This window comes from Seonamhaeicola sp. ABD4_175 (assembly GCF_056160885.1).
Genome location: NZ_JBSWYC010000004.1, coordinates 1 through 57,671 on the forward strand (window position 1 = coordinate 1; position 57,671 = coordinate 57,671).

Here is a 57,671-nt window from a genome sequence, read left to right on the forward strand (position 1 = left end):
TGAAATGTTTAAAAGTATAACGCTAATTAACACTCTAAAAGCTAAAAGCCAACACCAAGCTCTAACGATCTAAAATTCTAATAATCTAAAATTCTAACCATTTAATAGTCTAATCATCTAATCATCCAACTTTAAACTTTAAAAACTTTAAAACTTTCAACACATTTATGTTCAGCCTTCGGTCTTCGGTCTACATCTACGCAGAAACGTTTAAAAGTATAACGCTAATTAACGCTCTAAAAGCTAAAAGCCAACAGCTAACAGCTAAAAGCCAACACCAAGCTCTAACGATCTAAAATTCTAATAATCTAACCGTCTAATAATCTAATCATCCAACTTTCAACTTTAAAAACTTTAAAACTTTCAACACATTTATGTTCAGCCTTCGGTCTTTGGCCTAATAGTTCATTGAAATGTTTAAAAGTATAACGCTAATTAACACTCTAAAAGCTAAAAGCCAACACCAAGCTCTAACGATCTAAAATTCTAATAATCTAAAAATCTAACCGTCTAATAATCTAATCATCCAACTTTAAACTTTAAAAACTTTAAAAACTTTCAACACATTTATGTTCAGCCTTCGGTCTTCGGCCTAATAGTACATTGAAACGTTTAAAAGTATAACGATGATTAACGCTCTAACAGCTAAAAGCTAAAAGCCAACAGCCAACAGCTAACAGCTAACAGCTAACAGCTAAAAGCTAACTACCAACAACCAAACACGGAATATCGAGAATTAAAGACATTTAAGCTAAATTTAAACGCGCTTTCGCTTTTAGTACTATTTTTGTAGTAAAATAACCCCAAGCAAAACACCACTATGTATTCGTATATCAAATCCATCATTGATTTTTTCATTGCTTTTACAGCCTTAGTACTCCTAGCGCCTATTTTTATTACGGTCGCTATAATTTTAGCCATAAAAAATAATGGCAGTATATTCTTTTTTCAAGAACGCCCTGGTAAAGATGAACGCATTTTTAAAATTATAAAGTTTAAAACCATGCGTGATTTAAAACCTAATGAAGATTCTAATGGCCTTAATAGGGTAACGAAAACAGGGAATTTTTTACGCCAATATTCATTAGACGAAATTCCGCAACTCATTAATGTACTAAAAGGTGATATGAGTGTTGTAGGCCCTAGACCTTTAATGGTATCTTACTTAACACGTTATAACGATTTTCAAAAACAACGCCATGATGTAAAACCTGGTATTACAGGGTGGGCACAGGTAAAAGGTAGAAATGCCATTTCATGGGAGAAAAAATTTGAATATGATGTGTATTACGTAAAGCATCAATCGTTTGCCTTAGATGTAAAAATTATGCTATTAACGTTTTTAAGATTGGTAAAACCACAGGGTGTGAACAGTAACGCCAATGTGAACATGCCAGAATTTACAGGAAGCAAATGAAAAAAAACATCCTTGTTATAGGCGCTTCAGGCCATGCCAAAGTTATTATTGATATTATAGAGCGCACACATTTGTACCATATAGTAGGTTTGGTGGATAGTTTTAAAAGCCGTGATGAAACCTTATTTAACTATAAAATATTAGGTACTGAACATGATATTCCATCACTTATAGACAGCCATAATTTATACGGCGGCATTATTGCCATAGGCGATAATTACACCCGTATGAAATTGGCCAAAACCATAAACAACCAACATACCAATTTTCAATTTATTAATGCCATACACCCCCAAGCCATTATAGGTAAAAACGTCCATATAGATGAAGGCTCTTGTGTCATGGCAGGCGCTATTATTAATGCCGATGCAACAATAGGCACGCATTGTATTATAAACACCAAAAGTTCTGTAGGGCATGATTGTATTATAAAATGCTATAACAGTATTGCTCCGGGCGCCACATTAGGCGGTAATGTACGTTTAGGCAAATGCTCATCAATATCCATCAATGCCACGGTGATTGAAAACGTGCACATTGGCAAACACACTGTTATTGGGGCGGCCTCACTGGTTAATAAAAACATTGATAGTTATAAAGTAGCCTACGGCATACCCGCCAAAGTAATTAAAGACCGTAAAAAAGACGATAAATACTTGGGGCTTGCCCGTGCTAAAAGCCCTTATACCTTAGAGTGCCATACCATTACAAATGAAACCGATATTGCAACCTATAACAACACCTTGGAAGCGATTGATGGTACTGACGTGTTTTATAGTTTAGCATATTGTAATACGGTACCCGATAAACACCTGAATTATTTTGTGTTTAAAGTAAATGACACGCCCATTATTTTAATGCCTATACACAAAAACACCATACCACTTAAAACACCAGACGACGCTACCAAATATTATGATGTAACCGCACCTTATGGCTATAGCGGCCCAATATACCACACCTCCAACAAAGACAAGCTTCCCGAGTTTTGGGAACAGGTAGATGCTTGGTACAAAGCCCATAATGTGGTTACCGAATTTATGCGCTTTAACCTGAATGGCAATTATAAATGCTACTCTGGCCAAATATTGCCCTCACTAAGTAATGTAAGAGGTAATTTATCTATAGGCTTTGAAGCTATTTGGGATAATTTTAAACAGAAAGTACGTAATAACTACCGCAAAGCACAACAAAGTGGTTTAAAGGCCATGTTTTACCATAAAAACATAACCTATGCCCACATAACGAGCTTTTACGATATATACATTAGTACCATGGTACGTAACAAGGCCACAGATAACTATTTTTATCCTAAAAGTTATTTTGAACATTTAATACAACAAAACAAAGACCATATTGTATTGGTGGTGGTGTATTACGAAAACACGCCTATTTCGGTAGAACTTTGTATCATTAACAATAAGGCGCTCTACTCCTATTTGGGTGGCACCTTAGCCGACTATTTTGCACACCGCCCTAACGACTTTTTAAAAATTGAAGCCATGAAATGGGCTATAGAACATGACATTTATTACTACATACTAGGTGGTGGCCGAAAAGATGGTGATGGTTTGTACAACTACAAGAAAGCGTTTTTCCCCAAAGATGAGGATGCTACGTTTTACACTGGCAGAAAAGTGGTAAACCCCAAAATATATAAGCATTTATTAGAAGCTGCAGGGGTCAATACTGCTGAAATTGCAAACCTGATAGTAGATACCAATACCTATTTTCCTTATTACAACCAACAACATGTTACCCCAGCAGAATAAACTACTTATTATAACCCAAAAAACGGATTGGGATGCAGTACTTAAAAGCATAGACATGTATGATGTGTACCATACCTATGCCTACCACCAGAGTACTAAACACAATAGCCATAAAGCGGTTTTAATTATTTATAAAGCACATACCACTATAATAGCACTCCCCTTATTAATAAGACCTATTGCCAACACCCTTTATTTTGATGCGACCTCGGTGTACGGTTATGCCGGCCCTTTAACAAAGGGCCCTTTAACAACGCATGTGCTTGAGAACTTTAACCAATTATTACAAACGTTTTTTGAAAAAGAAAACATTGTTTCGGTGTTTTCGCGTTTACACCCATTTATAACACAAACCCCTGTGATAACATCCATGGGGAGCATTACCCATATTGGTGATGTAGTAAATATTGATATAACGCTTCCTGTTGATACACAACGCAGTCTGTTTTCTAAAACAACCAAACGCTATTTAAACAAATGTTATAAACAATTTTATGTAAAAACAGGCAAAACAGCCGATGACATCGCTACCTTTAAAGCGCTGTATTATGAAAACATGGACCGCGTGCAAGCTAACAAAGCCTATTATTTTTCTGAGACCTATTTTAACAACCTGCTCAACAACCCAGCTTTAGATAACACCTTACTCATGGCTGTTGATTATGAAACAGAAACAGTGGCGGCCGCAGCCATCATGCTAAAAACCAAGCATATTGTGCAATACCATCTATCTGGAACAAAGGCCGATTATTTACACCTATCGCCTATGAGATTACTAATAGACGCTATGCGTCTAAAAGCCACAGAAGCCCAATGCACCTATTTTAATTTAGGCGGGGGCTTAGGCGGACATAGTGATGATGCGCTGTTTAATTTTAAAGCCTCTTTCTCTAAAGATTTTAAACCCTTTAAGGTGTGGAAATACATTGTAAATGAGGATGTTTACAAGGCATTGGTTAGACAACATCATATAAATGCCACCGATGATGATGATACTTACTTTCCGTTATACCGTAAGCATGAAGCCTATTAAGGCCTTACAATACCATGCTTTTTTACATACTGCGCTATGGCCTGCGCTACTAAGGTTCTACCATGATCATTCCAATGCATATCATACACCAAATTGGTTTTGGTTTTAGACTGTGCTAATAACTGCGAATAATCTATATATTTAAAGTCATGCGTTTGCAAGTAGTTTAGAAACATGGCAGGTGTTTTAGACGCATCTAACAATAAAATATATTTCGCTTTATTAAAATGATACGTAGTAGTGAGCGCTATAAAATTATCCAGCCGCTTTTGGTATATGGCTGTACTATCTACAGTACTAGCGGCGGTTTTATGATCTGCTTGGGTGCTTTGAGATGCGCGCCCTTTTAACGTATTTATAAGTTTACCTGGTATGGCTTTTATAGGATTTAAAGCACCAATATTTTTAGCATAATTAAGCAGCTTAAACTGACGTAAACGTCGGTAAAATGGGGTTTCAAAGCGCATGCGATCGGTTAAAACCGTATAACGATTACGCTCTAAATCATCTTTAAAAGTAAGGTTTAAAATCACACAATCTATCAACTCAAAATCTGCTTTATAAGCATCTACCAAATGCACCTCGTCAGCAAAATCATAGCCCGCATAACCATATTCGTAAACAGGAATACCATCAAAATGGGCTTCTATTTTTTTACCTATGGAATTATTATAGTGCTGATGAAAGCCTTCAATAAACGAATCGCCTACCAAAGCGATCTCAAATTGATCTGCTGTTGGTGTAAACTCGCGATACGAATTAAACCCTGAGCCATTGATATGAAACTGTGAAAAATTTTGACGCCGATTTCCGGTTACAGAATACCCTGTTTGCTGCGGTTGCCATTTTTCTACCTCTTGCGCATCTACCATACGCACTGGGTAATCTTTTGTTAAATGAAAAACACGTACTAATAGCTCTAAACTCAACAGTATAAGCAAACTATAAACACCTAAACGTACTATTAACTTTTTCATACATGCTTTTGTTTTGTAATAATAAAATCACCCATAACAAGACTATCTAAACCCGTTGAAAAAAAGCATCTAACAGCGTCTTGCGGCGACTCTACAACAGGTTCTCCTTGTATATTAAAACTGGTGTTTAACACCACCGGCACCCCTGTTTTATCTCCCAGATTTTTAATAAGCTGATAGTATTTAGGATGCAATTCTTTTTTAACGGTTTGTAACCTTGCACTACCATCTACATGTGTTACTGCCGGTATCACATCTTGCTTTTCTTTGAGTACATTACAAACTTTTAGCATGAAAGGAGCTTCAACGGTTAAATCAAAAAAGTCATTTTTAGCCTCTACAATAGCCGATGGAGCAAAAGGTCTGTAGGCTTCTCTAAATTTTACCTCAGCATTTATTTTATCTTTCATATCAGGAAATGCTGGGTTTGCCAATATACTTCTACTCCCTAAGGCTCGTGGGCCTATTTCCATAGTGCCTTGAAACCAACCTATAATTTGGCCTTGCTCCAATAACGTAGCAGCTACTTTACACACATCATCATGCTTGGTATAATGAAGTTTAGCACCTTTAAGCACATGCTCAATATCATCATTACTATACGTAGTACCCACATACGGATTATCATGAACAAAGGTTCTAGGTTGTTTTAAAATGCCATTATACAAATAATAGGCTGCCCCAATGGCTGTGCCGTTATCACCGGCAGCAGGCATAACATACACGTCTTTAAATTTACTATCGCGCACAATGCGGCCGTTCATAACACTATTAAGTGAAACACCGCCTGAAATAACCAGGTAATCAGCCTTCGTTTTTTCATACAAAATATCACAAATTTCAAGAACTTTGTCTTCTAAAACACGCTGAAAAGCAGCAGCTACATCCATATGATGTTTTTGAAACGGTTCACCATGCTTTCGTGGTGTTCCAAAAATTTCAAAAAACTTAGCCGAACAGCGTTTCCAACTAAAATGTTGGTAATTGAAGTAACTTAAATCGAACGTTAATTGGCCATTTTTGCTAACCGTTATAATTTTTTCAACTTCTGCTTTAAATACATTTGGGTCTCCCATAGGCGCTAACCCCATGGTTTTTCCCTCATCATAACTTGTTCTAAAACCACAAAACTGCGTAACTGCCTCATAAAAAGACCCTAACGAATGTGGAAAAAAACTTTCACTTATACATGAAATACGCGTGTCTTTTCCATGACCTAACCAGGTAGTAGCCCACTCACCAGAACCATCAACCCCTAAAAGTGCTGCCTCTTTGTATGGTGATACATAAAAAGACCCTGGGGCATGACTGAAGTGATGCGGTATAAAATGCACTTGAGGCCCTTGTTTTTTAGTCTCCCAATGGTATTTAAACCAATTCCAAAAACTTTTTTGCTTATTGTAAGCATGCACAAACTCATGATTAACAAAGGTTTTTATGCCACTAATATTTTTTAAGCAATGAAGTAATTTTTTTCCAAGATTATGTGTGGGCTTTATAGATACTGCTATATGATCTATATCGTTATAGGTTAAATTGGCTATTTTTAAACACCTATCTATAGCTTTATGAGGAAATACGCGCGTGTGCTTATCTCTATTAAGACGTTCTTCTTCAATAGCCGCTATAAGTTGTCCGTTAACCACTATACAAGCGGTTGAATCGTGAAAATAATAGTTTAAACCAAGTATAACCATGATATTTTTAATTAAAATTGAAAATAAATAAAGGATTTATCAATACCATCATCATAAAACAATAGCATTAAGAATATAAGTAGGGTATATATAGCAAACCTTACGGCTTTATGTTTAAAATGAAACGGGTTGCGTGGATGATGCCTTATCATAAATTCATACACCATAAACCCCACAACCAGTATATAATAGTCAACCATACGATAGCCCATAGGGTGCATATAGGCCGTAAATTGTGTGCGTGTAAAAATACCGTTAATGTATGCTATAGCATGCGTGATGGTATCGGCTCTAAAAAAAATCCATGAAAAGGTAACCAACACAAAAACCCCCAACATACTTAAAAGTTCTGAAACAGTAGGCAACATACGGCTTTGTGCAACCACCGTATCTTTGTATTTTTTATTATTACCAAACACAAATAATGGTATAAAAGCCAGCGCATGAAAGGCACCCCAAGCTATAAACGTCCAATTAGCCCCGTGCCAAAAACCACTGACTAAGAATACAATAGCCACATTTCTGAGCGCTTTAAAACGCCCTTGTTTTGAACCGCCTAAAGGAATGTAAATGTAGTAACGAAACCACTCGGATAATGATATGTGCCAACGTTGCCAAAACTCGGCTATATTTCTAGACAGGTACGGGAATTTAAAATTAGTCATCAACTCTACCCCAAATAATTTAGCAGTACCAATAGCAATATCAGAATACCCTGAAAAATCGCCATAAATTTGAAAACTAAACAATACAACACCTAAAACTAATGTGGATGCGGGATACGACGAGGCATTGGCAAAAATATCGTCAACAATAGGTGCCAAAGCATCGGCTATGACTAATTTTTTAAAAAGCCCCCATAAAATAAGCTTCACACCTGCTACGGCTTGCGGGTAATTAAAGGTACGCTTGTTAGTAATTTGAGATAACAAATTGGAAGCACGCTCTATAGGGCCCGCTACCAATTGCGGAAAAAAGCTTACAAAAGCTGCAAAAGCTATAAAATTTTTAGTGGGTTTTAATTGTTTGTAATAAATATCAAAGGAATAGCTCATGGTTTGAAACGTATAAAACGAGATGCCTACTGGTAAAATGATTCGTAAGGTCCAAGTGCTCTTAATCTCATACCCTATAAGGCTTGCCATATCTACCCATGAGTCTACAAAAAAATTGAAATATTTAAAAAACCCTAACAAACCAATATTAAATAGCACACTTACCCACAACCACTGCTTGCGTTTGCGTTGTTGGGTTTGGGCATGTATTTGTTGCCCTACATAAAAATCGACCACCGTACTTAAAAAAATAAGCGCTAAAAAACGGTAATCCCACCAGCCATAAAACAGGTAGCTAATAGCAAGTAAAAATATGTTTTGTGCCTTTAAGTGGCGGTTAAATAGCTTCCAATAAAGCAGGTAGCTGATTACTAAGAATATAAAGAATTCTACCGAATTAAATAACATGGTGAGAGGGTTGGTTTATGGCTTCCAAATATCACAGAATAAAACAGATACATCAAAACTTTTCTGCAAAATACACACAAAACCCTACAAAATGCATAGGCATAAAAACACCCCGGACATCGGAAAAAAAATACATTCATTACAATAAATAGTAATTTCATCGAAAAAAGTAATAGCATTGCAACAAGTGCTGTATTTTAGCTTGAAATTTTAAGTATTACACTATAATGAATCCCAAATCATTTTTTAAAAGCATTCCTACAGAGGTAAAACGCTTTCTTGGTAAAGCCCTCCTTTTTTTTATTATATGGAAGGTAGTCTATAATATATTTTTATACGACTCTAAATACCTAGACCACCCGCTAACAACACATGTAGGCAACGCCTCTGCGTGGTTGATAAACCAATTGGGCGACATGGAAGGGTTTACAGCCAAACGCGAAGTAGTAAAGCATTATTTTGAAGGCGGCGTAAATTTAAATGAATCATCAGCCATTTACCACCAAGACCGTATTGTGTTATACATAGCCAATGTGTGTAATGGCTTGGAATTAATAGTATTATACATTGGTTTTATAGTGTGTATGCCGGCCTCTTTTTTAAGAAAGTTAAAATACATTATAATAGGCGTTATTGTTTTAGACCTCACCAATATTTTACGCTGCACCGGCCTTATTTACTTGCGTGAGTACTATGAAATTTACTTTGACTTTGCACACCATTATCTATTTAATACGGTGGTTTACACCGCTACCTTTATTATGTGGTATGTATTTAGCAGAAAAATAACCTTAAAATCTCAACACCTTGAAACACCTGTACAAGCAGGATAAGTCCCGATTTATTATTGGCCTTATTCTCATTATTATCATATACTCCAGTTATTACATTTTTTTTGCTGAAAACCCTGATGCAGGCGCCATACCCCGAAAACTAAGGCATGTTATTAAACTAGGTACCACCATTATTGTATACCTAGTAGGCTCTATACATTTAGGCAAATTAAAAGACCAATGGATGAGTGCCTTGTGGCATATTATCCATATAAGTGGCTTGGGTGCTATTTTTATTATTGGAGGGTACGATTGGCTTATTAGCGAATCTACATTGCGTTTAAAATTGTTAGCCCAAAGCATACAAGAAATGCTTATTTCGCCCATGCTCTATGTCGCTATGGGTTTACTAAACCGAAGTTTGAACAAGGTGAAAACTAAAGAGCAATAAATAAAAAAAACGTCCAAAACCTAAAAGTTCTGGACGTTGTATTGCGAGTTTTAATGATTTTAGCTTTCTAAATCTTAGCTTTCTAAATCATTAAAAATAGAATGCATTAAACGTTTTTTATCGTTAATACTTTCTTCCAACGATATCATTGTTTCTGTTCTGTACACCCCTTCTATTTCGTCTAGTAGAAATATCACCTCTTTAGCATGTTCTGTGCTGCGTGCTCGAATTTTACAGAAAATATTAAACTTTCCTGTAGTAATATGCGCCACGGTTACATAAGGAATTTCATTAATACGCTCTAACACAAACTTGGTTTGTGAGGTATTGTTTAAATACACCCCTACGTAGGCTATAAATGAATACCCTAGCTTTTTGTAATCTAACATTAACGACGAGCCTTTTATAATGCCTGCTTCTTCCATTTTTTTAACACGTACGTGCACGGTACCGGCAGATATTAAAAGTTTTTTTGCAATGTCTGTAAACGGAATTCTTGTGTTATCAATTAACATGTCAAGAATTTGATGATCAATTTCGTCTAATTTAATTTTCCCCATAATAAAGTATTCTTAGATAAAAATCAAAATTAGCATATTTTTATTAATAATTACGCATATAAAGTACGTTTTATTTTGCTTTTAATACGATTTTTTCATTTTTCAATATTACGATAACGTTTTCGTTACCTTCAGCTAACATTTTATGCGTTTCATCTAGCAGCGTGTTGCCTTGTGCATCAATTTCTTTATGGCCATAATATGTATGTAGCTCATCAATTTTTGCAACCACAGGCACAAACACCACATCATTACCCTGTAAGGTTTCTTTATATTGAATGGCCACATCTACCAAATGAGCAGCGTAACCCGATACATTTCTAATAATAACATCAAAAAATAGCTTCTCATTTTCAGGAATGTTATAATACGGCTTATAATGCGCCCCTGTAACCGTATGAGCCGCTATGTATTGTAAAGAGGTTAGGTAACAGTTAAAAATAAGTTGGCGGGTATATTCCCTATCATAATCCCCATCAAAATGCCCTGCTTCAAACAATATAGTTGGCACATGTTCACTTTGAAATGTATCTCCCACACAATTTAAATTGAAGGCATCATCATACACGCCTACTTGCGCTGGAATAACTGTTTGTAACATGGTATTCATTTGTGCAATAACCTCCATAGCTATTTTACGGGTAGCTGTAACGCTACAAGCAGCATCTTCAGCAGGAGATAAAAACGATACCGTAGCCGATTTACGAGCCTTACCAGCACTAAAAATAGTACGTTGCCCATGCAAATTATAACAAAAATGCGGCTTAAAGCTGTTAAAAACCTGGCGCAATACCAAACTTTCGGGTTGTGTTAGGTTTTGAGCATCGCGGTTTAAATCTACCTGGTTGGCATTTACGCGTGTGTATGCCTCAGCGCCATCAGGATTTAAAATAGGTATGATGTATAAAGTAACAGAAGCTAACAGGCTATTACTAGCAGGCGATGCATTACATAAGGTATTTAATAAGTCGAATAAGGCTTTGGTAGTTGTAGACTCGTTACCGTGCATTTGAGACCACATTAAAATACGTTTAGCACCCGTACCAATAGTAAGACCATAAATAGGATTTTTAAGTACCGATTGCCCAATAACATTTACAGTGCATAGGTTAGGTAAAGCCTCTAATAAAGGACTAATAACATCATTGGTAATATACCGGCCATTTAAGGCGGTTGCTTTGTGAGATGTATAAAGTGCTTGTAAGGTATCTGTTGTCATGATTTTTATTTGAATACAAATGTAAACAATTACATTTTTACATTTGTAAACACTGTAATTCATAGATTATGATTACAGATGTATACAGTTTACAGAACGATTATTTACAATATGCACCGCAAAACACTATAAACAATAAAAAATATTGTTTTTCAGATACTTAAGAAGGTTTACATAAACAAAAAAATTAATAAAAATTAACATTTAACATACGTTTACAGATGTTAATTAAATTATTTTTTACATTTGTAACAGATATACCTAAACCCTATTGTTTACAATGATAAACAACAAAGATTTTGCCAACAGATTGAAAAAAGTAATTGATTATTACGGAGAATCAGCCTCTTCATTTGCTGAAAAAATTAGCGTGCAACGCTCTAGTATTTCGCACATCTTATCAGGTAGAAACAAACCCAGTTTAGATTTTGTTTTAAAAATTTTAACCACCTACCCAGAGGTTGATTTGTATTGGTTGTTAAATGGCAAAGGCAGTTTTCCTTCTCAGCAAAGCACATTCAATTTTAATGAAGCCAACACACCACAAGCAGCACCTATTAAAACCCAACCAAACACTCAACAACCCGCTGCCCCATTACAAGACCTTGTAAAGCAAACAACAGCTGATACTAAAACCATTGAGCGTATTGTTATTTTTTATACGGACGGAAGTTTTAAAAACTTTAAGAATTAGCATAAATTTGCATGTAAAATTTTAAACCATGCGTTTTATATATCTTCTTGTGTGTGTATTATTATTGAACTGTTATCAGGTGGAACGCCAATGTGCCGACTATAAAACAGGATCATTTTACAGCGAAATTACCATTGATGGTACCGTATACAAATCTACATTTACAAGAACAGACACCTTGCAAATTGAAAGATATAACAACCATGTAGATTCTACCAAACTACGATGGGTTAATGATTGTGAAGTTATTTTTAAAACCATCAACCCGAAAAATATGGCTGAAAAAAAAGATGTGCACTTAAAAATTTTAACCACCACCGATAGCTCGTACACTTTTGAATATTCTTATGTGGGCGAGACCAAAAAACAAAAAGGGGTGGCGTTTAAAAAAGCAGACTAATCAAAAGGGTATAAAAACGATTCAACCAAGGTAAATGCCACGGTATCATCTTTATTAATTTGGTAAGTTAAAAACACTTCGCCCCAAAATTCGCCATCTGAAAAATCGGCAATAATCCATTTATGATTCAGCATTTTTACGGTGTTAATCATCATTTTTCGGCCGGTACTAGATGCATAAGGCACAATAGGATGTTGGCCTTTAACCTCATTAAGCTTATACAATTCATCTTTTACAAATGGCATAAGGCTATCAATGTTATAACCATCGGCTTCAAAATAACTAATAGCATCTTCATTATGCGCTAAATTAAAATGCGCCGCGTTTAAATAGGCATTTTCTAAACCAGCTACAGAATCTTTATAAGTAACCAAAGCAGCTTCGCGTTTAGCTAAAGTGTTGTTTAAATCTTCAAAAACCCGTTTGGCATTCATATACTGAAATAATATGAGTAATACAGAAAACACAAACAGATACATAAAAATACGTTGTTTCATAATAGGGGTTTAAATTGTAATTTGTAATTCATCATAGGCCAAAAACACATTATGAGGCAAGGTTTTTTCAACAGCATCATGAAATCCTAACATATGACTAATATGGGTTAAATAGGCTTTTTCTGGCTTTACTTGTTTTATAAACGCTAAAGCTTCAACCAAATTAAAATGCGAATGGTGTGGTTGTTCGCGCAAAGCGTTAACCACTAATACCTTTACATTTTTAAGTTTATCAATTTCTTTTGGAGCAACCGTTTTCATATCGGTTAAATAAGCAAAATTACCAAACCTAAATCCGAATACTTGTAAACTACCATGCTTGCCATTAATAGGCACAATGGTGTGGTTATGAATAGTAAACGGTGTATTTTTAATTTTGTTAATGCTTAACGTAGGTGCTCCGGGATATTTGTTTTTGGTAACAAACACATAATCAAAGCGTTTTTTTAAAGCTTTCACAACGCGCTTGTGCGCATAAATAGGAATATCGCCCTGTTTAAAATAAAACGGCCTAATATCATCTAAGCCCGCAACATGGTCTGAGTGTTCATGCGTAAACAACAAGGCATCCATTTTTTGGCAACCACTACGCAGCATTTGGTATCTAAAATCAGGGCCACAATCTACCACATAATTGTAACCTTCCCAGTTTATTAATACCGAAACACGCAAGCGCTTATCTTTAGGGTTGGTACTTAAACACACCGGATGCGTGCTTCCTATAATGGGAATACCTTGTGATGTGCCTGTACCTAAAAACGTGACTTTCAATGCTTGTATATTTTGTACAAAAATAGCGTTATTTTTTTGTTTGCTTTACTTATTTAATAACTTTGCATAGAACGTATGTAACCTATAATATATGGATATTCACATTAAAGGCGATAGAGAATTTGACGATATTCCTTCAATAAAATCTAAAGCGCTTCGCGTAAACTTAAATCAAAATATTTACGGAACATTTGCCGAAATTGGCGCAGGCCAAGAAACCTGTAGGCATTTTTTTAGAGCTGGTGGCGCTTCGGGCACCATAGCCAAAGCCATGTCGGCTTATGATAAAGCCTTTAGTGACGCCATTTATGGCGCTGAAGCCGATGGACGCTACGTAACAGAATCTAGACTACGCAAAATGCTTAGTCATGAAATGGATTTAATGGAAAAGCGTATTACCCGAGACGTTAATCCGGATAAAATTTTCTTTACATACGCCAATACTGTAGCCACTATAGATTTTGCAAAACAATTTAAAGGCCATGGTTGGGTAGGTATTAGATACCAAGTAGATGCCGAACAAAAAGAATACAACGAAATTACCTTACATATTCGGTTTAAAGAAACCGATGCGCGCTTACAACAAGAAACGCTAGGTATTTTAGGTACCAACTTAATTTATGGCGCGTTTTACCACTACCACCAACCTAAAAAATTACTACGCTATTTATACGACCATTTAGATAAAGACCAAATTGAAATTGATACCATTAATTTTTCTGGGCCTATATTTAAAACGGTAGACAACCGTTTAATGAGTTTACAGCTGGTGAAAAACGGCATGACCGATGCCGTGGTTTTTGGACCTGATGGCACAAACGTATTACCAGCAAGAATTTTTTATAAGAAAAACATTTTAGCGCTTCGCGGAAGTTTTAGACCCGTAACCAAGGTGAACATGGCTATGTATGAGAAATCATTTGAAATGTTTACCAAAGAGCGCAAGGTTGATGCCAATAATACCGTTACTGTTTTTGAAATAACCCTTTCAAACTTAAGAGCTGAAGGCGAAATTGATGAGCAAGATTTTATTGATAGAGCCGATTTGTTGTGTGCCTTAGGCCACTCTGTAATGATATCCAATTTCCAAGAATATTTTAAAGTTGTTGAATATTTTTCTAACTATACCAAAGCACGTATGGGGCTTGCCATGGGCGTAAGCAACTTGGTTGATATTTTTGATGAAAAATATTACCGCCATATTAGCGGTGGTATTTTAGAAGCCTTTGGTAAATTATTCTTTAAAGATTTAAAGGTATACCTATACCCTATGTTTGACCCTGAAACTGGCGAACTTATTACCAGCGATAACCTGAAGGTGTACCCACGTATGAAAGAATTATACAAATTCTTTAAATACAACGGTAAAGTGGTAGATATTGAAGATTATGATGAAAGCATTATGAATATATTCTCTAGACAAGCTTTAAAAATGATTGATAAAGGTGAACCCGGTTGGGAAGACATGCTTCCCGAAGGTACTGCAGATTTAATTAAAGATTATCGTTTGTTTGGTTACACCCGCAAACCACTAAAACCATTGGTTATAAAACGCAGAAATGCCCGAAAAAAATAAAAAAAAAGCCCTTTTAAAAAGGGCTTTTTTTATGCTTCTTATCTGTTAAAAAACACAAGTAACAATCTTTATTTTAAAATCTGGTTGGTATGGTCTTTAGTTTTTACTTTGGTAATAATATCTTCTATAACGCCCTCAGCATCAATTACAAAAGTTGTTCTGTGAATACCGTCATATTCACGCCCCATAAACTTTTTAGATCCCCAAACACCAAACGCGTTAATTACCGTTTTATCTTCATCGGCCAATAACGGATACGGAAAATTGTATTTGTTTTTAAAGTTTGATTGACGCTTAGCACTATCGGCACTCACCCCTAAAATATCGTAACCTTGTGCCTTAAAACGTTCATGGTTATCACTTAAATTACACGCTTCGGCTGTACAACCAGGTGTGCTGGCTTTGGGGTAAAAAAACAACACAAGCTTTTTACCAGCATAATCACTTAACTTAACCGTATTACCATCTTGATCTTGGGCTTCAAAATGGGGCGCCTTATCGCCTATTTTTAATGTAGTCATATTTAATATCTTTGTTTTTTGTAAAAATACAACTCTATGACAAAACAAGAAAGTGTAAACTTTGTTATCAATACATTATATAAGCTATATCCTGAAATTCCTATTCCGCTAGACCATAAAGATCCGTACACGCTGTTAATAGCCGTACTTATGTCTGCTCAAAGTACCGATGTACGCGTTAACCAAATTACACCATTGCTTTTTGAGCGTGCCGATAACCCTTATGATATGGTAAAACTAACGGTAGATGAGATAAGAGACATTATAAAACCCGTAGGCCTATCGCCTATGAAAAGTAAAGGTATTTATGGCTTATCAAAAATTTTAATTGAAGAACATAACGGCGAAGTACCACAAAGTTTTGAAGCGCTAGAAGCACTACCAGCAGTAGGACACAAAACCGCCAGTGTAGTCATGTCTCAAGCCTTTGGTGTGCCCGCTTTTCCTGTAGATACGCATATTCACCGGTTAATGTATCGTTGGAATTTAAGCAACGGAAAAAATGTAGCACAAACTGAAAAGGATGCTAAACGCTTATTCCCAAGGGAATTATGGAACGATTTACATCTTCAAATTATTTGGTACGGACGTGAATATTCGCCTGCACGTGGTTGGAATTTAGAAAAAGATGTGATTACCAAAACCATTGGTAGAAAATCGGTAATTAACGACTACCTCAAAAAGAAAAAGACTGTTTAGTGGTTACCTAAACAGTCTTTAAATACTTAATTTTGAAGCATTTCAAACGTCAATGTATTACAATTTATAACACGTAATGCTTTTGAATAATTTAAAATAAACTGCACCGTTTCATCTTTAGGTTGCTGTTTATTAGTGTTTTCAGAAAAATGTTTTTCAGAGTAAAGTTTTGCCATTATATCAATTTAAAGATTTATACCATTGATAACGCAGCAAAAATGACAATATTGTACTAATTGGTTAAAACAATATTATGCTTTTCTATAATTTTGCGTAAATTAATAAGTGCATAGCGCATTCTACCCAAAGCTGTATTAATGCTCACACCTGTTTTATCTGATATTTCTTTAAAACTCATATCTTTATAAATACGCATAAGCAGCACTTCTTTTTGGTCTTCAGGCAGTTCGTCAACCAAACGGCGTACATCACGTTCTACCTGGCTTTTAATAATAGCGGTTTCTGCATTTAGTGCAGCATCACTCAACACCGAAAAAATGCTAAATTCACCCGTGTTATCAAATTTAGGCATGCGGTTGTGCTTTCTAAAATAATCAATTACCAAATTGTGCGCAATACGCATAACCCATGGTAAAAACTTACCCTCTTCGTTGTAAGACCCATGTTTTAAGGTTTTTATAACTTTTATAAAAGTATCTTGAAAAAGATCTTCAGCCAAATCTTTATCATATACTTTAGAAAATATAAAACTGTATATTTTTTGTTTGTGCCTGTAGATTAAGGTTTCTAAAGCACACTCATCGCCTTTAATGTAGTTGCTTACCAGTGTAGCATCTGGAGTTAATTGATGTTGCATAATCATTACTTTTTATACAAGAAGCAGAGCTTCTTTGTTTGGGGTTATTCTTTTTTAAAAAGTAATATTATACTATAGGCTACTCGTTTTAAGCGGATTATTATAATCCAAATATAACAACAATCGTTCCTAAAAAACAAAATTTATAGATTTTTTTTATGTAACCTATGGGTTTCACCTATACTTTTTAAGTTCAAATTCTTGTAGTATCTTTGTTAGGTTATTTCTTTAAAAAGCCCATGAATACTGATATTTTAGACGTAAACCCCAAAGAAAACATTATTATTAAAGGTGCAAAATTGCACAACTTAAAAAATATTGATGTTGTAATACCTCGCAATAAATTAGTGGTAATCACCGGCTTATCGGGTTCTGGTAAATCTAGTTTAGCCTTTGACACCTTATATGCCGAAGGCCAAAGACGCTATGTTGAAAGCTTATCTAGCTACGCACGCCAGTTTTTAGGGCGCTTAAATAAACCCAAAGTAGATTATATTAAAGGTATTGCACCAGCCATTGCTATAGAGCAAAAGGTAAATTCTACCAACCCACGTTCTACCGTTGGCACTACTACCGAAATTTATGACTACCTCAAACTATTATTTGCGCGCATTGGTAAAACCTACTCACCCATTTCTGGTAATGAAGTAAAAAAAGAAACGGTTACCGATGTTTTAAACTATATAAAAACCTTTAACAATGGCGACAAACTTTTGCTTTTAGCGCCTATTTTTTTAGAAGAAGGCCGCAGTATAGATAATAAATTGCAAGCCTTAAACCAGCAAGGGTATGCCCGTATACAAGTTAACAACAAAGTGCAACGTATTGAAGAGGCTGAGGTGACCGATGCCGACCAGGTTTTGCTTGTGGTAGATCGTGTTATTGTAAAACATGAAGACGATTTTTACAACCGTTTGGCCGATGCCATTCAAACTGCTTTTTACGAAGGCAAAGGCACTTGTTTTATTGAAACGCTAAAAGACAACCAACAACGTGCTTTTAGTAATAAGTTTGAGCTAGACGGCATGACATTTTTAGAACCCAATGTGCATCTATTCAGTTTTAACAACCCGTATGGCGCTTGCCCTAAATGCGAAGGTTACGGCGATATTATAGGCATTGATGAAGATTTAGTAATACCCAACACAGGCTTATCGGTGTATGAAAATGCCATTTTCCCTTGGCGTGGTGATAGTATGAGTTGGTACAAAGACCAATTGGTAAATAATTCACATAAATTCAATTTCCCCATACATAAACCGTATTTTGAATTAACCGCTGCCCAAAAACAACTTATTTGGGATGGTAACCAACATTTTGAAGGCTTAAACAGCTTTTTTGCAGAGTTAGAAGCCAAAGCCTATAAAATTCAAAACAGGGTTATGTTATCGCGTTATCGCGGAAAAACCACATGTAAAGCCTGTAACGGGAAACGGTTACGACCAGAAGCAAACTACATAAAAGTTGGCAATGCCACCATTACCGATTTGGTTGAAATGCCTTTAAACACTTTGGCTGCTTTTTTTAAAAATTTAACACTTAATGAATACGATACACAAATAGCAGCCAGACTTTTAACCGAAATTAATAACAGACTCTCGTTTTTAACCAACGTAGGGCTTTCATATTTAACACTTAACAGGCGCTCAAACACCTTATCTGGTGGCGAAAGTCAACGCATTAACCTTGCCACTTCTTTAGGAAGTAGTTTAGTAGGTTCTATGTATATTTTAGACGAACCCAGTATTGGCCTGCACCCCAAAGACACCGAACAGCTTATTTTGGTATTAAAAGCCTTACGCGATTTAGGTAATACGGTTATTGTAGTAGAACACGACGAAGATATTATGAAAGCGGCCGATACCGTTATTGATATTGGCCCTGAAGCAGGTACACACGGTGGCCATGTTGTAGCACAAGGCACTTATAAAGATATGCTGGCTTCAAACTCTTTAACTGCACAATATTTAAATGCATCTTTAGAAATTGAAGTACCTAACACACGACGAACCACAAAATACCACGTAGATATTGTAGGCGCCAGAGAAAATAATTTAAAGAATATTGATGTCTGTTTTCCGTTAGGCATGTTAACCGTTGTTACAGGCGTTTCTGGTAGTGGCAAAAGTACATTGGTCAAGAAAATATTATTTCCGGCTTTACAAAAAAAACTCACCGATTTTGGTGACAAACCCGGGCAATTTTCAGCATTGAAAGGCAACTTCAGCAATATTAAAGCCATTGAATTTGTTGACCAAAACCCTATTGGGCGGTCATCACGTTCTAATCCGGTTACCTATATAAAAGCTTATGACGATATTAGAAGCCTGTTTTCAAAACAAAAATTAAGCACCATACGAAATTACCAACCCAAACATTTTAGTTTTAACGTAGATGGCGGACGCTGTGAAACTTGTAAAGGTGAAGGTGAAGTAACTATTGAAATGCAATTTATGGCCGATGTGCATTTAGAATGTGATACCTGTAAAGGCAAACGCTTTAAAAAAGAAGTGCTTGAAGTTACATTTGCCGAAAAAAACATTGATGATATTTTAAATTTAACCATTGATGATGCGGTTGCCTTTTTTGAAGCCAATAACCAACCTAAAATAAAAAATAAACTACAACCCTTACAAGATGTTGGTTTAGGTTATGTTACCTTAGGGCAAAGTTCTTCTACCCTTTCTGGTGGTGAAGCGCAACGCATTAAATTGGCTACATTTTTAGGTAAAGGCAACACCAAAGACAAAGCCCTGTTTATTTTTGATGAACCTACTACAGGCTTGCATTTTCATGATATTAAAAAATTATTAAAATCGTTTAACGCACTTATAGCAAAAGGACATTCTATTGTTGTAGTAGAACATAATTTAGATTTAATTAAATGTGCAGACCATGTTATTGATTTAGGTCCTGAAGGCGGAGAAAATGGCGGAAACATTGTAGCTTTTGGCACACCGGAAGCCTTAGTTAATAATAAAGACTCTGTAACAGGTACGTATTTAAAAGATAAGTTATAAATGAAAAAGAACGCTTAAAAAAGCGTTCTTTTTCCCAACAAACTAATTAAGTATTAAATTACTTAACAAACTTTAAACTACCACTGGCTGTTGATAAAATATAGAGTCCGGATTTTAATCTAGAAACATCAATTTTATTTGAAACAGCGCCTGCTTGTATTGCTTGCCCCATGATGTTATAAACAGTGTAACCATCTGTAATAGTAGCAGCATTTTTAAAAACGACTGCATCCGTTTTTGCGTTATAGTAAGCGTTTAATTTATTCTTATTGAAACGAGACGTTGATAATGCATTTATTTCGGCCTGACTTCTTATATACACTAACGTTGGATCACTTGCTCCGGGGCCACCATAAGTAGTAGAACCACCATCTGGCGTATAAGCCAAATAGGTTAATATTCTGTAAGTTAAATTCGTGTTTTCAGAACTCAAAGGCGCATTAGCAGGAATGGTATAATTGGCTGTAGTAACACCACCTGAGCCAGCACCTGGAAACGCATAATCATTAGGCTGTGCTACTGTTTCATTGGCCCAAGTACCATTAATCACATCATGGTTGGCTATTAGTTCATCTTGCAAACCTGCTAAAACAAAATTAAACGCATCATTAGTACCATTAGTAGACCCTAAGGTATAGGTTAGTTCAATGGTAATATTATCACCTGGTTTAAAGGTAACAGCGGTTTCACCATTAATTTGATAATCGGCTTTATTAGACCAACTAAATGTGGGTTCTACGCGCTGCGCAAATGTAATTGAAGTAAAAAAAATGAATACTAGTGTAATGTTTTTCATAATATATATATGTGTTTAGTTAATAGTTAAACCAAATGTAACCAAGCAAACAAAACATTACTAAAAACGATGCTTGACAAAAACTTGACAACAAAAAAATCATTTTTTCATAACACGAATCAGCACCTTCATTCTCACAATTAAAAAACACTATTTATTTTTTGGCACGCTGTTTGGTATTACATAAACGTATTCACATTTAAATTTACAGATTATGAAAAAAATACTATTCATTTTAGCTGGATTCATCCTTACAGGATTTACCGCTAATGCCGTTACAACCACCAAAAACAATAGTAACAACACATCTGCTTATATTGGAGGCTACAGTAATTCTTTCATATTTGTAGAAAATGGTATTGAATTCTCGGTGTTTAGAGATGGACAATTCGATTTTAATATTGTGAGAGGTAATGCGAGGTTCAATGTATCTATTGGATCACCTAACGTTCATGTTAGTTTTAATTCTGGGTATGATTATAATGCCTATGTGCAATATGACGAGTTTGGAGCTATTATTCAAATTGAAAACACACCAATTTACTATGATCATTACGGCCGTATTGTACAGGCTGGAAATGTAAACATTTTTTACAACAACTTTGGATATGTGTCTAGAGTGGGCGGTTTATACGTACACTACAACAGGTACAATACATTTTCGCACTGTACAGGCTTCATAAATGTTTATAATAGAAATTATGTATACCGCCCATGGCACAGATACTACGCAGTACCTGCGGTGAATTACTGTGTGGTTTACAACAGACCGTATAGAAGACATTACACACCAGTAAGATATGTATACTCAAGACCATTTTATAACAATTACAGACCTAGAACAGCTGTTGCGAGCAGACGCGGACATAGCATTATAAGAAACAGAAGTTACGCCACCGTTAACCGCAGTAACAGAAACATAACACGTGTTAACCGCTATAGCACAAACCGAAGCCATATGGCTAAGACTAATGCATCTAGAAAAGGTAATAACACATACAGCAGAAACAATGGTGTTAGACAAAACAATAGCTCTAGAAGTATATCTAAAAACAATAGAAACGCAAACACTATTACTAATAGAAATACAACTGTAAATAGATCTAGTAATACTAATATTACCAGAAAGAGTAATAGATACAGTAAACCACAGACAAACACGTCTAGAAACTATAAAAGTAATAACACAAAAAGAGCGCCACAAGTAGCTAAAAAAGCAACAAGAACACCGCAAAAAAGTTACCAAAGATCTAGCTCTACACAGCGTAAAAGTGTACCGCAAAGAACCGTAACAAGAAGTGTTAATAAAAATAATAACGCTAGAGTGTCTCAAAACAGACAATCATCTAGCAACAATACACGATCTACCTCTAGAAGAAGATCATAATAACTTTGGTTGGTTAGTTGGAAAGCCCTGTGATACGTTTGCCTCAAAGCAGCATCATGGGGTTTTCTTTTTTATTTTTTTAAGATTTTATTTATGTTGTACACAATATCTTCAGACAGCTTAAACTTATAAACCACAACAAGATACAACACACTAATTAATGTAGACTTTAAAGCTATATTTAGAATAGGTGTGAATGAAAAATCCCAAAAGTAAAACACAACAAAACATCCAAATATTAACATTCCTGTTTTTAAGCTATTACGCGTAAAAGGTTGTATTTTGAAGTATTTATATACAAAAAATAGTTTGGCCGAATTATAAAACACAATAGCCAAAAACGTAGCCATGGCTGCCCCATTAATGCCATATTTTGGTATAAAAACAATGTTTAAAATAAGTGTTAGCACTGCTAAAAAAACACCCAACAATAGTACAACTCTATAATAATCACTATTAAACAAAATAGCATTATTACTACCCAACATGGCATCATACAATTTTGCGGTACTAATTAACAACACCACATAAAGCCCTACACTATATTGTGTATTAATTAAAAAATAAAATTGTTTTACATTAAGCACTATCAACAAGAAGATACATCCGCTAATAATTAAAAGGTTTAATGCGCTTTTTTTATATAATTCATCTAAAGCATCAAAATCTTTTTCATTTAGATATTTAGCCGATAATGGCATTAAAATTTGATGCATAGAACGTTGTGGCACTGCAATAACCGTAGCCATGTAAACCGCTACATTATAATACGCTACATTATTTAAGTCAACTAATAGTTTACCTAACATCACCTTATCCACATCTAACAAAATACTAGCTACAGAGCCTGCAATTAATATAAGCGACGTGTATTTTAAAATAGCTGATATATTACCAATTTTTTTAAACACTATAACTGGTACGCGCACACTAAATGCATAAAACATCATAACAAGCATGCGTATTAAATACATACATACCAAGCCCACCATAAACTGCTCTACTGTTAACAGCTCTAAATACAAACAAAATAATAAAACCATGGAAGCCATTCTATGAAAAACCTCTTTCATAAAATTACCAAACACCGTTTTCATTTGCACTTTTGCCCAGGCAAAAAACACTTCAAAATACGCCAAAGCAATAGCAATAACAATGGTGTGCCACACGTAATTTTTTATAAGTGTATTTTTAGAAGCTAGAAAATCACCTACAGCTTCATAACACACATACCCAATAACACTTACAGGCACAATAACAACTAATGGCAATAAAACCATTATTGTTAAGAAACTATTTAGTGAAACACGCGTTTTAAACGTACTGTAAAATTTAACCAAGGTATTGTGTACGCCAAAGGCCATTAATGGCATCATAACATGTGCTGCAGATAGCATAACCCCTACCATACCGTAATATTCACCAGATAGGAAATTGGTGTATAAAAATAAGGTGTTAATTGCGCCAATAATAAAGCCTAAATACGTAGAGGCTACATTTTTTAAAGATTGTGATGCAACGATACCCATTATATAATTGTAGCTAACTGTTGTGTTAAAGCCTCTCTGCTATACTTCTGTAAACCAACTGCATGTACTTTTAAATTATTATTTCTATAAGCCTTGTAATGATTTAAAATAGCAGCTTTTAATGCTTCATAAGCATTGTAATTAAAATACAGTCCGGTGTTGGTTTCTTTAATAATGTTTTCAACATCAGAACCTTCAGGACCTAATGAAATTATAGGTCTGTTTGACACCATATACTCAAACAACTTACCTGGAATAATGCATCGTGTTTCTTCTGAATCAATTTCAACTAACAATAATACCTGTGATTTTTTTTGAAACACAATAGCTTCTTTATGAGGCAAATAACCAAACATATTTACACAGTCACTTAAATTATGTTTTTTTATAGACTGTAATATATCATCACTAACAGCGCCAATGAAATTGAGTTGCAAATCATGTTTAAATTCAAGATTTTTTTGCACCAAGTCTTGCAACACGCGCCATAAAATTTCAGGGTTTCGTTTTGACAACAAAGACCCAATATGCGCTATAGAAAATTTAGTATCTAACGCTACGGGGGGCACATTCTCATAGTCATAGCCATTAGTAATAACATCAATAGGTTTATTGGTGAGTTTAGTAAATTCCTGCTTAGTTACAAAACTAGTAACCACTACCCTGTCTGCTGTATTCAATACCTGCTTTTCTAGAAACAAATGTTTCTTTTTAGCCCATTTTGTGAGTTTAAGTTTTTTGTGATACCCAATGGTTGTCCACGGATCTCTAAAATCTGCCAACCACTTAACGTGTAATTGTTTTTTTAATTGCATACCAATTAAATGTGAACTATGCGGCGGACCAGTAGTAATAACAACGTCTACTGGATTTTTTTCAATATATTCTGACAGATACTGAGTAGCAGGCGCCACCCAATGTTTTCTAGCATCTGGAATAAAAAAATTACCACGCACAAATAGCATGGTTTTTTCAATAAAGCTCTGGTTTTTATAATCTGAAATAATCCCCTTACTTATGGTATTTGATTTCTTTTTTGAAAGAAAACTTGCCAACTTGTAAGGCTCTTTAATAGGAAGCTTTAATAGTTGCAAATCTTTTGAAACATCTTGAGTTAAACTAACATCAGTTAAAGCATAATTGGGATTTTCAGGAACAAAAACAATAGGTTCTACATTAAAATTTGGCAGGTATTTTACAAATTTCAACCAACGCTGTACGCCCGGGCCACCCGCAGGCGGCCAATAATACGTTATTATGAGCGCTTTTTTAGGCACCTTTTTCTTGTGTTTTCTTAAATTCAAAAAACAATCCTCCTGCTAGCAAAAGCACTAATAAAACCGAACTACCTAAAGCAATACGACTACCTGTTTTAACCACTTGCGGATCAAAAACAAATTCAATAGTATGTGTGCCTTTTGGTATTTGCATACCACGCAATGTGTAATTAACACGCATGTGTGTTGTTGGTTTACCATCTAAAAGTGTTTTCCAGCCGTTACCATAATAAACCTCTGAAAATACCGCAAAACCATCGTGATTGTTGTTAGATTTGTACTTTAAGTAATTAGGAGCAACTTCCTGTAGCTCAATATTTGATAGAGAATCTACTTCAAAAATTTGTTTTGCAATGGTACCATGTGTGTAAACGGCTTTGTGTTTAGTATTTAAACTATCTAAAGCTAAAATTTCAACGTTGGCCGTAGCTACCTTTTCTACAGTTTTTACAAACCAAGCATTACCATTAGCCTCATCATTTAACAATGCCGATGGGCCTTTTTCACCATCAATAATTACATATTTTGTATTAAGCATGTTAAGCACATTTATATTGTTTTTCGCAATATAAAAATCGAAAACTTCGCGATAGCGTTTTAATTCTGCAGCATTATAGCCATTTAATGAGTTATGGAAATACGATGCTCTAGTGCGATTTTGCAACCCTTCATTAGTCACATCAAACACTCTAAAATGACCTTCGTCTTTTAAAATATCGTTATCAGCTGCCGTGGCTGAAAATGGCTTATTCACTTTAATAGCTGCTACAAAATCGTCATTATTCACATAACGCCTATCAACAAGCACCAAATCGAATAAAATAAGTATAGCAAAAACTGTAATAACGCCGGTTTCTTTTAATTTCTTTTTTAGAAAGAAAAACACAGTACCCGCGGCTAGTAGCACCAAAACTAGGGTGCGCAAAGTATCGGCAGTAAACATAGATTTTCTGTCATCTTTTACAGCGTTTAGAAAATCTTGTCCGTAACTTTGCAAATAGTACCCATCATTTGCACCAGAAAAAGTAAACAATGTGTTTTTGAACAACAAAAATACAACAGCTAAACCTGCCGTTATAATGGTTGTATATTTAAGCGCTATAAATTTTTCATCTTCTTTTTCAAAATCGTTAAGCAATCGTGCTAAAGCAAATATACCCAACACAGGTACACATAATTCTAGTATAACCTGAATAGAACTTACGGCTCTAAATTTATTGTATAGTGGCACATAATCAATAAAAAAATTGGTTAAAAACCCTAAGTTTTTACCATAAGAAAGCAGCAAAGACATTACTGTACCACCTACTAACCACCATTTTAAGCGACCTTTTACTAAAAACAACCCTAAAACAAACAAGAAAATAACCACCGCACCCACATAGGCAGGCGCTTCAACAATGGGCTGATTACCCCAATATGTTGGCGCTTCTTGAGACCTGAATTTTTTATAGGTTTGTGAATCTTTCCCAACATGTTCAAAATTTCCACCACCCATAAAACGCGGTATGTACAAATTAAAAGTCTCAACAATACCGTAACTAAACTGAGTGATGTAATCTCTATCTAAACCCGAAGTAACTTCTTTAGGTGAACCATCTGCATTAATAGTTAATTCACTTTTACCTCTGGTACTTTCTTTTACGTATTCTTGGGTTGCCAAAACACCTGTAGCATTTAAGCCAATAGATAAAATTACAGCTAACACCAATACCCCAACCGATTTAAAATAATGCGGTAACACCTGTTTTTTAAATGCATCTATTAAGTAAACAACGCCTAAAACAAGAACCAATAGCAGTAAATAATAGGTCATTTGAAAATGGTTAGACACAATTTCTAACCCCATAGCCACCGTAGTTAATAAAAAACCAGCAATATATTTTTTTTGAAACGTTAGCAATATACCACTTAAAACCAGTGGCATATAAGCAATAGCATGTGCTTTACTATTATGCCCAACGCCTAAAATTATAATTAAATAGGTTGAAAAGCCAAATGCAAGCGCACCAACAGCTGCCAGTTTAAAATCTACTTTTAATACCAGCATTAAAACATAAAAACCTAATAAATACAAGAATAAATAATCGGCAGGTCTTGGCAAGAACCGCAGTGCTAAATCTAACTTTTTTATATAATTATGTGGATATTTAGCACCTAATTGATAGGTTGGCATACCGCCAAAGGCACTATTTGTCCAATAGGTTTCTTCGCCTGTTTGCGCCCTATAATCTTTTTGTTGTTTAGACATCCCAATGTATTGTTTGATGTCACTTTGAAAAATAGCTTTTCCTTGTAAAACAGGACTAAAATATGCTAAAGATATAACTACAAACCCCAGTAAAACAAGTATATGAGGCCAGATTTTTTTAAATGAAAGTTGCATGAAGGTGCTTTAAAATCAATGGTTGTGAAATTAATCAATTTCTTCGAAATCCACGTAATCTCCAACATCTTTATTTGACGTTTTACGCGTTGGTATTTTATCTATTGTAACTTCGCCCTCTTTTTTAGGTTTTTCTTGAGTTTTTCTATTTTGAAAATTCCCATTAAACTGTTGCCCAAAGCGCTCTTCGGCTTTTTTGGCTACAAACTTTATTAAAAATGGCGAAAACAAACGTGCTAATATTTTAACACCAAAATAAATTAACAAAATGATAAGAATCATTTTTACTAAACCTGTGGCAGATGCAAATTGTTGCATGAAAATTCTTTTTTAAAAAACAAAAATACAATTCTATATACTTAAAAAACGTTTAAAACTGATAAAAAAAGTATAAAATATATATATTTGATAACTAAATTTGAGGTAACAGCCCCTTGCAACAACCCCTATTTTGTTCTTTATAACACCTAATTTTTAATGATGAAGCCATACAAATCTATCTTTGCAGCCTTAATGTGTTTTTTAAGCTTACACGCTTTTAGCCAATATACCGATGTTATAAATTCTAACAGACCTGGTGTTTCTAGAAGTGCGTTTTCAGTAGGTAAAAACGTAGTACAATTTGAAGTTGGCCCTTATTTTATAAAAGAAAAACGCACACCAGCAACCACTTACGAAGTTTCTGGCTTAGGTGCAGATTTTGCAGTACGCTACGGCTTTTTATTTGAGCAATTAGAAATTAATATAGAAGGTGCTTACCAAAATGATACAAAAACATACACCTACCAAGAAGGTGCCGAAGAGGATAGAGCAAACTTTAAACATTTGGCTTTAGGTGCTAAATACTTAATTTTTGATCCCTATAAAAATGAAGAAGCTAACAAGCCAAATCTATACAGCTGGAAAGCTAATCACAGTTTTAAATGGCGCAATTTAATACCTGCAGTTTCAATTTTTGCAGGAATTAATTATGATACTAAAAACAACCCTTATACCGCTCCAGGTGTTGAAGGCATTAGCCCAAAAGTAATGATTGCTACACAAAATAATTTTTCTGGTGGTTGGGTTTTTGTTATGAATTTAATTAAAGACCGCATTGGTACAGACCAATCTGATTTCCAATATATACTTACCCTTACACATGCATTTAACCCTCAATGGGTTATTTTTGGTGAAGCTCAAGGCATTAAAAGTGATTTTTATGCCGATAACTTATTTAGAGTTGGTGGCGCGCGCTTATTTGGAAAAGATTTTCAGTTAGATGCGGCTATAACCTTTAATACCAAAGACACGCCATCTGTTTTTAATGCTAGTATAGGCGCCTCTTACAGGTTAGATTTTCATAAAGACCCAAAAATAGATAATGGCACAAGCGCTGAAGATGAAGGTGATAGACGCGATAGAAAAAACGGTAAAAAAAGATCTAAAAAAGCCTCTAAAAAGCGTAAAAATACTACCGATGAAGATGATAGCCCTAAAAAACAAAAAAAGCAAAGCATAGATTTTGATTAAACGAAATAACCCTAAAGACGTTAACTGTATATGATTACAATTAAAGAAGTTAGCAATAAAAAAGACTTAAAAACCTTTGTTAAATTTCCATTTACACTCTATAAAAATTCACCATACTGGACACCACCAATTATTAGTCAAGAGCTAAAAACTTTTGACACCAATGAAAACCCTGTATTTAATGATGCTGAGGCTACATTATTTTTAGCTTATAAGAATAATACCGTAGTTGGTAGAGTGGCGGCCATTATAAATTGGCTTGAGGTAAAAGACCAAAAACAATTAAAAATGCGTTTTGGCTGGTTTGATTTTATAGATGATTTAGAAGTATCAAAAGCGTTATTAAACAAAGTTGAAACAATAGGAAAAGCACACAATTTAGAATATACCGAAGGGCCTGTTGGGTTTTCAAACCTTGATAAAGTTGGTGTTATTACAGATGGTTTTGAGCATAATGCGCCTATGGTAACATGGTATAATCACCCCTATTACGCAAAACATTACGAAGCTGCTGGATTTAAAATTGAAAAAAGATATATAGAAAGTAAATTTCCGTTTAGCAATGTAAAACCTGAAACCTTTGAAAAAGCACAAGCACTTATAAAAAGACGTTACCAACTTACCGCATTAAACTTTACTAAAACATCAGAAGTTATGCCGTATGTTGATAAAATGTTTGATTTATTTAATAAAACCTATGCTTCCTTATCGTCATTTGTAGCAATAACCGATATTCAAAAAGCCTATTTTAAAAAGAAGTTTATAAGTTTTGTAAACCCAGAATACATAAAGTTTGTAGTTGATAAAGATAATAATTTAATAGGCTTTGCTATTGTAATGCCTTCATTTGCAAAAGCTTTACAAAAAGCCAATGGCAAACTGTTCCCATTTGGTTTTAGGCATATTTTAAAAGCTAAAAAGCACAGTAAAGATGTTAATTTTTACCTTATTGGTATTCATCCAGATTACCAAAATAAAGGCGTGCATGCGGTAATTTTTAATGAATATTATAAAACATTTACTGAAAAAGGTATAGAATTTTGCTATAGAACACCAGAACTAGAAGACAACATTGCCATTCATCAAATTTGGAAACATTTTAACCCTGAAGTGTACCGAAAGCGTAAAACGTTTAGAAAAGATTTATAAAAACAAAAAGTCCGAATTTTAAATTCGGACTTTTTTTATGAGAATAATTAATTAGTTTATTACTCACCCATTGCTGCCATAACAGCGGCAGATAAACGCTTATAAGTACCGTTTTCTAACCTGTCTCTAATCCCTTCAAAGGCAGCAAGTGTTTCATTTACATCATCTAAGGTATGTGAAGCCGTAGGTATTAATCTTAATAAAATTAAACCTTTTGGTATTACAGGATACACTACAATTGAGCAGAATATACCGTAATTTTCACGTAAATCTTTAACCAAAGCCATGGCTTCAGGAATACTTCCTTTTAAATATACAGGTGTTACACAACTTTGTGTAGTACCAATATCAAAACCACGATCTTTTAAACCAGACTGTAAAGCTGTTACATTTTCCCAAAGTTTTGCTTTTAATTCTGGCATGGTTCTTAACATTTCTAAACGTTTTAAAGCACCAACCACCAACTGCATTTGTAGTGATTTGGCAAACATTTGAGAACGTAAGTTATATTTTAAATAATCTATAATTTCTTTATCACCAGCAATAAAAGCACCGGTACTTGCTAAAGATTTTGCAAAGGTTGCAAAGTATACATCAATATCATCTTGCACACCTTGCTCCTCACCTGCACCTGCACCCGTAGCACCTAACGTACCAAAACCGTGTGCATCATCTACAAATAATCTGAAATTGAATTTCTTTTTTAAAGCTACTATTTCTTTTAAGCGTCCTTGTTCGCCTCGCATACCAAAAACACCTTCAGAAATAACTAAAATACCACCACCGGTTTGTTCTGCCATTTTAGCGGCACGCTCTAAGTTTTTTTCTAAACTTTCAACATCGTTGTGCTTGTAAGTAAAACGCTTACCCATGTGTAAACGTACACCATCAATAATACATGCGTGTGCATCAACATCATACACAATAATATCATCTTTAGAAACCAAAGCATCAATGGTAGATACCATACCTTGGTAACCAAAGTTTAAAAGGTATGCCGCTTCTTTTTTCACAAATGAAGCTAATTCATTTTGAAGTTTTTCATGCAAATCTGTGTGACCAGACATCATACGTGCGCCCATTGGGTATGCAGAACCGTATTGTGCAGCAGCTTCAGCATCAACCTTTCTTACTTCTGGGTGATTTGCTAAACCTAAATAATCGTTTATACTCCAAGTAATAACTTCTTTCCCTTGAAATTTCATTCTATTTGAAATTTCTCCTTCTAATTTAGGAAACACAAAGTACCCTTCTGCTTGTGATGCCCACTTACCTAACGGCCCTTTGTCTTTATAAATTTTTTCAAATAAATCCTTCATTTAAAAATGTCTTAACGCTATTTAATTCTAAGATAACACTAATTAAGGTGATTGTTTTCTGTGTTAAACAAGTCCATTTTTTAAGAACAAAACATATTAGTTTAATACCTTAGTTAGTTGGTGCAAAATTAATTATTTAATTGTTTTGAACATAATTTTTAGCACGCAATTATTATAAAATAAAAGAGATTAAATTTTGCTTTTAAACAAAATACAATCTCTTTTATATAAAAGTATATTTTTTACTTTATATATTGAACTTTTTCAAGTGTTTCTTCATTAACACTATCAAAAAATCCTTGATCATTCATCCATTTATCACTGTAAACTTTACTCATGTATCTTGAACCATGATCTGGAAAAATAACCACTACTTTATCGCCTTTTTTAAAGGTTCCTGCTTCTCCTAATTGTTTTAAGCCTTGTACTACAGCGCCTGATGTATAGCCTACAAACATACCTTCTGTTCTGGCAATTTCTCTTGCAGTGTGCGCGCTTTCTTCGTCTGTTACTTTTACAAATTCATCAATAACATCAAAATCTGTAGCTGCAGGAATTAAATTTTTACCTAAACCTTCAATACGGTAAGGGTAAATTTCTTTTTCATCAAACTCACGTGTTTCGTGATATTTTTTTATAACCGATCCAAAAGCATCAATACCTATTACTTTAATATTAGGGTTTTGCTCTTTTAAATACCTAGCTGTACCCGAAATAGTACCTCCCGTACCACTACAAGCCACTAAATGTGTGATATTACCTTCTGTTTGTTCCCAAATTTCAGGACCTGTAGAGTGGTAATGCGCATCAATATTTAACTCATTAAAATACTGGTTAATGTACACTGAGCCTTTACGCTCTTGGTGTAACCGTTTTGCAACCTCGTAATAAGATCTAGGATCATCGGCACTTACGTGCGCAGGACACACATATACTTTGGCGCCCATGGTTTTTAGCATGTCTATTTTATCTGGTGAAGATTTAGAGCTTACTGCTAATACACACTCATAGCCTTTTATAATACTAACCATAGCTATACTAAAACCTGTATTGCCTGATGTAGTTTCAATAATAGTATCGCCTGGTTTTAAAATACCTTTTCTTTCGGCTTCCTCTATTATATAAAGTGCTATTCTATCTTTAGATGATTGACCCGGATTGAAAGATTCTATTTTTGCATAGAAATCACCTTCAAAATCTGAGGTTATTTTATTAAGCTTAACAAGCGGGGTGTTGCCAATTAAGTCTAAAAAACTGTTGTAAACCTTACTGTCTTGTTTCATTAAATGCTTTTTAAAGGGCGCAATGTATTATTAAAACGCGACTTAAAACCTGACAAAAATAAGTTTTTTTTTTAAATTAAGCATTAATACCTTCTAAATCTAATAAAAAAGCATATTCTAGGGCCACTTCTTTTAAACTTTCAAATCGGCCAGAAGCACCACCATGCCCCGCCTCCATATCGGTTTGTAATAGTAAAATATTGTGGTCTGTTTTTAAGTCGCGTAGCTTAGCTACCCATTTTGCAGGTTCCCAGTATTGTACTTGCGAATCATGCAAACCTGTTGTTACTAATACATTGGGGTATGCTTTAGCTTCTACATTATCATAGGGTGAATATGATTTCATGTAATGATAATAAGTTTCTTCATTAGGGTTGCCCCACTCATCATACTCGCCTGTGGTTAATGGTATGGTGTCATCTAACATGGTAGTAACCACATCAACAAATGGTACAGCTGCAATAACACCATTATACAATTCAGGATTCATATTCATTACAGCCCCCATAAGTAAACCACCTGCTGACCCGCCGTAAGCGTACAAATGTTTGCTAGATGTGTACTTGTTTTCTATAAGATATTTAGATACATCAATAAAATCATGAAAGGTATTTTTTTTGGTAAGCAATTTGCCGTTTTCATACCAGTCTCGTCCTAAATATTCACTACCTCTAATATGTGCTATGGCATAAATAAAACCACGATCTAATAAACTTAAACGAATAGAAGAAAATGACGGATCTACGGTAGCGCCATACGATCCGTAGGCATATTGCAACAAGGGGTTTTCGCCATTTAAAACCACATTATTTTTATATATTAAAGATACGGGTACTTTAACACCATCGCGTGCGGTAACCCATACACGTTTTGTTGTATAATTGGCTTTATTAAATGTACCACCCAATACTTGTTGTTCTTTTTTTATAGTGCTCTGTTTAGTTTCTAAATCATAATCAATTACAGAACTTGGTGTATTTAAAGCATTAAAACCGTAGCGTAGTGTGTTACTTTCAAAATCTGGGTTACTGCCAATGTAAGCGGTGTAGGTTTCAGAGTTAAACGGCAAGTAGTAATCTTCTTCACCATTCCAACTCATGATACGTAATTTATTCAAACCGTTTTCACGTTCATTTACCACCAAAAAGTCTTTAAAAATTTCAATATCCTCTAACAAAACGTGGTTTCTATGCGGTAAAACTTCTTCCCAATTATTAATATTTGTGGCGGTTTCGGGTGTTTTTAAAAGTTTGAAATTGGTAGCACCATCATTGTTTGCCATTATATAAAAGGCGTTGTTATAATGCGAAATACTATACTCTAAATCGGGTTGTCTTTCTTGAAATATTGTGAAATCAGCCTCGGGCGTATTGGCATTTAAAAACCTATACTCGGTAGACAAGGTACTTGAAGAACCTATAACAATGTATTTTCTAGATTTTGTTTTGTAAACGAAGGTATTGAAGGTATCATCAGTTTCATAAAATACTTCAACATCATTACTAACAGGAGCTCCTAAAATATGTTTGCATATTTTATGGGAACGTAGTGTTACCGCGTCTTTTAAAGCATAAAAAAGCGTTTTATTGTCATTTGCCCAGGTTATGCTACCAGTGGTGTTTTTAATGGTATCTTTTAAAATTTCGCCTGTTTCTAAATTTTTTATTTGCACAGTATATTGACGCCTACTTACCAAATCGGTTGTGAAAGCGGCTAGCTTATTATCTGGGCTAATAGCTATGCTGCCTAACTTAAAATACGTTTGGTTTTTGGCCATTTCATTACAATCAAACAATACCTCTTCTTCGGCATTTAGTGTTCCCTTTTTACGGGTGTAAATTGGGTAACCTTTATCTTTTTCAAAACGTGTAATATACCAATAGCCGTTTAATTTATATGGTACAGTTTCATCATCTTCTTTAATACGGCCTTTCATTTCTTCAAAAAGTGTGTTTTGAAAAGCTTCAGTATGCTTTAAAATACGGTTTGTGTAGTCATTTTCGGCTTCTAAATAATCTATTACAGCTTGGTCTTCTCTGTTATTAAGCCAAAAATAGTTGTCTACCCTAACATCATTATGTGCTTGAAGTTTTTTGGGTATTTTTTTTGCTTTTGGTGGCGTTATGGTCTTTTTCAAATTAATGTTAAATTTTAGCGCACAAATATAAAATTAAATAGTTTTGTATTTATAAAAAAATTGATACGATATGTTTGGAGATATGATGAATATGATGGGTAAACTTAAAGAAACCCAGAAAAAAGTTGAAGAAACAAGAAAACGTTTAGATACCGTTTTAATTGATGAAGCTAGTACAGACAATAAACTTAAAGTGACTATTACAGCCAATAGAGAAATTAAAGGCTTAGACATAGACGATGCGTTACTTGAGGACAAAGAACAACTTGAAGATTACTTAGTTTTAACACTTAATAAGGCTATTGAAAAAGCCTCTAAAATAAACGAAGCTGAACTTGCTGCTGCTGCCAAAGAAGGCTTACCGAATATTCCGGGTATGGATATGTTTAAATAAAGTTATTGGTTAAAATTAGTGTTTTTTAAAATCTTTAACAGTACTTCATGCATATCATTAGTATAATCTAAATGTGTTACCATACGCAGTTTATTGCTTCCCATGCTAATAATGTGAATGTTATGTTCTGTTAGTTTATTTAAAAAATGTGTTTCGTTAACATCGGGGTTTAGCTCAAAAATTACAATATTGGTTTCAATAGGCTCAACTTTTTTTATGATTGATAAACCTTTTAGTATGTCACCAATATCTTTTGCTTTTTGATGATCTTGGGCTAAACGCTTAATATTATTGTCTAAAGCATAAATACCTGCGGCAGCCAAATATCCTGCTTGCCTCATATTTCCGCCAAAAACTTTACGAATTCTTTGAGCATTTTTCATTATAGAAGCATCACCAACTAAAACAGATCCTACAGGGCACCCCAAACCTTTACTTAAACAAACTGATATAGTATTAAAAACTTCACCATATTGCTGGGTGGTTTCATTTTTAGCAACTAAAGCATTCCAAAGTCTGGCACCATCTAAATGAAGTCCTAAATTTTTGTCTACACACAGGTTTTTAATTTTTTCAATTTCAGCAAAATCCCAACAAGCACCGCCACCTTTATTAGTAGTATTTTCTATAGCTACTAAGCGGGTTTCGGCATACCAATAATCGGCAGGATTAATAGCTGCTTCAACCTGTTCTGCTGTAAACCTACCATTATTACCTTGTAACAATTTACAAGATACACCACTATTAAATGCAGCACCACCAGACTCATAATTATAAATATGCGCATAGGTATCACAAATAACCTGATTACCTGGTTGCGTGTGTAATTTAATAGCGGTTTGGTTGGCCATAGTACCGCTAGGAAAAAACAAAGCACCGTCTTTACCAAACATATTAGCAACCTTTTGCTCTAAAAGGTTGATAGTTTCATCTTCACCAAAAACATCGTCGCCTACAGAGGCTTGCATCATAGCATCAAGCATTTGGGCACTTGGTTTGGTAACGGTATCACTTCTTAGGTCTATTTTCATTACATTGAGAAATTAAAAAGATAAAACTAAAAAAATATCTAAAGTTTTTTCCTGTTAAGTATTAATTATATTTTTACCCAAAATATTAAAACTATGATTACTTCAGATCAAATTAAAGATCTTAACACCCGCCTTGACAAACTAAGGCACTATCTTTGACATAGATAGGAAACTAATTGAAATACAAAACGAAGAAGAAAAAACCTTCGACCCTAATTTTTGGGATGACCCAAAAGCTGCAGAAATTGTAATGAAATCGCTCAGAGTAAAAAAGAAATGGGTAGAAGATTACAATACCATAAAAACGCAAATAGAAGATTTAGAAGTTCTGTATGAATTTTACAAAGAAGGCGAAACACCACTAGACGACGTTGAACAAAACTTCAACAAAGTATCTGCCTATTTAGAAGATACAGAGTTTAGAAATATGCTTTCAGACGAAGGCGATAGCCTAAGTGCCGTTTTACAAATTACCGCCGGTGCTGGTGGTACAGAAAGTTGTGATTGGGCCAGTATGCTTATGCGCATGTACTTAATGTATGCTGAAAAAGAAGGTTTTAAAGTTAAAGAACTTAACTACCAAGAGGGTGATGTGGCTGGCATTAAAACGGTTACTTTAGAAATTAATGGCGATTTTGCTTTTGGCTGGCTTAAAGGCGAAAACGGTGTACATAGATTGGTAAGAATTTCACCTTTTGATAGCAACGCTAAACGCCATACAAGTTTTGCTTCGGTTTACGTATACCCATTGGTTGATGATACTATTGAAATAGATATTAATCCGGCCGATATTGAAATTACAACCGCACGTTCTAGTGGCGCGGGCGGGCAAAATGTTAATAAGGTTGAAACAAAAGTGCAGCTATTACACAAACCAACTGGTATTCAAATTCAATGTTCAGAAACCCGTTCGCAACACGATAATAGAGAACGCGCTATGCAAATGCTACGCTCACAACTTTATGAAATTGAACTAGAAAAACAACGTGCACAGCGTGATGATATTGAAGCCAGTAAAATGAAAATTGAATGGGGAAGCCAAATTAGAAACTACGTTATGCATCCTTATAAATTGGTTAAAGATGTAAGAACCGCCCATGAAACAGGCAATGTAGATGCTGTAATGAATGGCGATATCAATGCCTTTTTAAAAGCCTATTTAATGATGATGGGCCAGCAAGAAGAAAACACAAACGAGCTTTAACATGCAACCAATAGATACTTTTATTTTCGATTTAGGCGGTGTTCTTATAGATTGGAACCCTGAGTACGTTTACCTAAATGAATTCAATGGCAACCGTGATAAAATGCAATGGTTTTTTGACAATATTTGCACCATGGATTGGAATGAAAACCAAGATGCCGGCTACCCTATTGCGAAAGCTACAGAAGAAAGGGTAGCTATGTTTCCAGAATATGAAAATTTAATAAGCATCTATTACGGCCGTTGGGAAGAGATGTTAGGAGGTGCCATTTCTGGAACGGTTGATATTCTAAAAAAAATAATTGAAAGCAAGCAATACAAAGTAGTGGCGTTAACAAATTGGAGTAACGAAACCTTTCCTATTGCATTAAAAAGATTTGAATTTTTACAATGGTTTGAAGGTATTGTTGTTTCGGGTGATGAAAAAACAAGAAAACCTTTTGAAGATATTTACATTACCACGCTAAATCGTTATAATATAACAGCCGAAAAAGCCATTTTTATTGATGATAACGCCCGAAATATTAAAGCTGCCAATACATTAGGTATTAACGGCATTCAATTTAAAAATCCTGAACAGCTTATTTCAGCATTAAAAACATTCAACATAAACATTTAAACGCTAAAAAATGATTACAATATATCACAATAACCGTTGTAGCAAATCAAGACAAGGCTTAGGTATTTTAGAGGCTTCTGGTAAAGATTTTGAAGTTGTAAAATATTTAGAAAACACGCCTACTGAAGCCGAATTAAAAGCTATTATTAAGCTGTTAGACATTGCCCCTATTAATCTTGTTAGAAAAAACGAAACTATTTGGAAAACAGATTTTAAAGGGAAAGACTTATCGGATGACGACATTATTTTAGCTATGGTAAACAACCCAAAACTTATTGAAAGACCCATAGTTATAAACAATAAAAAAGCTGTTATTGGCAGGCCGCCAGAGAAAATTAAAGACATAATTTAACATTTCAACCTTTAATTTAGCACAACTTTAACTAAAAGCGGTTTTACCTAATTATATTTTTGGAGTCTTAAGTCTAAACTATAATTATGTACAAAATTTTTACGCTCTTTTTTTTATTCGCCTGTATTACCCTTTCAACTGCACAACCCAAACCACAAGAAACTTCAGCTACATTAGCTCTAAAAGATGTTACTGTTACAGGTAAAGTTTTAGACAAAGAAACCAATGACCCGCTAGAATATGCTACTGTTTCATTTTTTAGTAAAAAAGCTAATAAGGTTGTAACTGGTGGTATTACAGATATTAACGGTAGTTTTAGTATTCCTGTACCACAAGGCACTTATGATATTACTATTGAATATATTTCATACAAAACACAAAAGCTGTACAATAAAAATATATTCAAAGCGCAAAACTTAGGTACTATTTATTTAGATATTGATATTGCTTCTTTAGGTGAAGTTGAAATTATAGCAGAAAAAACAACCGTTGAAATAAAGTTAGATAAAAAAATATACAACGTTGGTAAAGATTTAACCGTTAGCGGTGGCAGCGTTAGTGATGTTTTAGATAATGTGCCCTCTGTATCTGTTGATGCCGAAGGTGGTATAGCACTTCGTGGCAATGATAACGTGCGCATACTTATAAATGGGAAACCTTCGGGATTAGTAGGTTTAAACTCATCAGACGCTTTACAACAATTACCTGCCGATGCCATTGAAAAAGTTGAAGTTATCACATCGCCTTCAGCAAGATATGAAGCCGAAGGTACTGCCGGTATTTTAAATATTATTTTACGCCGCAGTAAACTACAAGGACTAAACGGTTCTGTTACAGTAAATGGTGGCCACCCAAAAGCCGCTGGAATTTCGGGTAATATAAATTACAGAACAGGCGATTTAAACTTTTTTAATACCACATCCTACAGATACAATGAAAGACCCGGCCGCTGGTATAACGATGTTGAGTATTTTGATATTAACACACCCGATTTAAATGAAAGACGCGATTTTACCAGAATAAATAATGGCATAACAACAAATGCCGGGGTTGAGTGGTATGTAAACGAAACTGCTTCTATTACCACATCTTTAGTTTACAGAAATAACAACAATGAAAACAACTCTGTAAACCGTATGATTCAGTTTGATAAAATAAATAATACCACAACCACTGATATTAGGTTAGATCCGGAAGATGGTGATAGAAAAACCATTCAATATGCTTTAAATTTTAGCAAAGATTTTGAGAAAACCGATCATAAATTTACGTTAGATTTTCAGTATGAAGATAATGATGATAACGAGTTTTCATTAATAAACTTTAACGGTACAGATACTGATATTTTAGAGAATATTGAAAAGGAATCTAAAATTCTTTTACGGTCTGATTACGTATTACCAATTGGAGACATGAGCCAAATTGAAGTGGGTGTTCGTGGTGATTTCAATAATACTTCAACCGATTATAATGTTGAATTATTAAACCCTAACACCAATGAATTTGAAGTAAATACAGATTTATCAAACATATTCAACTTCAAACAATATTTAATGGCAGCATATGCACAATATGGTAGCAAAATAAACAAAGTTTCCTATTTATTAGGCTTAAGGTTAGAAAACACACGCACTACCCTAGACCAACCCACCACGGGCGATTTTAAACGAAAAAATCTAACAGGCTTATTTCCAACGTTAAATATAAATTTAGAATTAAGTGATGACGAAAGTATTACCTTAGGTTATAACCGCCGATTAAGAAGACCACGTGGTTTTATGTTAAACCCGTTCCCCTCACGCTCAAGTATTACAAATGTATTTCAAGGGAACCCAGATTTAGATCCAACTTACACCAGCAAATATGAAATTGGTTATTTAAATAGGTTTGGTAACATTACACTAAGTTCGGCAGTATATTATGCACACGCTACCGATGTAATGGCTTTTGTTAGTAGAGAAACTGGTGAAACAGCCATGGTTGGCAATGAAGCATTTCCTGTTATACAAAGAAGCCCTGTAAATGTGGCTACAGACGATAGTTATGGTGTTGAATTGAATATTAATTACAGTCCGTCTAGAAAATGGCGCATTAATACCGATGTAAACTTTTTTAAATTTGAAAGAGAAGGTAGTTTTGAAGGCATAGATTTAGGTGCCGATAATTTTACATGGCGTGGAAGAATTTCAAATAAAGTAACGCTTCCTTTTGATATAGATTGGCAAACCATGGCAAATTACCGTGGGCCAACCTCTGATAACCAAAACGACAGAGATGGTGTGTTTTCAGTAAACCAAGCGCTTAGTAAAGATTTATTTAATGATAAAGCATCTATAGCTTTTAATGTAAGAGACGTTTTTAACAGTGGTTACTCTAGAAACAATATTACTGCCGATACTTTTACAGCATACCAAGAAATACAATTTAGAGGTGGTACCATTTACAACGTATCATTTACTTACAGATTTAACCAGCAGAAAAAACGCGAGCGTAATGGTGATTATGAGGGCGGTGGCGATGGCATGGAAATGTAATGCCACAATTAAGCACAAAAAAAGGAAGCTGTTTAGCTTCCTTTTTTATTTTATATTTTTTAGAAATTATGCTTGAGCACGTTTAGCTTTCTTTTCCTCTCTAATTTCTTTTAATCTTTCAATTGAAGATCCAAAAATCCAGTAAGGAATTACAAACGTTAATAAAAATATCATTAACCAAAAACCTATTGTTAAAATGGTTAAAAAAGCTAAAAATCCTAAATATTGGTCAAATTCAAACATAATTGTAAGTTCTCTTTTAATAAACTAGCGCAAAGATAATGCAAAGCTAATTCTTATACAATATAGTTTTTAAATTTATTAACAGAGTTTTCAACTAGTTTAAATTAGGTTGTGGCGTCATGCGTAAATAAGGTTTTACTTCATTGACACCTTTTGTGAAAATAGTTTTAGCATCTTCAGTTGAAATTGCAGGACTAACAACCACATCATCACCATGATTCCAGTTGGCTGGTGTTGCTACTTTATGGTATGCTGTAAGCTGTAAAGAATCTATAACACGTAGCAATTCATCAAAATTTCTACCAGTTGAAGCCGGATACGTTATAATTAATTTCACTTTTTTATCATCACCAATAATAAAAACAGAACGCACTGTTAAATTACTATCGGCATTTGGGTGAATCATATCATAAAGTTCAGATACTTTTTTGTCTTCATCTGCAATTATAGGAAAATTAACCGTGGTGTTTTGGGTTTCATTAATATCATTTACCCAACCTTTGTGAGACTCTAAACCATCAACACTTAAAGCTACTACTTTAGTGTTTCGCTTATCAAATTCATCTTTATATTTTGCTACAGTACCAAGTTCAGTAGTACAAACAGGTGTATAATCTGATGGGTGTGAAAATAACACCCCCCAACTATCACCTAACCATTCATGAAAATTTATATCACCTTCAGTAGACTGTGCTGTAAAGTTTGGAGCTTCATCTCCTAATCTTATTGTTGCCATAATATGTAAATTTTATAATGTTTTTTATTTCCTACTAAATTAGTAGATTTTAAAATGTTTAAAAAAAAATTACTGTTATATATCTGTTAAAAAAAATAACAAATATCATAGATAAAAAATTAGTAAACTGTAAATTTGTGTAATACAATTAAAACGTATTAAACATGAGTTTCAGAATAGAAAAAGACACCATGGGCGAGGTAAAAGTACCTGCCGATAAACTTTGGGGTGCACAAACAGAACGATCTAGAAATAACTTTAAAATTGGTCCGGCTGCATCAATGCCACTAGAAGTTGTTTACGGATTTGCATATTTGAAAAAAGCCGCAGCTTACACCAACTGTGAATTAGGCGTTTTGGCTATTGAAAAGCGCGATTTAATTGCCCAAGTTTGTGATGAAATTTTAGAAGGAAAACATGATAATCAATTTCCATTAGTTGTTTGGCAAACGGGTTCTGGTACACAAAGCAATATGAATGTAAACGAAGTTATTGCTAACAGAGCGCACCAATTGGCTGGAAAAACTATTGGCGAAGGCGATAAAACCATTCAGCCAAATGATGATGTAAACAAATCGCAATCATCAAACGACACTTTCCCTACTGGTATGCACATTGCAGCCTATAAAAAAATAGTTGAAGTTACTATTCCTGGTGTTAAACAACTTAGAAACACGTTAGACAAAAAATCTAAAGCATTTAAAGATGTTGTAAAAATAGGTAGAACACACCTTATGGATGCTACACCATTAACATTAGGGCAAGAATTATCTGGTTACGTAGCACAGTTAGATCACGGTATTAAGGCTTTAGAAAACACGCTACCACATTTAAGTGAGCTTGCATTAGGAGGTACAGCTGTTGGTACGGGGCTTAATACACCTAAAGGTTATGATAAACGTGTAGCTGAATACATTGCTAAATTTACCAATTTACCTTTTGTTACTGCACCAAATAAGTTTGAAGCTTTGGCTGCTCATGATGCCTTGGTTGAAACACACGGCGCTTTAAAGCAATTAGCTGTTTCTTTAAACAAAATTGCTAATGATATTAGAATGATGGCTTCTGGCCCAAGAAGTGGTATAGGTGAAATTATTATTCCTGCAAATGAGCCTGGTAGTTCAATAATGCCAGGAAAAGTAAACCCAACACAGTGTGAGGCTATGACCATGGTTTGCGCACAAGTTTTTGGTAATGATGTTACGGTAACTGTAGGCGGTACACAAGGCCATTATGAATTAAACGTATTTAAACCTGTAATGGCAGCAAACGTTTTACAGTCGGCTCAATTAATTGGTGATGCTTGTGTTAGTTTTGATGTTAATTGTGCTGTTGGTATTGAACCAAACCACGCTGTAATTGAAAAATTACTTAACAATTCATTAATGCTTGTAACTGCTTTAAATACTAAAATAGGTTATTATAAAGCTGCTGAAATAGCTAACACTGCTCATAAAAATGGTACAACTTTAAAAGAAGAAGCCATTAATTTAGGTTATGTTACTGCTGAAGAATATGATGAATGGGTTAACCCTAAAGATATGGTTGGTAGCTTAAAATAAATACCAACATAATAAATAACAAAAAACCAGGTAAAACAATATTACCTGGTTTTTTTTGGTTAGTTAGCTATCAATCCTTACATAAATTACAATGTTTACAAGGAATATGTTCTCAAATATATTATTATTGATGTTTTTAATTGTTAACAAATGTTAACGTACATCAATTTTTTTTCTAATACGGCTTAATTGTACGGGTGTTATTCCTAAATAAGATGCAATATGATATTGCGGAATAGTATTTTCTAAATCTGGTATTTCTTTACGCAAAGCCAAGTATCTTTCGGTAGCATCTAGTGTTATTAAGTTTAACAAACGTTTTTCATAATTTATATATACGTACTCTAAAATAGTGGCGTTTAAATTACTTAAGGCTAAATTGGTTTTACATATGTCTTTAATTTTATGATAATCTACTTCATAAATTTTACAATCTGTAAGTGTTTCAAATACAAAAGCAGATGGTTTATTGGTTACCAACGCTGTTAAAGATGCCACAAAATGGTTTGGCAAGTAGAATGATTTGTTAAATTCTTTTCCTTTTTCGGTGGTTACATAACACCTTACAACACCATCAACTAAAAAATAAAGTTTTGTGGGTACCTCGCCTAGTTTTATAAGTTGGGTGCCAGATTTTAATCGTTTAAAATCTGTAATGTTGGCTATTTCTAAAAATGTTTCTTCAGATATATTACCGAGTTTGTTTAAAAAATGAAAATTGCGATGCATTAAAATTTTATTAGGGTAAATTGGTTAAACTAAGTTAAACCCTTTATTAATTTAACGCAATTATTTCCTTACTATTTGCCAATAAACTTGTTTAATTGTAAAATTAAAAAGCCCCTAGCAGAAAACTAGGGGCTTTACTTTAAGTGTTATATTAATTTACTTTAGCGTAAATTCTGTAGTTGAAACTAAATCTTTTTCATTGTATACGTTAACAATATAACGTCCTTTTTCAAAATCTTCATCTGCTTTAACCACAAACTCACATATATTTAAGTTTGCGTTTTCATAATTAAACTTGCTAATAGTACTGTAGTTTAAAGATTGACCATCAAACTGTACTTGTTTGTTTAAACCTAAAATATTGCTTCCCGGATCTATTACTTGTATGTAAAGCTCTTGGTCTCCGGCCTGAACTAAATTATTTTTAGCTACGGTAAAACATACTCTAATTTTATCGGTTCTACCGGCTCTTTCTGTAGGTATTAATTTTCCTGAAGTTCTTTCAATAACACCAAAGCCTTTTAAACCAACTGTACCTAATATTGCAGCATTTTCAACAACTTCGGCTAATGCGGTATTTTGCACTAATAACGAGTCTGTAAACATTGTACGCTCTTCTAACCTTACACGTGTACTATCTAAAGATGATGCTAAATAGCTATTTTCAACACGTAAAGAATCGTTTTGCGCTAATAATACATCCATTTCTTTTTGTAACGATAAGTATTTCTTTTTATAACGCCATAAACTTCTTACGTTAGTTTCAGAAATTTTTAAAGAGTCTATTAATCCTTGTATGCGTTCTCTGGCATCAATTAAATTTTTATTTGTTGTTTTATTTTCACCTATAGCCTCGTCATATTGTTTTGCCATAGCATCTAAATCATTCATTACTAGCTGTTTTTCTGCCATTAAATCATTTTTAGTTTGCTTGCTTTCATTCATTAAATTCATGGTATAAAAACCAAGTCCTAAAAATAAAGCAAAAGCAATACCTAACGCCACCTTAAGCCCTGTGTTACTTTTATTTCCTTCCATAGTTATGTGTTTTTTAATGTAAAATTTAAGTTTATTTTATTGTCTTCAATGTAATGCTTTTAAATAATTATTTAATGTATTTTTATAAAAATTTACACCAAATGGATAAACTTGTTTTATTAGATAGCGTTACTAAAAACAAACTTATAAATAAGCGTTTAGGCGAATCTAAATTTGGACAACATATTAAATTACTTTCAAGCATTTCTAATATATACGAACAACTGTTAAATTTAGATGTTTCGTATGTTATTTTTGGAGTTTGTGAATCTGTTGGCGTTTATGCTAACTACGGAAACACAGGAACTCACAAAGCTTGGGAAGCTACTTTAAAGGCTTTACTTAACATACAAAGTAACAGTTTTACAAAGCCAGAACGCGTTTTAATTTTGGGGCATTTAAACTTTATTGAAGACTTACCTCTAGAAAACAAAACACAAGCTAATATTAAAAAAGCCCGAAATATAGTGAGTGTTATAGATAAAGCCGTTACACATGTAGTACACACTATTATTAAAGCGGGTAAAAAGCCCATTATTATTGGTGGCGGCCATAACAATGCTTATGGTAATATTAAAGGCTCTGCTTTGGCTTTGAACGCCCCTATAAACGCCATAAATTTTGATGCACACTCAAATTTTAGATTTGATAAAGGAAGGCATAGTGGCAACGGATTTAGTTACGCATACGCGGAAGGCTTTTTAAAAAAATACTTTGTTTTTGGTTTGCATGAAAACTATACACCAGAGGCTGTTTTAACGTCTTTAAATATGGTGAAAGCAGTTAAATATAACACTTTTGAAAGTATAGAAGTAAACAACACACATAAGTTTAAACCCGAAATGGAACGCGCTTTAAACCACATAAGCAAGTATAATTTTGGTATTGAAATTGATTGTAATGCTATTGAAAATATAACTAGTAGCGCCATGACACCAAGCGGATTTAGCCCTAATAAAACTAGAAAATTTGTAAGCTATTTTGCTAAACACCAAAATGCTACTTATTTACATATTTGCGAGGCTTTGCCAAAAAAGAAAAACCAACAGCAAATTGGTAAACTAATAGCCTATTTAATTACAGATTTTATAAAAGCCAATGGACATTAAATTTGACACCTTTAAACCAGATTACACCTCTCCATTTTATGATTTAAATATTGAATGGCTAAAAACATTTTTTGTTGTTGAACCCTATGACGAAACTGTTTTAAGTAACCCTGAAACATACATTATAAATAAAGGCGGACATATTTTTTTTGCTAAACTAAACAATACCATTGTTGGTACTGTGGCTTTAATGCCCATTAATGACGGCGGAGTTTTTGAACTCACAAAAATGGCCGTATCTACTAAACATAGAGGTTTAAAAATTGGCCAGAAACTATTAGAGCATTGTATTTATTATGCAAAGCATACTATGAAATTACCAAAACTTATACTCTACTCTAACACAAAACTTGAAAACGCCATTTATATTTACAGAAAATTTGGCTTTGTTGAAATTCCTGTTGAACCTAACTCGCCTTACAAACGTAGCGATATTAAAATGGAACTGGTTTTTTAAAACAAAAAAACCGAAGCTTTAACTTCGGTTTTTCAAACAAACTAAATTTAAAAGACAATCTATTGGTCTTCTAATTTCCAAGTTCTTACCCAATCAACACGCATGGTGTTAATTGTATCATCGGCCAAATCTGTTTTAGGCGGTAAACCACCTAACCAACCAGCCTCATTGGTCCATAAATCAAAAATAATTTCTAAATCGCGTGTAAATATTCTATCGTACGTATTTCCATCGTTATGCTCGCCAACAACAACACTTCCGGCAGGTTCACCATCTAAATAAAATTGAATATGTTTAGCATCTTTCCACCAAACGCCGTAAGTATGGTAAGCTTCGTTCCAGCCTTTACTTTTTAACGGATTTGCATCTGATAAATCTGCTCTAAGGTAAGTGCCTTTATTTCTAATGGTTTGTGGTGTTTCATTTTCATCGGCCTGAAAATATTGCGAATTCATTCTTTCTGGGAAAATTTCGGCATCGCAATTTGTACATGATGGTTTTGAATTGTTTTCAATAATATCAATTTCATCTCTATTATTAATATCACCATTATTTAACCAATATGTATTATATGCAGAAATATGAGCTGTTTTTATACTAGCTTCAGTATACATAGGGTATTTTGTTTCAGCTTTTGAATGTATTCTGGCTGTTTGAAACCATCTATTGTCTGGGTTGTTTTCATTTAAGGTAGCTTTTATCCATAATTTGCCATCTGTTACTCCAGAGTTTGTTGCTGAATTTGACATAAATACAGGTTCGCCGTAGTGCCATGTAGATTTAAACCATTTTGTACTATCCCAAGTATCAAACTCATCAGACATGGCTTCATGTTTTACCCATTTTTTCCCTGCAGGTGTGGTATCATCAATAGAAACAAATGATGGAAAATTAGGGTCTATGTTATTAAAATCTTCGGCTGTTGGGCCATCAGGCACATCATTAACAGTTATAGTTACAGTAGCATCATCTGAATCGCCATCAGCATCCGTTAGTGTATAAACAAAGCTATCTTGACCATTAAAACTTGTATTAGGAATATACTCAAAAACACCATCTGAAACTTCAGAAACGCTACCGTTTGTGGCATTGGTTTTTAGGCTATAGTTATCAGTATCACCACCATCATTACCAATATCATCATTTTGTGATACATCAATTTGGTTGGCAGTACCTGAAATGCTGTCTTCATCAACTATTAAAGTGTCATTTTTAGCTAAAGGAACATCATTAGGTGTTTCTTTATCTTCTTCTTCATTTGAACTGCTACTAGAGCAGCTATTGCAACTTACTGCAATACCCAAAAAAACAGCAATAAGTAGTAAATATGCTTGTGAATTTAACCTTATTTTCATCGTTAATAATATATGATTTATTCAAAATTAAACGACTGAAAAAGTTAACACTAAAACGTATGGTTATTGCAGTAAAACAAATGTTTTTTAAAAACTTGACAAAAACTATACATTTAATCTAATTAACTGATTTTAATGAATCTAATTGCTTTTGAAGGTTTTCTATTTGAATTTCCTTTTCGGTTTTTATTGATACTGAAGTAGAGTCATTAGTTTGAGTTTGAACATCAATATCTTTAGTTTCTTCAGCAAAGTAGTAGCCAATACCTTCGCTTGCTCTCCAAGCTTCACCCAATTGATCATACACGGTTTTATCCCATTGACTTGGGTGTTTAACATCTATCCAAATAACATCACGATATTCGCTATCAATTAATGCTAAATCTGGTGTTGCAGAACCATCAAATTTTTCAGCCTCATTATCTCTAATGGCAGAAATTGTTCCTAAGAAAAACATACGCTTTCTTCCTGCTATATTCTTAATATAAGGTCTAAATTCAACAGGTTTATTAACAGACCAATCAAATTCTTTTCTAGATTCAATAACCTTTAAAGGCATTGCAGATACGCCCGCATAGCCTTGTTTTTTAGCGGCATGGTTGTAGTAATAAAACTTGTTTGTACCATCGGCAGGTATAAACACACTAAAGGTTAAACTGGTACGCTCATCGCCTACTGGCTCTAAACCAAACCAATGATATAAACCACTGTAAGCATTGGTGTTAGTATCAGAAAAATCAAAATCTGTTACAAAAGGTTGTTGGTTTTGGTCATTAGGCAACATAGGAATTTTTACAGCGGTTTCCATATTCCATGGTAACGGATCACTAAAGCCACCCAAAAACTTTAAAGATTCAGCCTGTAAACGAGATACTTTTTCGGCTAAAGTATTTTGGCGTGTTAAATATGGGTAGTTACGCATGTTTTCAGGGCTAACATAGGTGCCTTTACCAATGGCAATACGCTCTATATAATCTTTAAAATCATGTTCGCCATTATCAATTACCATAACACCACCAAAGGTTGGGTATGGAAATAAAAAGCCTTTCCATTTTATTAAACTTACCACCTGTACCCATTGGCCATTATCATTTTTCATGTAATAAGTATCACTTGGTTCCATGGTAAACAACTGAAAAAAGTTAAAGCGCTGTACTACGGCATTATAAGTGTTTCGGCTAAATTTTAATGATTCACCAATAGAAAACGTAACCGGAATACGGTTTTCATTTGAAAATCTAGGAAACGGTGTGGTGCTAGATACGGCAAAAACTTCTTCAGTATTATCTGTCATACCCTGCCAAACGTACTTTTCGGTTGGCTGTATAGCCATAGTCCATTTATTTTGGTCGCCAATTCTAACTAAATGTGGTAATGACACGTCTTTGGTTTCACCTACACTTTCATTGGCCATAGAAAAAATGTTGCGTAATGGCTGAATACGCTCGTTTTGTGTTAATGGTAATTCATTAATTTCAATTTTATTTAAATTGTTAAATACGTTGTAAGTTTTCATGTAATTGTACATATTATAATGCCAACCTACAACATATAAAATACCAAAAAACACTACTAAAAGGGCTAAAATGCCTAACCTACCACCTGTACTGGCGGTATTTCTAAATTTTCTTAATCCGAAAAACAACACCAAAACACTTAGAAGAATTACAAAAATAAATTTTCTAATAAATAATAGTGCTGGTTGGTAATCATCTCTTAAAACAAATAGAAGTATGAGTAAAATTAAACCAAAAATTATGGTGTTACGCTTTTGTTTTGCTCCTTTATTCCAATAAGATTTTATCATTTTATTATGGCTTTATCACTATTTTTTTATTAACTATTTAAGGTATCCTTTATCTTTTAAACGTTCTCTGGCACTTTTTGTATCTGCTTTGTTTATATTGTTTTCAGACACATTTTCTTTTACTGATGTCACGTTTTCTTCATCATCTTTAGTGGTTATATCTTCTATAAAATCTTTCCCTTTTTCAACGGCATCATGCACTAAATCTTCAACAACATCGGTTTTTTCCTCAATAACTTTGCCCGATTTTAAAACGAAATTAGCCACATACGTTCCTAATAAAACACCAACAATAACCGATGAAAACGCTGAAATACCATTATAATTAGTGAAAATTTTAAAAGGCGTTAAAAATTGAACTATAATACCTATAATTAAAAAAATGCCTACAACATACACCAATCTTGGTAAAAAAGCTTGCTTAAAAACAAAGCCTTTTTTATCGGTTGATTTCATTTGTAGTGATTTACTATTAAATATTTTATTAAAAAACCTGTAAAGTGCATTGTTTTGCGATTCGCGCCAATACACAAGAATTCCTAATAAAATAGCGCCTATAAAAATTACTAATTCTAGTCCCATGTTTTTTTAGTTAAAAAATTATAAGTGAAAAGTTTTAAAGTTAACACTCTTAACTTATTAATATGTATTTATTAAATATTGTTACTAATAGTTTTAATTACCCATTCTTGCAATGATTCATTCCAGGTTTTAAAATGTTTATAAAAATCTGGCTTGTCATACCAATACCAATACAAAACATCTTTAGGTGTAATATTTACTAATAATTTCCAAATTAAATCTTGGTGTTTTGCTTCTAATGATGAATGCGGTTTATGCAGTGCATTAAACATGGCTGAGTCTACAATATCGGCAATTTTATACTGGTTACTGGTTTCTAATTTTTCTAAATAACGCTCTACACTCATTACTTTTTTTCTGTCTTCAATAGCTAATTTATTTAAGTAGCTTTTAAAAAGTATGGGGTTACTTAAAATATCGCTAATAGGGTGCTCTGGGGTTTTTAAATGTTGTGCTAATTCAAACTTTTTTATACGTTGGTATTGTTTGGTTTCAACAGATTTTTCAAGATCATACTCTATAATCATATGGTCTCGTAGCTTATCCATTAATTCTTTTTGTTGAATATGGAAAATTAACACCTCATAATTGGTGTCTTTTATGGCTTCTTTATGCCATTTTTCATCTTCAAAAATAACTATGGGCGAAATAAAATCTCTTAAAACATACACGCCACCAAAGGCTCTTGTATAGAAAGAGCTTACTGAAAAATTAAGCGCAGGTAAATCTAAATTTCTATTGCGTAAATCGCCATAGGTTGTAACAGATTTTAAAATGTCATTATGAATATCTTCATTTATAAAATTATGGTGGTGCTTAAATTTGTCAATCAACGCAAGTTGTTCTTTTTGTTGATGATACAAATTATTCATTAAATGAAAATTTATATGAATAGTATTGTATTTTAACACATCTAAAGGTTCATAGAATGCATCAATTTTTTGATCAAAATCAATACAAATGGCCGAGTCTCTGGTAATGTCTTTTATTTGATTTTCATACACTTTAAAAATATGTTTCATCATATCTCTATCAAAAGTATGAAACGGTAAATACACTGGTTTTCCCTTTTGCAACGGTGAAATTATAATTCCGTGCGGATTTGCTTCACCATTATTTAAGTAGTTTATATTGTTTTTTTCTTCGGTAATTTCTGGGCTCCAGCCTATACCGTCAATTAAAAAACTGGTGAGTTTTGTTGGTTTAAAACCAAGTTTAACTAAGCATTTGTTGTAACGCTCAACCAGTTTGCCGCTAACGGGTATTAATTCACTTCGGTATAAATTGGCTTCTATTAATTTTTTCATAGTTTCTTCTTGCTAAAGCAGGAATCTCTTTATTTATAACGTTTTGTGTATTCTTTACCTATTTTTATTGGTATTAATAAAAATTAAAAACGCTACTTAATTATTAGATTTCCGTTTTCATGAGAATACAAAATTATTCTAACAACTTATGAATAATAGCGTATTGTAATAAAACAATGGTTCTTGTATCAACAATTTCACCATTGTGTAATTTATCTACGGCTTCATTAAATGGCATTTCTAGCACTTCAATATCTTCAGTTTCAGTATCTACACCACCACCTTCATTCACTTTCATATCATCGGTATATTCACCTATAAAAAAATGCATTTTTTCGGTCATTACACCTGGGGATGAATAGGCTTCATACACTTTTTCAACGCTTTTTAATTGGTAACCAGTTTCCTCTTCGGTTTCTCTAATAATGCATGCTTCAGGATTATCTTTATCTAGCATACCTGCGGCAATTTCAACCAAAAATCCATCTTCATTATCATTTAAAAAAGTTGGCATTCTAAACTGTTTTGTTAAAATAACAGTACGCTTTTTTTTGTTATACAGCAAAATGCCGGCACCATCGCCTCTATCATACACTTCACGCATGGTGTTAACCCAACGTCCGTCTTTCATTAAATAATCAAAGGTTACTCTATTTAAAATATAGTAATTATCTGAAAGTAGTGTTTTTTTTATGTTTCTTATGTGTTCTTTAGACATTGTCAAAGGTTTTACGGGCTTCCATTTCAATGTTTAATTGATTAACTCTAGCGTCTACTTTTCGTTTAAAATCTGTATCGGCAATAGTGGCCACATTATCTAAATAACGAACTACTTCTTGACGACGAATGTCAGAAAAGTTTAAACCTTTCATATTACTTCGCATTAATTCTTGTAGCATGTTAAACTTGGTGTTATAATCTTGTTTGAAGTAAATTTCGGGGTTTGCAAACCAGTCTTCTTCTAAATCAAAATCGGTTAAACGCAATGAAATAGCGCTTTGAATATTTCTAACATCACGTGATGAGAAAAACGGAAATTCATCTTGCATGGATTTATACAAGTTTGCAAAAAATAAATGCTGATTTGTTTTAAACTGTTTTTCTACGGCATCATAAATTGCGTGCACGCGGGCTTCGGTAGGTTTTTCTACACTGCTTAAAATTTCGCCCATATTTTTTGCCAATCCTTGGTTTTGTAAATAGCTATAGTTTTCTGGCCCTTGCATATTTACAAAATTGGGCATGGTATCATCAAATTTACGCCACCACAGGTGATCTTGATCTAAAAAATCATGCTCAGTGCGTGCGCCATCAATTTTAAAACGTCCTTGTACACGCGAAATTACGGCTTTATCTAACATTTCTGGTAAATTGGTAAATAACCCAATTGAGCTGTTACCATAATTTACAGCATAAGCGCCCTCGGTATAACGTAAAAATACACCAATAACTTCTTTTACACCTGCCGAAACACCTTGAGCTGTTCGCTCTTGCAAGTTATTTTCGGCATCATCAATGGGTGCAAATATTAATTTTGAAGGGTCTTGCATGGGTTTCATCCATTCTACCATTTTTTCGGCAGAACCACCTTGAAATGTACTAATTAAAGTATCGGGCATTGGGTGAAATAGAAACGGAATCTCTAAAGCATCACAATGCTCTTTTAGCCTAGTAGCAATGGCTGCAATAAGCATACTTTTACCGGTTCCGGGAATACCATAGCCCATAAAAACCGGCATAAAACCACCTAATTCTTGAAATGGGTTTTTCTTTGCTTCAAAATCATAGCTTAACATACGTTCGGTTAAACGACGCGCAAAATGCTTTGCATCGCGGTTACCAACAATTTGTTCAAACTTAATTTTATTAAATTCTACGCTTTTTGCTGTACCAGAAAACATGTTGCTCCATCCTGAAACCGCAAACTCGCTGCTTTCTAGTTTGTATGTTCTGTCTTCAATAGTCTCAGTATATTCTAAAGTGCTTTTTCTAAGTTGAATTTCATCAATAAGTGCTTCAAAATATACTACGGTAAAATCTATAACATCTTTATCTGTTTTTATAATATCTGGATGCCCTAAATACTTATCAAAATAAAACAAGGCGCATGAAATGCCTTTTATGGGCGATAAGAATGACACCTCTGGAATGCCTGCAAACTTTTGTTTCATTACACTTAAATCATCTGAAGCATGAGGTTTTAAATCGTGTAAAATTTTGTAGGCTGTTGAAAATAACATAAATGCCGTAGCGGTGTGCATTTTGCTTTCAAACTCACGTTTCCCTGTAGTATCTAAAGCCGATTTGTTTTGATTTAAAGTTGATAAACCTGAAGCATCATAATAACTATCTTTAATCCAAACGCCTAAGGTTATGCCTTCTTGCACTGCAAAAAGTGTTTGATTTAAATGTACAGGTATGGCAACAGAATCTGGTAATAAACGCTTTTTTAATGCTAAAATAGTTTTTGATACTGATGTAATTTCAGTTGAATTTGTGCCGTTATTAGCACGCGATAGATACAATAATATAGATTCATCTTTGGCATTTTTATCTCTACTTTTTGCTTTAGCGCTTTGCTCCCATTGTATGCTTTTTATGTATGAAGTAGCTTCATCACGAAGCATATCTAATTCGGTTTGTTTTATAGGAAATGTTGAGTTGTGTTCCATGTTTTTTTAGTAAAGTTATTGGTTGAAAAATTAAAAGTGTAATTACTCTATTATGAAAAAATAGTACCTAATAGCCTTAACTAACTTTTAATGGATTCAATCTTTAAATCTGCCATTTCTATGGGTGGAATAGCTAATTTGTTCATTATTTCTGGTGTTTTATTGTAAAATAGTTGAATAATTCTGTGCGGAGCAAACACATATTTTTGTTTAGAAACATCTCCCCAGCGTTGTAATGTTTGTTTATTAAAAAAGCTACCTTCTTTAAATTCACTTTTTGATGTTACTTCATCTATTTTTAATGATAAAGCATATGATTCTAAAGGAATTTCTTTTTTACTCAATCCTTCTAAAATGGTGTGTGTTAAGCTATTTTCATCTTTAGCAAACATGTTGTGCAATGGTCCTAAATCTATACGTTTTATGAGTTTTGGTGATACTTTTTCAAGTTTTCTGTCTATGCCATAAGCCATAGTATCTAGGTTCATTTTTCTATCGGCGCTGTGTTTTAGCACTTCATAAATGTTGCTTTTGTAATCGTTTATGCGGTTACCATCATAATTAAAGTACATAAAGCATACAAAAGGCCTGTTACTGGCAACATCATAAAAACTCCAACTGGTTAATAAATTGCCCGGAGCACCTTTAGGAGCGCTTACAATTTTGCCTTGTACAAACCTGTTAAATATAAATTGTTTATTAACTGAAGTGTAGTATACAATAGATGCTGCCTGAAACAGTTTACTGCGCTTTATGGGTTCTTTTTTACGCATGAGCGTATCTAAAAACTCTTCTTGTAATGTTGTTATTGGTGTTAGTTTTTGTAAATATTCATTGCGCAATTCTAAATCATTGAATAAGTACCTAAACTCTAAATAATTTGGAAAACCAGACTCGGTTAAATCTACCTTCATATTGTCTTCTTCATCATACATATATTTTACACGCATAGCTTCTACGGAATACAACAACAAATCACAGTATTGTTTAAACATGTTTATTTCCTGTGAATTGATAAGCTTATGTTGTTGTATGGCAACTATGAGTTCTTTGAATACAAAGTCTACCATTTTATGGTAAAACATATAGTGTTCTTTAGAATCTAAGGTTGCGGAATCTAAGGGTGTTGTAATGTGATTAATTGACATTTTTTATTATTGTGTAAACAATTGCAGCAAATAGAAAGTGTGTTTGTTTTTTTGCTTTTGTTAGCAAGTAAGTGCGTTAAGGATTGTAGTGGAAAGCCCACAGCGTAGCGAGGACTTGCAACGAAAAGCCCGACCCCGATTTTTCATCGGGGTAACGCCCTTTTTGTTTTAAGACAATAGATCGTCTTCTGTTGTTTCTGGTTTTGGTTTGCCTTCTGGCGCGCCATCATTGGTTGGCTTGTTGGCATCTGCTTTGTAATATTCTTCAAAAATTTCTTTCATATCAATGCCGTAGCGTTCTGCAAAATTCTTTTGAATATCAACATCTTTTTCACGTATTTCTTGTAAGGCTTCTGCATAACTGCTGTAAACGCCTTGCATTACTTTTTCGTGTACCGGAATGTTATCCATCATATCTTGACGTGCTCTGGCACTAGCGGTGTGCATTGCTGCTAGGGTTTCACCAATGTGTTCATCGGTTTTTACGCCTAAATGCTCTAATATGGCTGCAAATTCTTGGTCTGTACGTGCTTTTAATGCTACAACGTAACCATCGTAATACTTTAACCTTTCTTCTGTATCACTTTTTAATTTGGCTCGGTGGGTTTGTAAATTGCTTCGTAGAGATGTTAATACTTTAATGGTTAAATTGTGTTTGTGTACAAAGCTATCTTTACTGGCAGCTAAAGTGGTATAGGCATTTTTTAAGCCTTCAAGCTCTTCAACTTTTTGCTCTAAAGTAGTTACTTTACCAATGGCCTCGGCATACTCGGTAGATTGTTTATCGGCTATATCTTCTAGTGCTTGTCTTGCCTGTTTTAGTAATGCGTACTGCGCTTCTAATTTGGCTTCAACTTCTTTCTTTTTTTCTAGTGCTTTGGTGTGGTTTTTAGTGGCCTCAACAATGGCGTCTTGCAGTTTATCTTCTACCTCTTTTATTTCAACCTCACGGTTTTTTAGGCGTGTTACTGCTGCTTGACTTTTATATGAAAGTTCACTTAATAGTGTTTGAACATCGGCACTTTCAATACGCGCTTGAAACATGGCTTTTGCTTTATTATCGGCAGCGGCTCTTGTTTTTTCGGCAGCTTTAAGGGCTTCTTGTGCTTTTTTAATTTTGCTTTTGCGCCCCCAAAGGTTATTCCACCAAGTGTCTGGTTTATTTTCTGCATCTTCAAGTTCAACTTTAGCACGCTCTAAGGCTTTTTGAGCATCATCAATAACTTTTTGTTCTGTGGCGTTTAATGATGAGAATTTTTCAAAAAGAATACCAACCTCGTCTTGATAATCGGTTAAATCTTTAATAGCATCTAAAAGTGTGGTTCTATCTTTTTCGGCCATATTTACCACATCGTCTAAGGTGGCGTTTAGTATTTTTTGGCGTACTTCAGGATCATCTTCTTGAGCTAATTTAGATTTCATAGTGTCAATGGCTTTCCCCCAATTAACATCTACTTTTTCTGTTTTCTCATTTGAGTTGGTTTCTAATAAATCAAAATCATCAGACATGGTAAGTTTTCTGTATTAAGTTGAACAATTTTATAGTTAAGCAATTTCGTTAAAAAAGATGACTTTTAAAACAGTTTATGCGCATATAATTAGTACAAATTATTATTAAATTGTTACAAGTATATTATGTTTTCGATGAAATGCACAATAA

General features: G+C 34.0%; 52 protein-coding genes. 21 read left to right on the forward strand and 31 right to left on the reverse strand.

The features are described from left to right. Positions 1 to 820: 820 nt before the first annotated feature. The 3 genes from ACXAG4_RS12635 to ACXAG4_RS12645 are packed head-to-tail and all read left to right on the forward strand — an operon-like array spanning position 821 to position 4,222. On the forward strand, positions 821 to 1,417 hold the full coding sequence (locus ACXAG4_RS12635) for a sugar transferase (RefSeq protein WP_475296445.1): 597 nt from the start codon (positions 821 to 823) through the stop codon (positions 1,415 to 1,417). Then, a complete protein-coding gene (locus ACXAG4_RS12640) occupies positions 1,414 to 3,189 on the forward strand; it encodes a NeuD/PglB/VioB family sugar acetyltransferase (protein ID WP_475296446.1) in 1,776 nt (591 codons plus the stop codon). Before ACXAG4_RS12635 ends, ACXAG4_RS12640 begins: the two co-directional genes overlap by 4 nt. Beyond that, positions 3,170 to 4,222: a GNAT family N-acetyltransferase gene (locus tag ACXAG4_RS12645; RefSeq protein ID WP_475296447.1), complete on the forward strand. Its 1,053-nt coding sequence runs from the start codon at positions 3,170 to 3,172 to the stop codon at positions 4,220 to 4,222. Before ACXAG4_RS12640 ends, ACXAG4_RS12645 begins: the two co-directional genes overlap by 20 nt. On the opposite strand, the gene ACXAG4_RS12650 is transcribed toward ACXAG4_RS12645, so the two are convergent. The 3 genes from ACXAG4_RS12650 to ACXAG4_RS12660 are packed head-to-tail and all read right to left on the reverse strand — an operon-like array spanning position 4,219 to position 8,359. Further along, on the reverse strand, positions 4,219 to 5,199 hold the full coding sequence (locus ACXAG4_RS12650; protein WP_475296448.1) for a hypothetical protein: 981 nt from the start codon (positions 5,197 to 5,199) through the stop codon (positions 4,219 to 4,221). The two genes, ACXAG4_RS12645 and ACXAG4_RS12650, sit on opposite strands and share 4 nt — an antisense overlap. Then, on the reverse strand, positions 5,196 to 6,896 hold the full coding sequence (locus ACXAG4_RS12655) for a carbamoyltransferase family protein (RefSeq protein ID WP_475296449.1): 1,701 nt from the start codon (positions 6,894 to 6,896) through the stop codon (positions 5,196 to 5,198). The genes ACXAG4_RS12650 and ACXAG4_RS12655 overlap by 4 nt, the downstream gene beginning before the upstream one ends. Before the next feature lie 11 nt (positions 6,897 to 6,907). Then, positions 6,908 to 8,359, reverse strand: a complete 1,452-nt coding sequence (locus ACXAG4_RS12660) for an MBOAT family O-acyltransferase (protein ID WP_475296450.1) — start codon at positions 8,357 to 8,359, stop codon at positions 6,908 to 6,910. A 227-nt stretch (positions 8,360 to 8,586) separates the two neighbouring features. Here ACXAG4_RS12660 and ACXAG4_RS12665 point away from each other — a divergent pair, with 227 nt between their 5' ends. Together ACXAG4_RS12665 and ACXAG4_RS12670 are read left to right on the forward strand one after the other, a co-directional pair. Then, positions 8,587 to 9,192, forward strand: a complete 606-nt coding sequence (locus ACXAG4_RS12665; protein WP_475296451.1) for an exosortase/archaeosortase family protein — start codon at positions 8,587 to 8,589, stop codon at positions 9,190 to 9,192. Continuing rightward, positions 9,167 to 9,583: a hypothetical protein gene (locus ACXAG4_RS12670; RefSeq protein ID WP_475296452.1), complete on the forward strand. Its 417-nt coding sequence runs from the start codon at positions 9,167 to 9,169 to the stop codon at positions 9,581 to 9,583. Before ACXAG4_RS12665 ends, ACXAG4_RS12670 begins: the two co-directional genes overlap by 26 nt. Positions 9,584 to 9,657: 74 nt before the next feature. Here ACXAG4_RS12670 and ACXAG4_RS12675 read toward each other — a convergent pair whose 3' ends face one another. Both ACXAG4_RS12675 and ACXAG4_RS12680 read right to left on the reverse strand, forming a co-directional pair. Next, positions 9,658 to 10,143: an Lrp/AsnC family transcriptional regulator gene (locus ACXAG4_RS12675; RefSeq protein ID WP_475296453.1), complete on the reverse strand. Its 486-nt coding sequence runs from the start codon at positions 10,141 to 10,143 to the stop codon at positions 9,658 to 9,660. 70 nt (positions 10,144 to 10,213) lie between these two features. Next, positions 10,214 to 11,362: a M14 family zinc carboxypeptidase gene (locus tag ACXAG4_RS12680; RefSeq protein WP_475296454.1), complete on the reverse strand. Its 1,149-nt coding sequence runs from the start codon at positions 11,360 to 11,362 to the stop codon at positions 10,214 to 10,216. Positions 11,363 to 11,642: 280 nt separating this feature from the next. Here ACXAG4_RS12680 and ACXAG4_RS12685 point away from each other — a divergent pair, with 280 nt between their 5' ends. Together ACXAG4_RS12685 and ACXAG4_RS12690 are read left to right on the forward strand one after the other, a co-directional pair. After that, the gene (locus tag ACXAG4_RS12685) at positions 11,643 to 12,056 is read left to right on the forward strand and encodes a helix-turn-helix transcriptional regulator (protein ID WP_475296455.1); all 414 of its coding nucleotides are present in this window, start codon (positions 11,643 to 11,645) and stop codon (positions 12,054 to 12,056) included. A gap of 79 nt (positions 12,057 to 12,135) precedes the next feature. Next, the gene (locus ACXAG4_RS12690) at positions 12,136 to 12,456 is read left to right on the forward strand and encodes a DNA topoisomerase IV (RefSeq protein WP_475296456.1); all 321 of its coding nucleotides are present in this window, start codon (positions 12,136 to 12,138) and stop codon (positions 12,454 to 12,456) included. Here ACXAG4_RS12690 and ACXAG4_RS12695 read toward each other — a convergent pair. Both ACXAG4_RS12695 and ACXAG4_RS12700 read right to left on the reverse strand, forming a co-directional pair. Further along, complete coding sequence (locus tag ACXAG4_RS12695) at positions 12,453 to 12,953, reverse strand: hydrolase (RefSeq protein WP_475296457.1); 501 nt, start codon at positions 12,951 to 12,953, stop codon at positions 12,453 to 12,455. The two genes, ACXAG4_RS12690 and ACXAG4_RS12695, sit on opposite strands and share 4 nt — an antisense overlap. A gap of 9 nt (positions 12,954 to 12,962) precedes the next feature. Further along, the gene (locus ACXAG4_RS12700) at positions 12,963 to 13,724 is read right to left on the reverse strand and encodes an MBL fold metallo-hydrolase (RefSeq protein ID WP_475296458.1); all 762 of its coding nucleotides are present in this window, start codon (positions 13,722 to 13,724) and stop codon (positions 12,963 to 12,965) included. A gap of 91 nt (positions 13,725 to 13,815) precedes the next feature. On the opposite strand from ACXAG4_RS12700, the gene ACXAG4_RS12705 reads away from it, so the two are divergent. After that, entirely contained in the window at positions 13,816 to 15,300 is a 1,485-nt protein-coding gene (locus tag ACXAG4_RS12705) for a TonB-dependent receptor (protein ID WP_475296459.1), read from the forward strand. Between the two features lie 68 nt (positions 15,301 to 15,368). On the opposite strand, the gene bcp is transcribed toward ACXAG4_RS12705, so the two are convergent. Continuing rightward, complete coding sequence (gene bcp / locus ACXAG4_RS12710; protein WP_475296460.1) at positions 15,369 to 15,821, reverse strand: thioredoxin-dependent thiol peroxidase; 453 nt, start codon at positions 15,819 to 15,821, stop codon at positions 15,369 to 15,371. 36 nt (positions 15,822 to 15,857) lie between these two features. Between bcp and ACXAG4_RS12715 the strand changes: the two genes are divergently transcribed. Continuing rightward, entirely contained in the window at positions 15,858 to 16,520 is a 663-nt protein-coding gene (locus ACXAG4_RS12715; RefSeq protein WP_475296461.1) for an endonuclease III domain-containing protein, read from the forward strand. 26 nt (positions 16,521 to 16,546) lie between these two features. On the opposite strand, the gene ACXAG4_RS12720 is transcribed toward ACXAG4_RS12715, so the two are convergent. Continuing rightward, complete coding sequence (locus tag ACXAG4_RS12720) at positions 16,547 to 16,696, reverse strand: hypothetical protein (protein WP_475296462.1); 150 nt, start codon at positions 16,694 to 16,696, stop codon at positions 16,547 to 16,549. A 56-nt stretch (positions 16,697 to 16,752) separates the two neighbouring features. Next, positions 16,753 to 17,337, reverse strand: a complete 585-nt coding sequence (locus ACXAG4_RS12725; RefSeq protein WP_475296463.1) for an RNA polymerase sigma factor — start codon at positions 17,335 to 17,337, stop codon at positions 16,753 to 16,755. A gap of 239 nt (positions 17,338 to 17,576) precedes the next feature. Here ACXAG4_RS12725 and uvrA point away from each other — a divergent pair, with 239 nt between their 5' ends. Then, positions 17,577 to 20,357 (forward strand): excinuclease ABC subunit UvrA, encoded by a 2,781-nt coding sequence (gene uvrA, locus ACXAG4_RS12730; RefSeq protein ID WP_475296464.1) that lies wholly within the window; start codon positions 17,577 to 17,579, stop codon positions 20,355 to 20,357. Positions 20,358 to 20,415: 58 nt separating this feature from the next. Here uvrA and ACXAG4_RS12735 read toward each other — a convergent pair whose 3' ends face one another. Further along, positions 20,416 to 21,153 carry a T9SS type A sorting domain-containing protein gene (locus ACXAG4_RS12735; protein ID WP_475296465.1) on the reverse strand — a complete coding sequence of 246 codons (738 nt, stop codon included), beginning with the start codon at positions 21,151 to 21,153 and terminating at the stop codon, positions 20,416 to 20,418. Positions 21,154 to 21,367: 214 nt separating this feature from the next. Between ACXAG4_RS12735 and ACXAG4_RS12740 the strand changes: the two genes are divergently transcribed. After that, positions 21,368 to 22,540: a hypothetical protein gene (locus ACXAG4_RS12740; protein ID WP_475296466.1), complete on the forward strand. Its 1,173-nt coding sequence runs from the start codon at positions 21,368 to 21,370 to the stop codon at positions 22,538 to 22,540. A 71-nt stretch (positions 22,541 to 22,611) separates the two neighbouring features. On the opposite strand, the gene ACXAG4_RS12745 is transcribed toward ACXAG4_RS12740, so the two are convergent. From ACXAG4_RS12745 to ACXAG4_RS12760, 4 genes are read right to left on the reverse strand one after another with little or no spacing between them, the layout of a single operon-like run. Next, a complete protein-coding gene (locus tag ACXAG4_RS12745) occupies positions 22,612 to 24,069 on the reverse strand; it encodes a lipopolysaccharide biosynthesis protein (protein WP_475296467.1) in 1,458 nt (485 codons plus the stop codon). Continuing rightward, on the reverse strand, positions 24,069 to 25,346 hold the full coding sequence (locus ACXAG4_RS12750; RefSeq protein ID WP_475296468.1) for a glycosyltransferase family 4 protein: 1,278 nt from the start codon (positions 25,344 to 25,346) through the stop codon (positions 24,069 to 24,071). Before ACXAG4_RS12750 ends, ACXAG4_RS12745 begins: the two co-directional genes overlap by 1 nt. Further along, positions 25,339 to 27,732 carry a YfhO family protein gene (locus ACXAG4_RS12755; protein ID WP_475296469.1) on the reverse strand — a complete coding sequence of 798 codons (2,394 nt, stop codon included), beginning with the start codon at positions 27,730 to 27,732 and terminating at the stop codon, positions 25,339 to 25,341. Before ACXAG4_RS12755 ends, ACXAG4_RS12750 begins: the two co-directional genes overlap by 8 nt. A gap of 30 nt (positions 27,733 to 27,762) precedes the next feature. After that, a complete protein-coding gene (locus tag ACXAG4_RS12760) occupies positions 27,763 to 28,050 on the reverse strand; it encodes a DUF4834 family protein (protein ID WP_475296470.1) in 288 nt (95 codons plus the stop codon). A gap of 159 nt (positions 28,051 to 28,209) precedes the next feature. Here ACXAG4_RS12760 and ACXAG4_RS12765 point away from each other — a divergent pair, with 159 nt between their 5' ends. Next, positions 28,210 to 29,244 carry a transporter gene (locus tag ACXAG4_RS12765; RefSeq protein ID WP_475296471.1) on the forward strand — a complete coding sequence of 345 codons (1,035 nt, stop codon included), beginning with the start codon at positions 28,210 to 28,212 and terminating at the stop codon, positions 29,242 to 29,244. 30 nt (positions 29,245 to 29,274) lie between these two features. Beyond that, a complete protein-coding gene (locus ACXAG4_RS12770) occupies positions 29,275 to 30,393 on the forward strand; it encodes a GTP cyclohydrolase (protein WP_475296472.1) in 1,119 nt (372 codons plus the stop codon). Positions 30,394 to 30,452: 59 nt separating this feature from the next. Here ACXAG4_RS12770 and capB read toward each other — a convergent pair whose 3' ends face one another. The 3 genes from capB to ACXAG4_RS12785 all read right to left on the reverse strand — a co-directional run bounded on the left by capB (position 30,453) and on the right by ACXAG4_RS12785 (position 35,132). Then, a complete protein-coding gene (gene capB, locus ACXAG4_RS12775) occupies positions 30,453 to 31,712 on the reverse strand; it encodes a cysteate-C-fatty acyltransferase (protein ID WP_475296473.1) in 1,260 nt (419 codons plus the stop codon). A gap of 242 nt (positions 31,713 to 31,954) precedes the next feature. After that, positions 31,955 to 32,995: a cysteate synthase gene (capA, locus tag ACXAG4_RS12780; RefSeq protein WP_475296474.1), complete on the reverse strand. Its 1,041-nt coding sequence runs from the start codon at positions 32,993 to 32,995 to the stop codon at positions 31,955 to 31,957. A 76-nt stretch (positions 32,996 to 33,071) separates the two neighbouring features. After that, complete coding sequence (locus ACXAG4_RS12785; RefSeq protein WP_475296475.1) at positions 33,072 to 35,132, reverse strand: S9 family peptidase; 2,061 nt, start codon at positions 35,130 to 35,132, stop codon at positions 33,072 to 33,074. Between the two features lie 70 nt (positions 35,133 to 35,202). Here ACXAG4_RS12785 and ACXAG4_RS12790 point away from each other — a divergent pair, with 70 nt between their 5' ends. Further along, positions 35,203 to 35,526 carry a YbaB/EbfC family nucleoid-associated protein gene (locus ACXAG4_RS12790; protein ID WP_475296476.1) on the forward strand — a complete coding sequence of 108 codons (324 nt, stop codon included), beginning with the start codon at positions 35,203 to 35,205 and terminating at the stop codon, positions 35,524 to 35,526. A 2-nt stretch (positions 35,527 to 35,528) separates the two neighbouring features. Here the strand turns inward: ACXAG4_RS12790 and ACXAG4_RS12795 are convergent, their stop codons facing one another. After that, positions 35,529 to 36,557: a threonine aldolase family protein gene (locus ACXAG4_RS12795; protein WP_475296477.1), complete on the reverse strand. Its 1,029-nt coding sequence runs from the start codon at positions 36,555 to 36,557 to the stop codon at positions 35,529 to 35,531. Between the two features lie 93 nt (positions 36,558 to 36,650). On the opposite strand from ACXAG4_RS12795, the gene prfB reads away from it, so the two are divergent. The 4 genes from prfB to ACXAG4_RS12815 all read left to right on the forward strand — a co-directional run bounded on the left by prfB (position 36,651) and on the right by ACXAG4_RS12815 (position 41,266). Beyond that, positions 36,651 to 37,761, forward strand: a protein-coding gene (prfB, locus tag ACXAG4_RS12800; RefSeq protein ID WP_475296478.1) for a peptide chain release factor 2 whose coding sequence is annotated in 2 segments (ribosomal slippage) — positions 36,651 to 36,713 and positions 36,715 to 37,761 — 1,110 coding nt in all. Because the reading frame shifts where the segments join, the coding sequence is not laid out codon by codon here. Between the two features lies 1 nt (position 37,762). Then, positions 37,763 to 38,380 carry an HAD family hydrolase gene (locus tag ACXAG4_RS12805; protein WP_475296479.1) on the forward strand — a complete coding sequence of 206 codons (618 nt, stop codon included), beginning with the start codon at positions 37,763 to 37,765 and terminating at the stop codon, positions 38,378 to 38,380. Positions 38,381 to 38,390: 10 nt separating this feature from the next. Next, positions 38,391 to 38,732, forward strand: coding sequence for an arsenate reductase (glutaredoxin) (gene arsC / locus ACXAG4_RS12810; RefSeq protein WP_475296480.1), 342 nt, complete (start codon positions 38,391 to 38,393; stop codon positions 38,730 to 38,732). Between the two features lie 86 nt (positions 38,733 to 38,818). Next, the gene (locus tag ACXAG4_RS12815) at positions 38,819 to 41,266 is read left to right on the forward strand and encodes a TonB-dependent receptor (RefSeq protein WP_475296481.1); all 2,448 of its coding nucleotides are present in this window, start codon (positions 38,819 to 38,821) and stop codon (positions 41,264 to 41,266) included. A 66-nt stretch (positions 41,267 to 41,332) separates the two neighbouring features. On the opposite strand, the gene ACXAG4_RS12820 is transcribed toward ACXAG4_RS12815, so the two are convergent. Beyond that, a complete protein-coding gene (locus ACXAG4_RS12820) occupies positions 41,333 to 41,509 on the reverse strand; it encodes a hypothetical protein (protein WP_475296482.1) in 177 nt (58 codons plus the stop codon). A gap of 94 nt (positions 41,510 to 41,603) precedes the next feature. Next, positions 41,604 to 42,245: a peroxiredoxin gene (locus ACXAG4_RS12825; protein WP_475296483.1), complete on the reverse strand. Its 642-nt coding sequence runs from the start codon at positions 42,243 to 42,245 to the stop codon at positions 41,604 to 41,606. 164 nt (positions 42,246 to 42,409) lie between these two features. Here ACXAG4_RS12825 and fumC point away from each other — a divergent pair, with 164 nt between their 5' ends. Continuing rightward, the gene (gene fumC, locus ACXAG4_RS12830; protein ID WP_475296484.1) at positions 42,410 to 43,807 is read left to right on the forward strand and encodes a class II fumarate hydratase; all 1,398 of its coding nucleotides are present in this window, start codon (positions 42,410 to 42,412) and stop codon (positions 43,805 to 43,807) included. Positions 43,808 to 43,960: 153 nt separating this feature from the next. Here the strand turns inward: fumC and ACXAG4_RS12835 are convergent, their stop codons facing one another. Together ACXAG4_RS12835 and ACXAG4_RS12840 are read right to left on the reverse strand one after the other, a co-directional pair. Continuing rightward, on the reverse strand, positions 43,961 to 44,536 hold the full coding sequence (locus ACXAG4_RS12835; protein ID WP_475296485.1) for a Crp/Fnr family transcriptional regulator: 576 nt from the start codon (positions 44,534 to 44,536) through the stop codon (positions 43,961 to 43,963). A gap of 156 nt (positions 44,537 to 44,692) precedes the next feature. Next, entirely contained in the window at positions 44,693 to 45,574 is an 882-nt protein-coding gene (locus ACXAG4_RS12840; protein ID WP_475296486.1) for a chromosome partitioning protein ParA, read from the reverse strand. Positions 45,575 to 45,675: 101 nt separating this feature from the next. Between ACXAG4_RS12840 and ACXAG4_RS12845 the strand changes: the two genes are divergently transcribed. Further along, entirely contained in the window at positions 45,676 to 46,683 is a 1,008-nt protein-coding gene (locus ACXAG4_RS12845) for a formimidoylglutamase (RefSeq protein ID WP_475296487.1), read from the forward strand. Further along, positions 46,673 to 47,140, forward strand: a complete 468-nt coding sequence (locus ACXAG4_RS12850) for a GNAT family N-acetyltransferase (protein WP_475296488.1) — start codon at positions 46,673 to 46,675, stop codon at positions 47,138 to 47,140. The genes ACXAG4_RS12845 and ACXAG4_RS12850 overlap by 11 nt, the downstream gene beginning before the upstream one ends. 59 nt (positions 47,141 to 47,199) lie before the next feature. Here ACXAG4_RS12850 and ACXAG4_RS12855 read toward each other — a convergent pair whose 3' ends face one another. The 8 genes from ACXAG4_RS12855 to ACXAG4_RS12890 all read right to left on the reverse strand — a co-directional run bounded on the left by ACXAG4_RS12855 (position 47,200) and on the right by ACXAG4_RS12890 (position 57,520). Next, positions 47,200 to 48,495, reverse strand: a complete 1,296-nt coding sequence (locus ACXAG4_RS12855; RefSeq protein ID WP_475296489.1) for an Ig-like domain-containing protein — start codon at positions 48,493 to 48,495, stop codon at positions 47,200 to 47,202. Positions 48,496 to 48,613: 118 nt separating this feature from the next. Then, positions 48,614 to 50,302 (reverse strand): hypothetical protein, encoded by a 1,689-nt coding sequence (locus tag ACXAG4_RS12860; RefSeq protein WP_475296490.1) that lies wholly within the window; start codon positions 50,300 to 50,302, stop codon positions 48,614 to 48,616. A gap of 33 nt (positions 50,303 to 50,335) precedes the next feature. Continuing rightward, a complete protein-coding gene (locus ACXAG4_RS12865; RefSeq protein ID WP_475296491.1) occupies positions 50,336 to 50,884 on the reverse strand; it encodes a hypothetical protein in 549 nt (182 codons plus the stop codon). A gap of 71 nt (positions 50,885 to 50,955) precedes the next feature. After that, a complete protein-coding gene (locus tag ACXAG4_RS12870) occupies positions 50,956 to 52,191 on the reverse strand; it encodes a DUF6638 family protein (protein WP_475296492.1) in 1,236 nt (411 codons plus the stop codon). Between the two features lie 133 nt (positions 52,192 to 52,324). Further along, positions 52,325 to 52,909 carry an NUDIX domain-containing protein gene (locus ACXAG4_RS12875; RefSeq protein ID WP_475296493.1) on the reverse strand — a complete coding sequence of 195 codons (585 nt, stop codon included), beginning with the start codon at positions 52,907 to 52,909 and terminating at the stop codon, positions 52,325 to 52,327. Then, a complete protein-coding gene (locus ACXAG4_RS12880; RefSeq protein ID WP_475296494.1) occupies positions 52,902 to 54,863 on the reverse strand; it encodes an AAA family ATPase in 1,962 nt (653 codons plus the stop codon). The genes ACXAG4_RS12875 and ACXAG4_RS12880 overlap by 8 nt, the downstream gene beginning before the upstream one ends. 80 nt (positions 54,864 to 54,943) lie before the next feature. Further along, positions 54,944 to 56,011: a hypothetical protein gene (locus ACXAG4_RS12885; RefSeq protein ID WP_475296495.1), complete on the reverse strand. Its 1,068-nt coding sequence runs from the start codon at positions 56,009 to 56,011 to the stop codon at positions 54,944 to 54,946. A 168-nt stretch (positions 56,012 to 56,179) separates the two neighbouring features. Then, positions 56,180 to 57,520: a microtubule-binding protein gene (locus ACXAG4_RS12890; protein ID WP_475296496.1), complete on the reverse strand. Its 1,341-nt coding sequence runs from the start codon at positions 57,518 to 57,520 to the stop codon at positions 56,180 to 56,182. Positions 57,521 to 57,671 lie beyond the last annotated feature (151 nt).

Bases quoted from the DNA above. Each gene is read 5' to 3' on its own strand.
- ACXAG4_RS12635 (WP_475296445.1), top strand. From the start codon at position 821: ATGTATTCGTATATCAAATCCATCATTGATTTTTTCATTGCTTTTACA.
- ACXAG4_RS12640 (WP_475296446.1), top strand. From the start codon at position 1,414: ATGAAAAAAAACATCCTTGTTATAGGCGCTTCAGGCCATGCCAAAGTT.
- ACXAG4_RS12645 (WP_475296447.1), top strand. From the start codon at position 3,170: ATGTTACCCCAGCAGAATAAACTACTTATTATAACCCAAAAAACGGAT.
- ACXAG4_RS12650 (WP_475296448.1), bottom strand. From the start codon at position 5,199: ATGAAAAAGTTAATAGTACGTTTAGGTGTTTATAGTTTGCTTATACTG.
- ACXAG4_RS12655 (WP_475296449.1), bottom strand. From the start codon at position 6,896: ATGGTTATACTTGGTTTAAACTATTATTTTCACGATTCAACCGCTTGT.
- ACXAG4_RS12660 (WP_475296450.1), bottom strand. From the start codon at position 8,359: ATGTTATTTAATTCGGTAGAATTCTTTATATTCTTAGTAATCAGCTAC.
- ACXAG4_RS12665 (WP_475296451.1), top strand. From the start codon at position 8,587: ATGAATCCCAAATCATTTTTTAAAAGCATTCCTACAGAGGTAAAACGC.
- ACXAG4_RS12675 (WP_475296453.1), bottom strand. From the start codon at position 10,143: ATGGGGAAAATTAAATTAGACGAAATTGATCATCAAATTCTTGACATG.
- ACXAG4_RS12680 (WP_475296454.1), bottom strand. From the start codon at position 11,362: ATGACAACAGATACCTTACAAGCACTTTATACATCTCACAAAGCAACC.
- ACXAG4_RS12685 (WP_475296455.1), top strand. From the start codon at position 11,643: ATGATAAACAACAAAGATTTTGCCAACAGATTGAAAAAAGTAATTGAT.
- ACXAG4_RS12695 (WP_475296457.1), bottom strand. From the start codon at position 12,953: ATGAAACAACGTATTTTTATGTATCTGTTTGTGTTTTCTGTATTACTC.
- ACXAG4_RS12705 (WP_475296459.1), top strand. From the start codon at position 13,816: ATGGATATTCACATTAAAGGCGATAGAGAATTTGACGATATTCCTTCA.
- bcp (WP_475296460.1), bottom strand. From the start codon at position 15,821: ATGACTACATTAAAAATAGGCGATAAGGCGCCCCATTTTGAAGCCCAA.
- ACXAG4_RS12715 (WP_475296461.1), top strand. From the start codon at position 15,858: ATGACAAAACAAGAAAGTGTAAACTTTGTTATCAATACATTATATAAG.
- ACXAG4_RS12720 (WP_475296462.1), bottom strand. From the start codon at position 16,696: ATGGCAAAACTTTACTCTGAAAAACATTTTTCTGAAAACACTAATAAA.
- ACXAG4_RS12725 (WP_475296463.1), bottom strand. From the start codon at position 17,337: ATGCAACATCAATTAACTCCAGATGCTACACTGGTAAGCAACTACATT.
- uvrA (WP_475296464.1), top strand. From the start codon at position 17,577: ATGAATACTGATATTTTAGACGTAAACCCCAAAGAAAACATTATTATT.
- ACXAG4_RS12735 (WP_475296465.1), bottom strand. From the start codon at position 21,153: ATGAAAAACATTACACTAGTATTCATTTTTTTTACTTCAATTACATTT.
- ACXAG4_RS12740 (WP_475296466.1), top strand. From the start codon at position 21,368: ATGAAAAAAATACTATTCATTTTAGCTGGATTCATCCTTACAGGATTT.
- ACXAG4_RS12745 (WP_475296467.1), bottom strand. From the start codon at position 24,069: ATGGGTATCGTTGCATCACAATCTTTAAAAAATGTAGCCTCTACGTAT.
- ACXAG4_RS12755 (WP_475296469.1), bottom strand. From the start codon at position 27,732: ATGCAACTTTCATTTAAAAAAATCTGGCCTCATATACTTGTTTTACTG.
- ACXAG4_RS12760 (WP_475296470.1), bottom strand. From the start codon at position 28,050: ATGCAACAATTTGCATCTGCCACAGGTTTAGTAAAAATGATTCTTATC.
- ACXAG4_RS12765 (WP_475296471.1), top strand. From the start codon at position 28,210: ATGATGAAGCCATACAAATCTATCTTTGCAGCCTTAATGTGTTTTTTA.
- ACXAG4_RS12770 (WP_475296472.1), top strand. From the start codon at position 29,275: ATGATTACAATTAAAGAAGTTAGCAATAAAAAAGACTTAAAAACCTTT.
- capB (WP_475296473.1), bottom strand. From the start codon at position 31,712: ATGAAGGATTTATTTGAAAAAATTTATAAAGACAAAGGGCCGTTAGGT.
- capA (WP_475296474.1), bottom strand. From the start codon at position 32,995: ATGAAACAAGACAGTAAGGTTTACAACAGTTTTTTAGACTTAATTGGC.
- ACXAG4_RS12790 (WP_475296476.1), top strand. From the start codon at position 35,203: ATGTTTGGAGATATGATGAATATGATGGGTAAACTTAAAGAAACCCAG.
- ACXAG4_RS12795 (WP_475296477.1), bottom strand. From the start codon at position 36,557: ATGAAAATAGACCTAAGAAGTGATACCGTTACCAAACCAAGTGCCCAA.
- ACXAG4_RS12805 (WP_475296479.1), top strand. From the start codon at position 37,763: ATGCAACCAATAGATACTTTTATTTTCGATTTAGGCGGTGTTCTTATA.
- arsC (WP_475296480.1), top strand. From the start codon at position 38,391: ATGATTACAATATATCACAATAACCGTTGTAGCAAATCAAGACAAGGC.
- ACXAG4_RS12815 (WP_475296481.1), top strand. From the start codon at position 38,819: ATGTACAAAATTTTTACGCTCTTTTTTTTATTCGCCTGTATTACCCTT.
- ACXAG4_RS12820 (WP_475296482.1), bottom strand. From the start codon at position 41,509: ATGTTTGAATTTGACCAATATTTAGGATTTTTAGCTTTTTTAACCATT.
- ACXAG4_RS12825 (WP_475296483.1), bottom strand. From the start codon at position 42,245: ATGGCAACAATAAGATTAGGAGATGAAGCTCCAAACTTTACAGCACAG.
- fumC (WP_475296484.1), top strand. From the start codon at position 42,410: ATGAGTTTCAGAATAGAAAAAGACACCATGGGCGAGGTAAAAGTACCT.
- ACXAG4_RS12835 (WP_475296485.1), bottom strand. From the start codon at position 44,536: ATGCATCGCAATTTTCATTTTTTAAACAAACTCGGTAATATATCTGAA.
- ACXAG4_RS12840 (WP_475296486.1), bottom strand. From the start codon at position 45,574: ATGGAAGGAAATAAAAGTAACACAGGGCTTAAGGTGGCGTTAGGTATT.
- ACXAG4_RS12845 (WP_475296487.1), top strand. From the start codon at position 45,676: ATGGATAAACTTGTTTTATTAGATAGCGTTACTAAAAACAAACTTATA.
- ACXAG4_RS12850 (WP_475296488.1), top strand. From the start codon at position 46,673: ATGGACATTAAATTTGACACCTTTAAACCAGATTACACCTCTCCATTT.
- ACXAG4_RS12855 (WP_475296489.1), bottom strand. From the start codon at position 48,495: ATGAAAATAAGGTTAAATTCACAAGCATATTTACTACTTATTGCTGTT.
- ACXAG4_RS12860 (WP_475296490.1), bottom strand. From the start codon at position 50,302: ATGATAAAATCTTATTGGAATAAAGGAGCAAAACAAAAGCGTAACACC.
- ACXAG4_RS12865 (WP_475296491.1), bottom strand. From the start codon at position 50,884: ATGGGACTAGAATTAGTAATTTTTATAGGCGCTATTTTATTAGGAATT.
- ACXAG4_RS12870 (WP_475296492.1), bottom strand. From the start codon at position 52,191: ATGAAAAAATTAATAGAAGCCAATTTATACCGAAGTGAATTAATACCC.
- ACXAG4_RS12875 (WP_475296493.1), bottom strand. From the start codon at position 52,909: ATGTCTAAAGAACACATAAGAAACATAAAAAAAACACTACTTTCAGAT.
- ACXAG4_RS12880 (WP_475296494.1), bottom strand. From the start codon at position 54,863: ATGGAACACAACTCAACATTTCCTATAAAACAAACCGAATTAGATATG.
- ACXAG4_RS12885 (WP_475296495.1), bottom strand. From the start codon at position 56,011: ATGTCAATTAATCACATTACAACACCCTTAGATTCCGCAACCTTAGAT.
- ACXAG4_RS12890 (WP_475296496.1), bottom strand. From the start codon at position 57,520: ATGTCTGATGATTTTGATTTATTAGAAACCAACTCAAATGAGAAAACA.